Here is a 57,671-nt window from a genome sequence, read left to right as displayed (position 1 = left end):
TTCTGGAACATTTGGAACAAAATAATAGCATTGATGAATTAGCAAGTATTGTTTTTTTGTCTTCTTCACGCTTATCTCATTTATTTAAGAATGCGTTAGGGATTAGTATTGTGCAATGGAAAGAATACCAAAGAATTTTAGTTGCTAAAAAATTATTACATTTTTCTAATATCTCCGTTGCTAGTTTAGCTCGTTCTTTAGGATATGATGATTCGCTATATTTCTCTAAACTTTTTAAGAAACATACTGGAATGTCTCCATCAGAATTCCGAGAAATAGAAAGGAATAACGGTTAAAAATGTGATCTAATTCTCAATTTATTTTGTATAGCAGGATTTTCCATACTTACACGTCAAAAATACATATCTTTTACTTTCCCATTAACATAAGATGATTTTGCCTAGAAACTTATTTATAACTTAAGGTTATGTAATTAGCTATAAATAGATTTCGAGGGTATAAACAGATTTTAGCTCATTGAAAAAATTGTATTAGTTAGGAGGATTTTCCTATGAATAAAATGGTATTTAAGAAATTATTTTCTATTTTATTATTATCTTGTTGTAGTCATTTTGCACTAGCATCAGATTATGAAGTAGTAAATATTTCTAAAATTGACGGTATGCCTTGGTTTAATCGTATGGCAGGGGGCGTTATTCAGGCTGGTAAGGATAATAATGTCAATGCTTATCAAGTTGGCCCATCTAATACAGATGCTCCTCAACAGGTAAAATTAATTGAAGATTTGATTGCTAAAAAAGTCAATGCAATCTCTATTGTACCTAATGATGCAAATGCTTTAGAACCTGTTTTGAAAAAAGCTAAACAAAATGGCATCGTTATTTTAACTAATGAATCTGTTGGGCAACCAAGTGCTGATTGGGATATAGAAATTATTGATAATGCCCAATTTGCAGCAGATTATGTTGAAGAAGTAGCGAAAACTATTGGAGGAAAAGGAGGGTATGTACTTTATGTTGGTGGTTTGACGGTACCTCAGCATAATTTATGGGCAGACCTTTTTATTAATTATCAGAAAAAACATTATCCAGAAATGTTTGAAGTTACGAGTAGAATGCCTGTCGCAGAAAATATCAATGATGCAAGACGTACAACACTTGATTTAGTTAAAGCGTATCCTGAATTAAAAGCCGTAATTTCTTTTGGTTCGCAAGGACCTATTGGTGCAGGTTTGGCTGTAAAAGAAAAACGATTAAAAGGTAAATTAAATGTTTTTGGAATGATGATTCCTTCTCAAGCAGCTTCATTAATTAAATCTGGTGATATTACTATGGGCATAACTTATGATCCTGCAAGTGCTGGATATGCGTTAGCTTATGTTGCAGCTAAAGTATTAAAAGGAGAAAAAATTGAAGAAGGATTTTCTATTCCAAATATAGGTTCGGCAAAAGTTGATCAAGAAAAACGTTTGCTTCAATTTCATAATGTGTTAAGAGTAACGAAAGAAAATATTAATGAATTATACTAATAATATTGGTGCTATGGAGAATTCTCCATAGCCAATAGGAGAATAATATGGCTTTCATTGCGATTAGTAAAGTAAGTAAAACATTTAATGGAATAAAAGCATTAAATGATGTAAATCTTTCATTAAATTATGGTGAAGCACTTTGTTTAGCCGGCCAAAATGGTTGTGGTAAATCTACATTAATTAAAATATTGTCGGGGGTTTATCAGCCTGATGAAGGCGCTAAAATACAAATAGGATCAAGTAATTTTCATTATTTAACACCTAAAAAATCTATTGAAAAAGGAATTCAAGTTATTTATCAAGATTTAGCATTATTTCCAAATTTAACTGTTGCAGAGAATATAGCCATTAATCATTATAGGAAATTTGGTTGGATAAGAAAAAAGATTATTTATCAAATAGCACAACAAGCGATAGAGAAAATTAATATAGATTTACCTTTAGATGCTGTACTAGAAACATTAAGTATTGCTCAACAACAATTAGTTGCGATTTGTCGTGCTTTAGCACAGAATGCTAAATTATTAATAATGGATGAACCTACGGCATCATTAACTGAAAAAGAGGTAAAAAATTTACTAGATACTGTGGTTAAATTAAAAAACAAAGGTATTAGTATTATTTTTGTGAGCCATAAACTTAATGAAGTTATGCGTGTTTCTGACAACGTTGTCGTAATAAAAGATGGTAATATTATCGGTAAATATCCTGTCTCTGAAATTGATGAAAATCGTTTAGGATATTTGATGACAGGAATAGAAATTAAATTAAAAAGGCTACCTTTATCTAATTTCAAACATAATGAAAAAGTATTAGAAGTTAAAGATTTAACTCTATCCAAACAATATAATAAAATTAACTTTTCTTTACATAAAGGAGAAATTATCTCCTTAATAGGCTTATTGGGATCAGGAAGAACAGAATTATGTCTAAGTTTATTTGGGCTTAAAAAATATGACTCTGGTGAAATTTTACTTAATGGTAAATCTATATTTTTCAAAAACAATAATGATGCAATAGAAAATGGTATAGCTTATGTATCAGAAGACCGAATGACAACGGGATTAATCATGAAAGAGTCTATACATAATAATATTATTTCTACTATTTTGAATAAGATTAGTAATAAATTTGGAATTATTAGCAAACATAGATCTTATACATACAGTAATAAGTTAATTCAGTCTTTAAATATTAAAGTAACAGATTCAGATCTAGCAGTAAACACCTTATCTGGTGGTAATGCTCAACGTGTTTCCATTGCAAAATGGTTAGCTATATCACCTAAAATTATTATTCTTGACTCTCCCACAATAGGAGTTGATATTGCTAATAAAGAAGGTATTTTTAATATTATAAAGCAACTATCTGAACAAGGCATTTCTGTGATATTTGTTACTGATGAAATACAAGAAGCATATTTTAATAGCCATAGAATATTTATTATGAAAAAAGGGGAAATAATCGATTCAGTTTGTCCACACAATACAACAGAACAACAAATATATAGGGTGATTTATGAAGATAACTAATAATAAAATATTATCTATGGTAGTATTATTCTTAATACTTCTACTAGCTATATATACTGATGAATTTTTATCCATTGAAAATATATATGATATGGTAAATAACTACTCCATATTAATGATTTTAGCTTGCGGGCTGTTTGTAGTTCTACTTTCTGGTGGAATTGATATTTCTTTTCCAGCAATTACTATTATCACACAATATATTACAATTTCCTTTATTTCCTATTATAATGTTGGTTTTATCTTTATGTTTTTTATATCAATAAGTGTAGGATTATTTTTAGGATTTATTAATGCTATTATAATTAATAAAACAAATGTACCTTCTATTATTATAACGATTTCTACATTAAATATATTTTATGGTGCACTGTTATATTTTAGTAAAGGAGTTTGGTTATATGATTACCCAGAATGGTTTTCTCAAGAATATATTTTCCTTAAAACAGAAACAGCAAATGGATTTGAATATGGTATATCTTTGCAAGCACTTGTTGCATTATTTTCAGTATTGTTAACCTATATCATTACAGTTAAATTAAGTATAGGAAGAAAAATTTATGCGTTAGGTGGTAATAAAGATGCAACGTCAAGAATTGGTTTTAGTATTTTTCTTCTACAGCTTTTTGTTTATGGATATATGGGAATAATGGCAAGTTTAGCCGGTATTGTACAATCTTATACATTACAATCTGTTGCCCCTGATTCATTATTAGGTTATGAATTAACTGTACTAGCTGCGGTTGTTTTAGGTGGAGCAAGTTTATCCGGAGGAAGAGGATCATTATTTGGAATCATACTTGGAGTAATATTACTTGCTGTTATTCAAAATGGACTGAATTTATTACGTATTGATTCATATTGGCAAACTGTTGTTACAGGAATCATTATTATTCTAAGTATTAGTGCAACTGCTTGGAGTCAATATAAAGCAAAAGGAAATAACATATGAAAATAATGGTTGATTTATCTATTAAATATTTATTAATTTTATTATTAATTACTATAATTATATTCAGTATATTAATTCCTAATATATTTTGGTCAATTTCAAACTTCCAATCTATTGCCACCCAGATACCAATATTAGGTATTTTAACGCTAGCAATGGTTATTCCAATGTTAACAGGTGGAATAAATTTATCAATTATCGCAACAATGAATGCTTGTTCTTTAATTATTGCTTATATTGTTACTCAATATGGCGTTACTTTTTCTTTTACTATAGGACTATTATTAGCGATTATTATTGGCCTATTTAACGGAATATTAATTGCTAAAGTCAAAGTATCCCCTATTTTAGCCACATTAGGTACAATGACTCTGATTAATGGCTTAAATATCCTAACTACTAATGGTTCTACAATAGCTAATTTCCCAAATATAATTTTATCAATCAATACACTAGAAGTATTTTTTATTCCTATTCCTATTGTAGTTTTTTCATTATTATCATTATTGGTATGGTTTATTTTTGAGAAAACAACTTTGGGTAAAGAAATTTACTTTATTGGTAATAACGAGAAAGCAACGCTATATTCTGGAATTAATACAGATAAAGTAATTATATTAGTTTATGTTTTATCATCATTACTCTGTTTTTTTGCTGCTATACTAATGATGGCAAAACTAAATTCAGCCAAGGCATCATATGGTGATTCTTATTTGTTAATTTCAATCCTGGCTGCAGTATTAGGGGGAATCAATCCTGATGGAGGCAAAGGGAAAATAATTGGCGTAATTATCGCTTTGTTTTTACTACAAATAATAGAAAGTGGATTAAATATATTAGGTATTAGTAGTTATATCACCTTAATTTTATGGGGAATGCTACTCATATTATTTATTTTTCTACAAAATAAATCTCTCTTACAAAAAAAATTATAATTAACTATATAGGTAAAAAGATTATGCAAAAAGAAAAAGAGATTATAGATAGCGGACAAGCAATAATAGGAATAGAGTTAGGCTCAACAAGAATAAAATCTGTTATGATTAATTCTAAAGGAAAAATCTTAGCTATTGGTATTGCTGAGTGGGAAAATGATTTTATTGATAATATTTGGACTTATTCACAACAAGAAATATGGAAAAAATTACAGGAGTCATATCTTAATTTAGTTAAAACCGTTAAAGATAAATACCACACTAATATTATTAAGGTAAAATCAATCGGAATAAGTGCAATGATGCATGGTTATTTACCATTTGATAAACAGGGAAATCAACTCGTTCCATTTAGGACTTGGAGAAATAATATTACTGCCAGAGCAGCAGATAAATTAACCTCTTTGTTTCAATACCCTATTCCACAGCGTTGGAGTATTGCGCACCTTTATAACGCGATATTGAATAATGAACCTCATATTCAGAAAATTGATTATATAACTACATTATCTGGTTATGTCCACTGGCAATTAACTGGGGAAAAGTGTTTAGGAATTGGCGATGCCTCAGGAATGTTTCCTATTGATACCAAGTATTTTTCTTATAATCAAAAAATGATAGAACTTTTTGAAAGGAAAGTTACGAACTTAAAACTTAATTGGAAATTAAAAGATATTTTGCCTAAAGTCCTCGTTGCGGGGAAACCCGCAGGCGTATTAACTAAACAGGGAGCTAGGTTACTTGATCCCACAGGGTATTTAGAAGCTGGTATTCCATTATGTCCGCCAGAAGGTGATGCTGGAACAGGAATGATTGCTACAAATTGTATTAAGGAAAAGATGGGGAATATTTCGGCAGGTACATCAGCGTTTGCTATGGTTGTATTGAATAAACCTCTATCTCAAGTATATTCTGAGTTAGATATTGTTACAACTCCAGCAGGAAAATTAGTTGCAATGGCACATTCAAATAATTGCTCATCGCATATTAATAGTTGGGTATCATTATTTAGTGAATGCTTACAACATTTTGGTATCACTGTTTACAATGAAGAACTTTATGAAACTTTGTTTCTTCAAGCATTACAAGGTGATAATGATTGTGGAAACTTATTATCTTATGGTTTTTTATCAGGTGAACACAATTTAGGATTATCTGAAGGCTGCAGAATTTTTATTCATCCGACTCATGGACATTTTAATTTAGCAAATTTTATTAGAGTACAACTATATACAGCATTTGCAGCAATGAAGTTAGGTATGGATATTTTAATAGAGCAGGAAAAAGTGGAAATTAATCATATTTTGGGACATGGAGGAATCTTTAAAACAGAAAATGTTGCTCAAAAGATTCTTGCCTCAGCATTAAATATCCCTCTTGCAACAACAAATACAGCATCAAATGGCGGTGCTTGGGGTATAGCATTACTTGCTAATTTTATTGATAAACTTTACCAAAATGAAAGTTTAGAATATTATCTAGATAATTATATTTTTGCAAATACAGCATTAAATTTAATTGAGCCTGATGAGCAAATTATAAAAGGTTATAAAGCATTTATGAAACGATATAAAAAGGCAATTCCAGTGGTAAAAACCGCTATTGATGTTGGAGTTAATCGGTAAAGTTTATGAAGTGAATTATAGCAAAGACAAAATACAAATCCCACTATAGATCAGTCAGAACAAGCCATTGATATGGTGTTGGAACAGGCGGACTTGGTATTAGCATCTCATTTATAATTTTACAAATAGCCAAATTTTCCCTTATCTCTTTAATTTACCTATAAAAAACGTTAGTATAATGCTTTGTTTTATGGATTGATAAGGGAACATAATGATTATTGTTTATGGGATTAAAAATTGTGATACGGTAAAGAAAGCCTTGAAATGGTTGGCGGAGCATCAAATTGAGCATAAGTTACATGATTATCGTGTTTATGGGATTGAGCCACTTTTTATTGAGCTGGCAGAAAAGGCGTTTGGTTGGCAGAGTTTAGTTAATAAGCGTAGTACCACTTGGCGTAACTTGGCTGATGACGTGAAAGAAAATTTGTCAAAACAGACCGCACTTGAGTTGTTATTAGATCAGCCGACTTTGATGAAACGTCCTATTATTTTGCAAGATAACCTGGCGTTAATTGGCTTTGATGAGGCGGCATATCGCCAAGCCTTTATTAACTAAAAATTTTGCAAAAAAACACCGCACTTTTAGGAAAAGAAAAGCATGAAAACAGAGATTATTGCGTTAGCACAGGCGTTAATTCGCCGTCCTTCTATTAGCCCTGATGATCAGGGCTGTCAAAAATTGATTGCTGATCGTTTAGCCCCTTTGGGCTTTAAATTGGAATGGCTACCTTTTAATGATACCTTGAATTTATGGGCAACCCATGGGAGTGGCGAGCCTGTGGTGGCTTTTGCAGGGCATACTGATGTTGTACCAGTAGGCGATGAAACGCAATGGCAATATCCGCCATTTTCTGCACAAATTATTGATGATATGTTATATGGGCGTGGTGCGGCGGATATGAAAGGCTCTTTGGCGGCGATGGTGGTGGCGTTGGAGCAATATGTGAAAAGCAATCCTAACCATAAGGGAACGCTAGGGTTATTGATAACCTCTGATGAAGAAGCGGCAGCTCATGATGGCACAAAACGGGTGGTAGAAACCTTAATGCAGCGTGGCGAGAAAATTGATTATTGCTTGGTAGGCGAGCCGTCCAGTAGCCAGCAATTAGGCGATGTGGTCAAAAATGGGCGGCGTGGTTCAATTACAGGAAACTTGTATATTGAGGGGGTGCAGGGGCATGTGGCTTATCCCCATTTAGCGGATAATCCTGTGCATAAGGCTTTGCCATTTTTGACCGAATTAAGCCAGTATCAATGGGATCAGGGCAATACCTATTTTCCACCGACAAGTTTGCAAATTGCCAATATTCAAGCGGGGACAGGCAGTAATAATGTGATCCCCGGTGAGCTTTATGTGCAGTTTAATTTACGCTATTGTACTGAAGTAACTGATGAAATTATTAAGCAGAAAGTGGCGGAATTATTGGATAAATATGGATTATCTTATCGCATTGAATGGTGGTTATCAGGTAAACCTTTTTTAACGCAACCGGGTAAATTAGTGAATGCGGTGGTTGAAAGTTTACAGCAAGTGGCGAATATTACGCCTAAATTAGAAACCAGTGGCGGCACATCTGATGGGCGTTTTATTGCGTTAATGGGGGCGGAAGTGGTAGAGTTAGGGCCGCTGAATAAGACCATTCATAAAGTTGATGAATGTGTGAGTTGCCAAGATTTGGCGACCTTGGGGCAAGTTTATTTCGCTATGTTATCGCCTTTATTTGCCACTGAATAAGTATTTATGAAAGAACATGATTTTGATTGGGCAATGTTGACCGGCAAAAGTCGTACTCATTTAGCACCTTTGCCTTGCCTTTTTTCCACTCAACATTATTTGCAACCAAAAGCCAATAAAGCCTTTCAAGCCTTGCAACAACAGGCAAAAAAAGCAGGGTTTAATTTACAACCCGCCAGCAGTTTTCGCGATTTTCAACGTCAACAACGCATTTGGAATGAAAAATTTGCTGGCTTACGCAAAGTGCATAATGATCATGGCGAGCCAATCGTGTTAAGTGATTTATCCCCTTGGCAAAAATGTCAGGCAATTTTGCGTTGGTCTGCTTTACCCGGAGCGAGCCGTCATCATTGGGGAACAGAAATTGATATTTTTGATCCTGATTTATTACCTGCCAATCAATCTTTGCAACTAGAGCCTTGGGAATATGAAAAAGGGGGGTATTTTGCCGAACTTAGCGAGTTTTTACAGCAAAATTTAACGCATTTTGATTTTACTTTGCCTTTTTTAACTGATAAGCAAACTAAAATGGGGCGTGAACCTTGGCATATTAGTTATTTGCCTGTTGCGGAACTTGCACAAAAATGTTTTAATCCCGCTATTTTATTAAAGGCTTGGCAACAGGAAGAGATTGCTGGACAAGATTGTTTAATTAAGCATCTTGATGATATTTTTCAGGATTATATAGTCATTCCACTTTAAAATAATACAGTGTTGGCACGCCTCGCCGTACTTGTTGTACTGTCTTCGGCGTGCCGCCTTGTCTTATTTTAAATTGAAACGACTATATTATTGCAGGCTAAGTTTTAATAATAATGGATTATGATCGGAACTGTCTGTACTGATGACCTTTGCTTCTTCCACTTTAATCCCTCGTACAAAGACATGATCAAGGGGATTGCCCATAAAACGCTTACGCACGTCATTGGTATAGCCCACTTCCTTTAACTGATATTTTTCAGCTAAGCCACGAATAAGGGATAATCGATGATGATTCCAAGTGTTAAAATCCCCTGCCAAAATAATGGGTCCTTGGTGTTCATTGATAATTTGAAACATACGTTCTACTTGGATTTTGTAATTATTAAGATTCCATTCAAAATTCACTAAATGCAAATTGATAACCAATAATGAAGAATGATGATTCGCTAGAAAATATTCTGTGGCAATACCTACTTTAGGGACTTGTATCCAAGGCTCTGACTCTGTACCGACACAATAGGACATAGGGGCGATTTTAGAGAGGGTATTCACGCCACTTTCATTATTTAAATAAGAATAAGCACGAGCATACAACGAATGGGGCAAAATAGGGTTAAGCAGTTGAGCAATATTTTGTGTTGTTGAAGCCTCTTGCAACAAGACTAATTCCATTTGTTGAGCTAATTTCTCCAATTCAGGTTTCCAACCACTATCTTCGCCTTTATGAATATTCCAAACCAGAATATTGAAAGTATTAGGAAAGGGAATGGGAAAAGTATGCCGAGCTTGATAGCAAAGTAAGCGGTCATAATTTGCCACAACGGGATAGTATTTCTGATCATTTTGTCCAGACATACTGATTTTAGGCGTTTCATATAGGTCAAAGCTATAGAATAAATAGATAATAATTAAAGCGATAAGGGTTAAAAGCGTCAAAATACTGGTTTTAATTTTATTCATTTTGTGTGTTTAAAAGATTTATCTTTATAAATAGTGCGACTTTGCTTATACTACGCTCTGCCCTCAATGCCTATGTTTAGAGGGACTTCATCAATATTTACTCAGTTTAACTTCGTGTCAATGATTGACAGTTTAACACGTTTTATTGAAATGTCAGTATGGGAAAATAATTGGATTTTATTAAGGTTTAATTTATGAGCATTTATAGCTATATTTGTTTTTTATCGGCGTTATCTATTTTACTCGGCTTTGTCACCAGTAAAATCAACGATAAAATACAATCAACTATTGCTATCACTGCCTCTGCAATGGTGGGGTCATTAATTTTAATTATTTTGGGCTATTTTAATTGGTTTAATTTAGATAGCATAGCCAAAGTCGTAATGGAAGAACTGGATTTTAAAAGTTTCTTATTAAACGGTATTCTAGGCTTTTTGTTGTTTGCGGGGGCATTAGGGATAAAATTGCCCGTAATGAAAGATCAAAAATGGGAAATTGCTACCTTTTCCCTATTTTCAACCCTCGCTTCTTCCTTTATTGTGGGAGGATTAATTTATGTTGGAGCCAATCTTATTGGTTTACCTTTAAATTTTATCTATTGTATGTTGTTTGGGGCTTTGATTTCCCCTACCGATCCTATTGCTGTTTTAGCCATTATTAAAAACCTCAAAGCGCCTAAACGCTTATCTATGCAAGTAGAAGGGGAGTCTTTGTTTAATGATGGTGTGGGGTTAGTGATCTTTATTACAATCTTTACTGTTGCTTTTGGCGGGCAAGAACCTACGTTAACGGGCATTTTAGGTTTATTTTTTCATGAAGCCATTGGCGGTATTTTATTTGGCTTAGTGTTAGGATTTGTTGCTCATTTATTGATTTCAAATACTGATGACGGAAGTTTAGAGATTTTATTAACCTTAACTATTCCTACCGCAGGTTTTATGTTGGCTAATGCTTTACATTTATCAGGAGCATTAGCCATGGTGGTTGCGGGAATTATGGTGGGAAATTGGACAAGACAAAAAGGCTTTTCTGAACAAAGTCAGCGTTATTTAGACCATTTTTGGGAAATGATCGACCATTTCTTAAATTCCTTACTGTTTTTCCTGATCGGTTTTGCTTTATTGTTGGTGGATTTTACTTTCAAAGGTTTTGTGTTGATGCTATTGGCGATTCCAATGTGTTTATTTGCTCGTTTTGCAAGCCTATGGTTACCGTTTAAAGTGATGCAACGTTTTCGCCAATATAACCCTTATACCTTGAAAATTTTGACTTGGGGTGGGTTACGCGGCGGCTTGTCTATGGCAATGGCGTTATCTATTCCTAAAGGAACAACCTTTATTGGCGATACGGGGATTGATGTCCATGATTTATTGTTGGTATTAACTTATGCCGTAGTCTTATTTTCAATTTTAGTGCAAGGGGTAACCATTGAAAAAATGATTGAAAAATCAAAATTGGTTGATCCTAATCGTGAAGAATACTTACGCAGTAGTGAGGTTTTGGCGAAAAAGCATTAATTTTATTATCAAAATAATTTATATAAATATCGCCACTTTAGTGGCGATATGCTGATAGAAATGCCTTAAGCAAAAAATAAATCAAAATCCTACCGCACTTTTGCAGTAATCAATGTAATATCTTTTTCGATGTAATAAAAGTGGTTGCTAAAAAGTGGCTTGAAGCCTTATAGAGCGGGTATTATGTAGCAGTTGCACAAAGTCAAAAATCAACCGTTAAAAACAAAAGCCTTTAGCTCAATGAATCACTTTTGTTGATGCTTTGTGACTGGCAAGATCTTGTTCCCACAATAAATCTTCTATAACTGACGAATAAGCAATATTTACCCTTACCACAAGTCAGTTTAAAGAGAGTGGTTATTTGAGATTCTTATACTGTTGCCAAAAATTATCGTGAATATCTGTTGCTAAGGGAGATAACAGTATTCTTGGGTAAAACACGAACGTTGGCATTAGGGGTAATGAATCAAATTGGACTTGATTGCTGATTTTTGTTTTAAGGCTGTCAAAGCGATATATTGCCCCAATAAATAGTACCGTCATATCAAGCATAAAAAGAACGGCATTAACCGTGCTAATAATTTGAATACTCAATACATCAGGATAGAAATACACCAGTCCTTTGCTCGTAAACAAAATAATCAAAACTGAAATCATATAGTGCATAAGCAGTAATTGTTTTAATCGTTGGTAGATGAAAATCACCTCCAATATATAAATCAAAATCATCATAAGCAGGATTTTCATCTGTATAAAGTTTACTATTAGGCTTGCCTAAGTGCCGAGTTAAATTGAGTATATTTTAGGTATTTTCCTCTCTTGCTAAAGCAACAATACTAAGGTCAGCGCCTTTTATTACCGCTTGTTTGGTGGCTCGTTGACGGAATACCAATACACAAGACTTATCAAGGCGTTGATTACGTTTCTTGCGTCTATCTACACAAAAGCCCTGAAAAATAACTTAATTTTACCCACACCAACTTATTTAAATATTATTATGGATACTACTTTCTTTAAGTGAGATTTTAGTGTCTTAGTGTTAATGATGAGTATTTTGCAAGCAATGGCGAATAAGTGGGGACATCACATTTTACTACTTACTACTGGTGCCTTATTCACCAGAACTTAATCCCATTGAACGCACTTGGGCAAATATTAAGAAATATATGCGTACTGTACAGCCTTGTTCGGATAACTTGGCGGATATGTTGGTGTATCATTCTTATTTTAATTAATTATGTTTTACAAATTTGTAATAAGAATAACATTTAAATATGTGATTAAAATCAAGCTATAACTTTTATTCTTCTTAATAAAGCAAAATCCCTAGCCAAAACTAGGGATTTTTATTAATCGCTTAAGCTAATTAGATTAAAACTTTTTATTTTCCAACCGCACTTATTAATTAATAATCCACTAATACTTCTTTTTCGCTCACTGTATCACCATAAACAGGTAATAAAGTTTTATCATAGGCTTGTTTTAATACGCCTTCTTTACCCAGTTTTTCAATTTCATTATTAAGCCAATTAAGTAATTCTGTGTCGCCTTTTTTTACTGCTGGGGCGATAAAATCTTGTTCACCTAAATTTTTAATTCCCACTACATAACCGGGATTTTCTTTTGCCCAAGCAAATAATAAGGTATTATCGTGAGCTAATGCATCGCCTCGTCCATCACGCAATGCTTCAAAAGTTTCGGTATTTTGCTCAAATTTTAAAGTTTTAATTTCTGGGTAATTTTTAGTGAAATAAGTATCAGCAGTTGTGCCTTTATTTAATAATAATGTTTTATCTTTTAATTGTTCAATATCGGTAATTTCTTTGCCCTCTGGCGAAACAACCCCTAAAGCAACTTGCATATAAGGTTTAGCAAAATCTACTACTTCCTGACGTGCTGGGGTAACAGTGAAATTCGCTAAAATAATATCTACTTTATTAGACTGTAAATATTCCACTCGGTTAGCGGCTTCTACTAAAACAAATTCCACTTTGTTTTCATCGCCAAGTAAATCTTTGCCAATGGCTTTGGCAATTTCTACGTCAAATCCTTGATTTTTACCGTTTTGATCAACATAACCAAATGGCGGTTTATCGCTAAATACCCCAATTCTCACTTTATCCGCTTGTTTTAGCTGTTCAAGACTAGAAAGTGAATTATTATCTGCTTTATCGCCACAACCCACTAAAGTAGCAAGTAATCCCGTAGCAAGTAGTGCGGTAGCGGTTTTAAATATTTTGTTCATAATCAATTCCTCTCGGTTCATAATTTAAGATGTTTAAAAATGCTTTTGCACGATCTGAATCTGGATTCGTGAAAAAACGCTCTGGGCTAGATTGTTCAACAATTTGCCCTTTATCCATAAAGATAATTCGGTTGGCAACTTGTCTGGCAAAGGACATTTCATGGGTAACAATGAGCATTGTCATTCCCTCTTTTGCTAAGCCAAGTACTACGTCTAAGACTTCTCTGACCATTTCAGGATCAAGAGCAGCGGTAACTTCATCAAATAGCATAATATCAGGATTCATACATAGGGAACGCACAATGGCAATACGCTGTTTTTGTCCCCCTGATAATTCCCTTGGGTAAGCATTTTTACGATCATATAAGCCTACCCGTTTTAATAAGCTATCCGCTTGTGCTTCTGCTTCAGCACGTTGCCGTTTTTGTACTTTTAATGGACCAAGCAAAATATTATCAATCACCGATAAATGGGCAAAAAGTTCATAGCTTTGAAATACCATGCCAATATGTTGTCTTGCCTCTACCCAAGAAATATCTTTGCCAAGTTCGCCATAATTTTGCAATAATAACTGTCCGTTCTGTATGGGTTCTAAACCATTAATACAACGTAATAACGTACTTTTGCCACAACCTGACGGGCCTAAAATAACCACCACTTCGCCTTTTTCAATAGTTAAATTAATACCTTGAAGTGCGGTTACTTTTCCATATTTTTTTACTAATTCTTTAACTTCTAATAATGCCATATTAACTTTCCCAGCGTTTTTCTAATCGTTGTGAAAATAAAGATAAGGGATAACAAATAATAAAATAAAGCAGAAAAATGACCCCATAAATCCATAAAGCTGCCGAGGGATCAGTAAATAAGGCAGTTTCAATAATTTGTTGTCCCACTTTAATCACTTCTAATACCCCAATTAGCATTGCCAATGAGCTGGTTTTTACCATTCGAGTAAATAAATTAATCGCCCCCGGTGTAACACGTTTTAAACTTTGTGGTAATAAAATATAGATAAAAATCTGAGCGTTATTTAAACCAAGTGCTTGTGCGGACTCTACTTGATGCTTTTCTATGGACGTTAATGCACCTCTCACTAAATCGCCCATTTCTGCAGTTCCCCAAAAAATAAACACCAAAATACACACTAACACGCCGTCTAAATGGGTATTAAACCATTTCGCTACACTAAAATAAGTAATAAAAAGTAGTACAAGCAAGGGAATTATCCGTACCGTTTCTAAATATAAGCGACAAAAAGTACCAATTAAACGGTTTTTACTGGTCATGACAATGCCAAATAATACACCAAGTAAACAAGCAAAAAATACGGATACAAAGGCAATTTTTGCGGTTACCCATAATCCCATTAATAAACGCTCTAAATTATTTCCTTCAAACAAAATACTAAGCCCCATATTTTGCTCTCCTTGTCCGGCGTTCTAAATAACGGATAAAAATAGACATTGGCAATAAAATGATTAAATAAAAGATCACTAATAAAAATAATGCTTCGTCCGTTTTATAATCCATACCAATAATTTCTTTTGCCATAAACATTAATTCTGCTACCGCAATGGCACTAATAACTGAGGTTTCTTTCATTAAAAATAAACAATTCGCCCCAATGGCTGGGGTTGCTATCGCTAAGGCTTGGGGAAAGATCACATAACGGAAGGCTTGCAAGGGGGTTAATCCTATACTTAGTGCGGATTCAATTTGTCCTTTGCTTACTGCTTCTAACCCCGCACGAATAGCTTCTGCCATATAACTACCACCTAAAAACCCTAACCCAATGACACCGCAGGTAAAACCGTCTAATTTTATGCCGATTTTTGATAAGCCGAAATACAGGAAAAAAATTTGAATTAATAAAGGGGTGTTGCGTGAAATTTCAATATAACCTTTCGCAATGCTTGCGAGAACTTTGACTTTGTAAGTAGTTAATACCGCACAAATGATACCGACAATTAAGGAAACTAAAATGCCCCAAAATGCCAAATGTAAGGTAATCAGGGTTGCATCAATAAACTTAGGTAAGACATTGCCAATATATTGCCAGTTCATAGTAAACTCTAGTTTTTTAATTACTGAAACAAATTATAAGCAAGGTATATATAATTAAAAAGAATTAATAGGTATTAATAATAACAAAACAGAATATTAATACCCTTTATGACAATGCTTAAATTAATGTTTGATCACTGAATAAACCTTAAATTTTCCTGTTTTTGCCAATACTTTATGCTGCCCAAAATACTGATCTAATAAATCAGGATAAGGTAAAAAACTGTTCGCCACTAAACGCAATTCGCCTCCTGTAAACAAAAATTGTTTTGCTTGGCGAATAAGATTTTCTACCGCCGTATAATCTGTATCTATACCATCATGGAAAGGGGGATTAGAAATAATCAGATTAAATTTGTCTTCAATATGAGAAAAAACATTGCTGGCTTGTACTTGCCCTTGCAAATGATTTTCCGCTAAGGTGCGTTGTGCCGAGCTTAATGCCATAGCATGAATATCGGTCATTAATAAATCCACTTTGGGGTTATGGTACTGAATATAACTGCCAATCACGCCTGCCCCGCAACCAAGATCCAATACTTTACCTTGAATGGGTTGAGTTAGGGTGGAAAGTAATAATTCTGTTCCTTGGTCAAGGGCTTGGCGACTAAATACCCCGGGTAAACTGTAAATTTTTAGTGGGGTAAGTTTGTGATGTTGGTAAATATGCCAATAATCCGCTATATCAACGCTGACTTGTTGGGTTAAACAAAAATGATAAAGGCTACAACGGCGTGCCGAGTCAATTTTGGCAATCTCGCCATAAGGGGCAAGCATTTTTTCTGCGGATCGCACACCTGAACGGTTATTGCCTACAATAAGTATTTGCTGTCCTTGTGGCGATTGTGCTAATAATTGCATTAACTGAAACTGAACTTCTTGCTTATTTTTGCTCCAATAATAAAGGATAAGATCGGCAGGTTGAGCCGATAAATCTTGAGTAAAAACAGCAGAAAAACTGACCGCACTTTGGGCGACTTGTTTATCATCAAAATAACAAGACCAAAGGCGAACAGAAGGGGTGTAAGCGGATAATTGTTGAGCAAAATCATCATTCACTGCCCCTGCAACTAACACTGATTTATCTTGAATAAAATTCAAATGACGTTGTAATACTTCGCTTTCTAATGACAACACAACAGATCCTTTTCGCTTGAGAAAAGGATAGTATATAGTAAATTAATAAAGAACAATATGCCTCTGCCCTCTTACTCTCCACAAAAAATTTGTTTACAATAGCGAACCTAAGCATAACCGCAATTTCTTGAGATACTATGAATCATCGGCGTGATATTTTATTACAACAAATGGGTATAACCCAATGGCAGTTACAACGCCCCGAGGTTTTTAAGGGGGCAATTCAAGTCAATATTGCTGAAAATATCCGTTTAGTCATCATTAGTGATCAAACAATAACCAAAAGTGCGGTGCTATTACAAGATATTTTTCGTGCCATTAATATTTCAGCACAAGATTGCCAAATCATTGAGTTTTCACATTTTGCTCACTTATCTATTACTAGCAACAAAATTTACTGGTTACTCACTGATGATCCGCAACAGATAGAGCAAAGCCAATCGCTTTGCCAACAAACCTCACCATTTTGGCAATCGCCGAGTTGGCAAACCTTTCGGCAAAGTGCCAAAGCCAAGCAACAGTTATGGCAAAATATTTATCAAAGTTTAACTAATGATGAATAACATAATGAATAATCTCACTGAATTTACCCTTTCTGCCATAGAAGAACAGGATTTTGAGCAACTGTATCATATTGAACAATTAGCTCATCTTGTACCTTGGTCATTAGGAACATTAAAAAATAATCAAGGCAAACATTACCTTAACCTCAAATTGAGCCAACAAGATCGCATTGTGGCATTTGCCATTTGCCAAACCGTATTAGACGAGGCAACCTTATTTAATCTGGCGGTACACCCTGATTGGCAACAGCAAGGATTGGGTAAACAATTATTACAGCATTTATTTCAGCAATTACGCCAACAAGGCATTGCAACACTCTGGTTAGAAGTACGTCAATCTAACCATATCGCCCATCATCTTTATCAGCAAATGGGTTTTAATGACATTGATATTCGCAAAAATTATTACCCCACCCCAAATGGTGAGCGAGAAAATGCCATTATTATGGCAATCTATTTGTAAAATATGCCTTTTCCTCTTGAAATTTAACAAGTTAATAACCATTATAGGAAAGATTATCAACCCAACCACAAAGGATTTTTTAGCTATGATGCGTATTTTATTATTTTTAGCCACCAATATGGCGGTGCTTATTGTTTTTAATATTATTTTGAGTCTAACGGGGATTCAATCGCAAGATGCCATGGGACTATTAATTCTTGCGGCATTATTTGGTTTCTCGGGATCTTTAATTTCCTTATTTTTATCCAAAACCATGGCAAAACGTGCTGTGGGAGCGCAAGTGATTGAAAATCCTGCCAATGAACAAGAACGTTGGTTAGTAGAAACCGTACGCCAACAAACACAACAAGCAGGCTTACCTATGCCAGAAGTAGCAATTTATCACTCTGCCGATGTTAATGCCTTTGCCACAGGGGCAAGCAAAAATAGTTCCCTAGTCGCAGTAAGTACAGGCTTATTAAACCAAATGACTCGTGATGAAGCTGAAGCGGTATTGGCACACGAAGTCAGTCATATTAAAAGTGGCGATATGGTTACGATGACCTTATTGCAAGGGGTACTAAATACTTTCGTGATCTTTATTTCTCGTTTAATCGCGCGTGCCGTATCCAGTGGGCGTGATGGCGAAAGTAACAACGGCACTTATTTCTTAGTGGCAATGGTACTTGAAGTAGTCTTCGGTTTTCTTGCTAGCATTATTGCAATGTGGTTCTCTCGTTATCGTGAATTTAAAGCGGATGCTGGCTCAGCCCAATTAGTGGGCAAAGAAAAAATGATTGCGGCGTTACAACGTTTGCAAAAATTACACGAGCCTGAACAATTAGAGGGGCAATTAGCGGCATTTGCCATTAACGGTAAACGTGGTGGAATTGCCTCACTGTTTATGAGCCACCCACCATTAGAAAAACGCATTGAAGCATTAAGAAATTTAAACCGTTTAAATGGTTAATCCCTTGTGAATAACCTCTTCCCCCATACTGACCCTATCCAGTGTGGGGGTTAAATCATTATTATTCCAATCATAGGACAACAAATGCAACACCATTACCAAGATTTAATCCAACTGTTTAATCAATGCTTTGCGGAACAATACCAAACCAAATTAGTCAAAGGCGGCGATGAACCTATTTATATTCCTGCTAATGCCCAACAGCCTTATCATTGCATTTATTTCGCTCGTGGCTTTTATAGCAGTGCCTTACATGAAATTTCCCATTGGCTCGTAGCAGGCAAAGCTCGCCGACAATTAGAGGATTTTGGGTATTGGTATGAACCTGATGGACGTAGTGCCGAACAGCAACGAGAATTTGAAAAAGTAGAAGTTAAGCCACAAGCCATAGAATGGATTTTATCTACCGCAGCTGGCTATCGTTTTTTTGCTAGCCACGATAATTTATCAGGCAATCCCGGCGATGCTAATCCTTTTAAACAAGCCATTTATCAGCAAGTAAGCATTATGCGGAACAAGGATTACCTAAACGTACCGCCATTTTTCAACAAGCACTGTGCGATTTTTATCACACCGATCCCCATATTGATTTAAGCCAGTTTGATGTGAGTCGGATTTAAGCGAAGGCAAAGAAAACAAATTATGTATCCTGCTTAACAAAATACAGGGATTTTTAAAGAGGATAAGGAGGCGTTATTGGCTTTGTATTAAAGTGCGGTCAGTTTTAGAATAATTTTTCCCAAATATGAATATTTTCAATCATTATTTCCCTGTCAATTTTTCAAGTAATACTTACATAGTCGTACCAATTTAAAATAAGACAAAGTGGAACGACTAGATTAGTATTACAACAAAATTTACTTTATAATCAGCCCATTTTTCATCTTTAGAAGGACAATAAATGAAAGCAAATAGCAAAGCCTTTTTGGTGTTATTATTAGGCACATTATCCGCCTTCGGTCCTTTTGTATTGGACTTGTATTTGCCTGCTTTACCTGATTTAGCTGAATATTTTGCCACCCATACTTCAATGACCCAACTCAGTTTAACCTCGGCAATGCTGGGTTTATCAGTAGGACAATTATTACTCGGACCAATTAGTGATAAATTTGGACGCAAAAAACCACTAATGATTTCCTTGGCGATCTACATTATAAGTTCATTCTTGCTAATTTACTCGCCCAATATTGAAAGTTTCATTGTTTTACGCACAATCCAAGGTTTATCGGCAGCTGGCAGTGTAGTGATCTCTCGTGCGGTGGTAACAGATCTCTATCATGGCAAAGAAATGACCCGTTTCTTTGGCTTATTAATGACCGTAAATGGAATGGCACCAATATTGTCGCCTATCCTCGGTAGTTTCTTATTAAAATATATTGATTGGCAAGGCATTTTTGCTTTCTTAACCTTAATCGGTGTGGTGTTATTTGTGATTTGTTTTCGCTTAAATGAATCATTAATTGAACAAAAACGCTTAACTACCAGCACTTTTGCCAGCTTTACGGTTTTCGGAAAAATCTTCCGTAATCCTCTATTTATGACCTATGTATTGATGCAATCTATCGCTTTTGCCGCAATGTTTGCTTATATTTCCGCCTCACCCTTTATTTTGCAATCTCATTATCAACTTTCCGCTTTTGCCTTTAGTCTCTGCTTTGCCGCTAATGGAACAGCATTGCTATTAGGCTCTAATTTTGGTAGTCGCATAAGCAATAAACAGGCATTATACTGGGGAGCCTTGGGAATTTTGTGCAGTTGTATTTATCTAACCATTGCTTTAATTGGGCAAATTAACGTTTGGTTGGTAGAACTTGGTTTATTTACCCTGTTATTATTTATTGGCTTTATTCTACCCGCCATTTCTGCCCTTGCAATGGATAACGAACGTGAACAAGCTGGCAGTGCCTCCGCATTATTAGGCTTTTTCCCTTTCTTTGCTGGAGCGATTGTATCGCCATTGGTAGGCTTAGGTAATATTTTCTATTCTACTGCTACCGCAATGCTTTTATCGGGTGTGCTAACCTTTGTGATTTATTTAAGGGTTAAAAAAGATATTAAGGATTAAGAACATATTTTGAATATAGGTTAAATATAGTCGTTTCAATTTAAATAAAACAAAGCAACACGCCACAAACAAAAGTACGGCAAGGGTGTGCCAACGCTGTATTATTTATTTCAAAGTGGGACGACTATAAATGTTATCAATCCAAAGTGCGATTTATTTTTGAGATATTTTGCTTTTTTCTTAACTTCATTTGTATTTTTATGTTCATTGACTATACAAAAAAATCGCCAGTCAAACTGGCAATTTTTAGGAATATTTTAATAGGATTATATTACCAAAACTTCCACCAAGGCGATTTTGCTGGTTGAGCATCAATAATCGTATTATTTTCAAACACTTGATCACTATCAGGTAATGGACGATCTAGGTGGAAACTGGTAACAGTACGATTATTATCAAAATGTACGGTTAATGTATGTTGATCAGGTTTTTGATAGCCTCGTTGTTCAAGGTAAACATAATACCAAGTTGTGGCACTAAAAGGATCAGTAAGAACAGGTGTCCCTAATAAATACTGAACTTGTTCCGCATTCATACCTACCCGTAATTGTTCAACCTCGTAAGACTGTAAATAATTTCCTTGTGGCACATCAATTCGATAAACGATTTTATCCACACTGGAACAAGCACTTACTGCCATAGCTAAACAAACGGCACTGATCATGGGTTTTAATTGCATAGAAATCTTACCTTTTACCTTGTTATCATAAAATATTGTTGTTGATAATACCTAAACTTAGTTTGAAAGCCAACCAATTATCACCAATTAATCTTTTTGTTTCTCTAATTGATCACGCAAATTTGGCGGAATACCCTTTATGGTAAGCGTATCCGTATTGGCGTCCCAATAAATACGAGAATTTAATAATGCGGCATCAAAGCTAATCGTTATGCCTTTTCCTGAACCTGAAAATTTGGTTAAACTTTTCAACGCTGAACGCACTGGTGGTATGCTTTGTTCTAAACCATAATCTTGTTGTGCGGTAAACTCAGCAAAAGGCTGTTGATTTAGAGTCGGCATATTGTCAGAAAGTTCCCGTAAAGCGATTTCATCGCCTGCATTTATTTGTCCTTTGCAATAATCAAAAACCTGTTTTTTTACTGCTCTAGTTTGCTCTTTATTTAGCTCGCCTTGCTCACAATAATCATCAACCGCTTGCAATAAACATTGATTTTGTAGCTGTGGATCAAGCCCTGTTTCCGCACCAAGAAAATCTAAAAAGAAGTCACTTACTTTGCGTCCCACTCGTCCCTTAACAAAGGTTAGGTAACGATTAGAATTTGCATTGACTTGTAATTCCGTCAAATTAATGCGGCAAGCAATATCAAATTGGTTAATGTCTAAATATTGAGTACGATGAATTTCTAAATTATCGTCCACTAACATACTGGATCGGCTATCCAATAAGGCGAGAAATAAATACTCAGTAGCTAAAAAATTATATTGGCATAAAATAAAAGTTCCACTATCGGCAAAGGCATATTTGCTTAATTCCGTTGCCAATAACTTCGCTGATTGATGACTAAAGGTAAGAAAATCCTTCTCTTGTTCTAATAAACCATTTAACCATTGTGCAAAAAGTGAAGAAGGTTGGAAAACCCCATAACCTTTCGCTTTATTTTGGTAACCTTGATGCAATAGCAACATCATTTGTTGCACTTCAGCATTAATAGGTAGCAATTCTTGTCGTAATTGCACATCTAAGGGCGATTGATTTTCCGCTTGTTGGCTGTCTTGTTCCGTTTGATTAGCAAGGACTAACTGGTGTAAGACAATTTGTTTAACATTTATACTCATAATAATAAGGTTCTCAAATAAGTAAAAATTTTTAGCATTATAATGCAATTCTTCCTACTTTTTTAACTAAAACAGGAATAAAATATGCTAATATTGTTGGGTTATTGATTCAAGAAAATGATATAGAATATTATGGCAAAGACATCAAAATATACTGATCAACAAATTAACAATATACTCGCAGAAATGATCGCTGTGTTAGAAAAACATCAAGCCTCTGTGGATTTATCACTAATATTATTAGGCAATATGACTTCAAATTTACTGATAAATAATGTTGGTGAACAGCAACGAATCGCTTTAGCACAAGCCTTTGCCAAGGCATTACTCAATTCAGTTCAACCTGAGAAATAGCAACTCAATGATTAAAGTAAGCAGACAATATAAAGAAGATACCTCACAAAAAATTTCGTGGGGACATTGGTTTGCTTTTTTCAATATTATTTGGGCAATTATTATTGGCTCACGCTATGCCTTTTTAATTGATTGGCCCGATACTCTATTTGGACGGGTTTATTTTTTCATCAGCATACTTGGACATTTTAGTTTTGTGGTGTTTGCGTTCTATTTGCTGATTATTTTTCCGCTTAGTTTTATTGTCAAAAATCACCGCACTTTTCGTGGATTAAGTGTGATTATTGCCACATTATGTATCAGTATTTTGTTGATAGATACCCAAGTTTTTGCTGAATTTAATTTCCACTTATCCTCTGTAGTATGGAATTTATTGGTTAATCCTGAAAACGGCGAGTTAGCTCGTAGCTGGCAAATCTTTTTTGCCTTTATGCCATTAATTCTGCTGACTGAAATGGTTTTTTCTCGTTGGTCTTGGTATAAATTACGTAGTTTAAATCGGCAAAAATGGCGAACTTGGATAGCACCTCTTTTCTTTGGCTGTTTTATCGCTACTCACCTAATCTATACTTGGGCTGATGCGGTATTTTATCGCCCTATTACCATGCAAAAATCAAATTTTCCGCTGTCTTACCCAATGACCGCACGTTCATTTTTACAAAAGCATGGCTTCCTAGATAAACAAGAATATAGCCAAACCATTCAACAACAAGGGCGATTAGATGCCGCAAAATTGGATTATCCTAAACAGCCCTTAATAGTTGATCCTGCTCATCAGGCACAAAATATTTTATTTATTACTATTGCAGGCTTACGTTATGATGCTATTGACCCAACAACTATGCCTGCTCTAAATCAATTTGCTAGTCAGGCGAGTGAATTTACTAACCATTACAGCACAGGCAATAATGCCAATACAGCCTTAGCCGGATTATTTTATGGACTTAACGCTAACTATGTGGATAGTTTATTAAATGCCCATCTTGGTTCATTGCTATTGCAATTAGCCCAACAACAGCATTATCAAATTGGTTTATTTTCAGATAATAACTTCAACCAATTTTTATTTCGCCAAGGGATTTTGCAACAAATAACAGTGCATAATCAAGCCAATCAAACCGATATTGAAGCCATACAAGCTTTACAACAATGGTATCATAATGCCCTAACTCAGCAACAACCCCTTTTTGCTTATTTGGATCTCAACATTGCAAATAACCTTGAGCCAACGGCATACTACGCTGAATTAAACAAACTAGATCAAGCTCTAGCGCCATTATTAAGCCAAATTGGCTCAAATACCCTTGTGGTCATTACGGCAGAATATGGATACAGCTTTAATAACAACGCAAAGCAAGACAACTTTTCTCGCCAGCAAATTCAAGTGCCTTTGATTATCTATGGCGATCATTTGCCAGTAGGTAAAATTAATAAACTTACCAGCCATGTTGATCTACTAGCCACACTATTGCCCCTTTATGGGGTACAAAACCCAGCAAATACTTATAGTCAAGGCGAAAACCTATTTACCCCAGAACGTCAATTTAATTGGGTTATTGCTGGCAATTATCGTTGGAAAGTGATTATTACCCCTAATGGGACACAGTATCATATTGATAATAAAGGAAATTATCAAAAATACAATGCGGACTATCAAGCAGAAAGCTCCGCAACACCACCTTTGGGATTATTTCTAGAAGTCTTTCGCCAAAATCATCAATTTTTTGCCGATTAATTATTATGTTGTGGATTTTATTCATTATTAGCCTAATCTTATTAAGCGGATATTTATACTTAGCTCGCCGTAAAAAAGCCTTTATCCATTGTTTAATGTATCATCACATCAACCCTGAAAATAATTTGCATGGGGTATTTGTGCAAGATTTTGCTCAACAAATGGAAAAACTCAAAGACTACCAAACCTTTACCTTTCAACAACTTAAAGACAACAATTACCAATTACCTGCGAATAGCATATTAATTACCTTTGATGACGGTTATCGTAGCAATTATGAACTTGCTTACCCTATTCTTAAACAATTTAATCTCAAAGCAACCATATTTCTTAATACCAAATATATTGATATTGATGATAACTATTTAACTTGGCAACAAATTCAAGAAATGTATAACAGCGGACTGATTGATTTTCAGCTACATACACATTCACATAGCCTCATTCCTAAAAACACTGAAGTAACAGGTTTTTACGATCAAACAACTTCTGATTATCTAAAACGAGAAAGTTTTAATCTATTTTTTAAAGGGTTGTACCATAAACAACAACATTCTCAACAATTTAATGGCTTACCCTTGTTTAAATTTAGAAGTCGTCTTGCCGTAAAAGGGTATTTGCCACATAAAGATTTTATAACGAAGTATCAAAACATAACACAACAAAAGGCATTTCAACAAAAATCCTTAAAACAACGGCGGCTATGGCTCACTCAGCATTTTAAACAACAGCAAAAACATTACTTTAGCCCTGTAAGCAAAAAACAATTTCTTGCTTATATTCGTGATGAAATAGAACAAAATCAACGGCTTATAAAACAATATCTAGGCTATAATGCTACCGCACTAGCTTATCCTTGGGGACAACGTTGCCGAACGAGTAAAAACTACCTCAAACAACTCGGGGTAGATACCTTTGTTACCACTAAAAAAGGAGCGAATGGATTAAAACTTAATCGTAACAGTATTTACCGACTTGATTGCGAAGCCTTTAAAAACATTGAAGATTTTAACCGCACTATCCATTGCGGTTATGGTTATTGGTATTATAAATTGAAAAAGATATTACATTGATACCCGCAAAAGTGCGGTAGGATTTTGATTTATTTTTTGCTTAAGTTATTTCTATCGGTGTAATGAACAAAATAGTTGCTAATAATAATTTCCTCAAATTGTTAGCAACTATTTTTGTTAAAAAATCCTTTATAAACATAATATTATGTTTTCTACTTAATCCATTATGATTAATTACTTTCCGCTTAAGTTTACTAAATAAACCTTCTAACCGATTTGTTGTTTTTTCAATATTTAATGCTCACTAATGCCCATCTTAATTCTTTATGTTTATAATGAAAATTGTTTTTTTATTATATTTATCTGAGCGCTCATTCAAATAATATTGCTGTTTAAATACCAATAATGCAGACGACGAAAAAATCATGCTTTTGGCTTTCTTTTAATATTTTCACAATGACTTTTAATTCCTTTCCTACTAGAAATTTATGTTTTTTTCTTAACTTTCTTTATTCTTTACCATTGCAACAAAATGAAAATGATACATTTGAATAGATGTATTGAACATTTATTTTAATAACCCACGACGATCATTGCAGGTAATTGATTGAATAATATATTCTTTTTCTCTTAAGCGATTTAATGCTGCTTGATAATAAATATCTTTTTCTGTTTTCACGATTTGATGATAAATCACTTTTGCTGTAAAACTATCCATTAACACTAAGACACTAAAATTTCGCTTAAAGAAAGTAGTATCCATAATAATATTTGGCACTGGCTCAAAAAGCATGCTTACTAGACCCAGCCATAATTGACATAGTGAAACAACAAATCAAAGGCTTTAAAGTGATTAATTAATTTCTTAGAAAAACAGCAAGTTTTCCTAAATACTCGCCTAAGCCTTTATCTAAATCGGTTATTATTACCCTCAATATTAACCGTATAATGTTTACATCTGATGTTTAGATTGAACCAATACATCTAGCACTTTGTATTTGCTTATCTTTTCAATAACAACAATGTCAGCAATACTACAACCTCGAACCAGCATTAAATGTATTCTATTATTGATATGGGATAGTGATCTGAAAAGTATGCTGATAGAAACCCAAAAGACAACTACCTATTTTTAAAGTGAAACGACTATAAAATGAAAAATCCCAGCTTAAGCTGGGATTTTTTATGACCTAAACGTTATTACATAACGATAGTTTGAGATCCTTGTACAGAAACTTCAACACGACGGTCTGGTGCTAAACAAGCGATTAATGCTTTACGACCTTTAACGGCATCACAAGTGTTGCCAGTTACAGGGTTAGCTTTACCATAACCAGTAGCGCTGATAGTTTGTGGAGCAACACCTTTAGATACTAGGTAATTAGCCACAGTTTCAGCACGTTGTTGTGATAATTTTAAGTTGTAAGCATCAGAACCGATACGGTCAGTATAACCTGCAACATTTACCACTGGTGCATTGAATTTAGCGATTTCGCCGTAAACACCGTCAAGTGAAGAAATTGAGCTATCTTTTAAGTCTGCTTTGCCAAATGCGAATAATACATCTGAATCAAACGCAAAAGTCTTAGTTACGATTTCAGGTGCAACTGGTTGTTGAGTTTGACCGAAACGGTAAGATAAACCAGCACTTACAGAACCGATATCTGGACGATAATCTACACGATTACCATCAGCATCTTCCAATTTACCTACATTATTTAACCATTGATATTCAACACGTAATGCTAATTGTGGTAATGATGGTAAGTTATACTCTAAACCACCTGCAAATACTGCAGAGGTTTTTAAACTATGTTGACGATAACCCCACGCATTATCAGATTCAAAACCTTTAGAAATTTTGTAGTCTGAACGTACTAATGCTGCACCAACACGAGCATACACATCTAAACCTTCAAGTACAGGATAACTTGCTTTTAAGCTAACATGCGCACCATGGTTAGTATGTTTAGAATCCACTTGACCATAAGTAGTGAATTTAGCACGACCAAAATCGTCATAACCTACTTCTACTGCAAAGTTGTCAGTAATTTGATAACCACCAAATACACCATAGGTTACAGAATTACGTTTAGTTCCATTAGTTTCAGATTCAAATTGTCCTAAACCGTCATGGAAAGATGCCCAACCTGCTTTGGCACCTACATAAAAAGTATTAGGCTGTGGAGCTGCTTGAGCCACAGATGCTACTGCTAAACCAGCAACGGCTAATGCGATTGCAGTTTTTTTCATTTGATGTTCCTCTTAATTAGTCATCTAAAATTTAAAGTATCAGCTGAGATTAGCTAAACCTAAACACAACCGATTGATTGTGTATCCTTACAACCTGTTAGAAAACTATGCTAATAAAATGAACTTTTATTATAATAGCAACTCTAACTGTTTGAAATGGATTCCCTTTGCCTTTTGAAATTAATAAGTAACTTTAAAGTCTAAAAAACTAAAAGTACTACTTCAAAAAGTTAGCGCCTATTATCCCCTGTACAAAGCAGAAAATCAATTTTTTTAAATCAAGAAGTGAAAATTATTGTATATTTTTGTATAAAATTGCATTTTAGATCATGAATTTCCTTATTATTCTCTTAAAATCTATTCATTTAACCATTAATTCAATATGCAAATTAAATCTTTGTTAATTTTGTAGATTAGACAGATTGGCATTTTAAAACTAAAATCCTATGGTAGAATGCAACAATGCGTTGTTTATTATCATTGTATTGTTAGAGTAATAGTCATGATCCCCTGTTTACAAGATGTACCTCAATTATCTTCTTTAGTCAGTAATTACTTAACGGAGTTATCTCAACAACATTTTGCTGGTGATATTGCCACTCATTATGCCGATCGCCTTAGCCTTGCTACCGATAACAGCGTTTATCAGCAGTTACCTCAAGCCATTTTATTTCCAAAGTCCATTGCTGATATTGTTATTATTACTAAACTTGCCCAAAAAGAGAACTATCAAAGTTTAACCTTTACCCCAAGAGGGGGCGGAACAGGGACGAATGGGCAGGCGATCAATAATAATATCATTATTGATCTATCACGTTATATGACCAATATTCTTGAATTGAATATTGAACAACGCTGGGTACGAGTACAAGCAGGCGTAGTAAAAGATCAATTAAATCAATTTCTTAAACCCTATGGTTTATTCTTTTCCCCTGAACTTTCTACCAGTAACCGAGCCACCATTGGTGGTATGATCAATACTGATGCCTCTGGGCAAGGTTCATTGCAATATGGCAAAACCTCCGATCATGTTTTAGCCCTTAAAGCGGTGCTAATGAATGGCGAAGTGTTACAAACTCAAGCATTAAAAACAGCTGATTTTCATACCGCACTTGAGCAAAGCACGCTTTCTCGTTATGGCAAACATTTACACCAAGAAGTCTATCAACACTGTAAACAAAAACGTTCACAAATTTTACGAGATTTGCCACAATTAAATCGTTTTTTAACAGGGTATGATCTAAAAAATGTGTTTAATCATGATGAAAGTGAATTTAATTTAACCCGTATTTTGACAGGTTCAGAAGGCTCTTTAGCCTTTATTGCCGAGGCAACCCTTAATCTTACCCCAATTCCCAAATACCGTACGCTGATTAATATCAAATATCGTTCCTTTGATTCCGCTTTACGCAATGCCCCTTTTATGGTGAAAGCCAATGCGTTATCGGTAGAAACGGTGGATTCTAAGGTATTAAATTTAGCCAAAGAGGATATTATTTGGCATTCGGTGCAACAATTATTACAAGAAGATAAACAAGATCCTATTTTAGGCTTAAATATTGTGGAATATGCTGGCAATAATCAAGCCCTATTAGAGAAACAAGTTAAGCATCTATGTCAGCAATTAGAACAAAAAATCGCTCAACAACAAGATGATATTATCGGTTATCAAGTGTGTTCTGATCTTGCCTCTATTGAACGTATTTATGCAATGCGAAAAAAAGCAGTGGGCTTATTGGGTAATGCCAAAGGAAATGCAAAGCCTATTCCTTTTGTGGAAGATACCTGTGTACCGCCAGAAAATTTAGCAGATTATATTGCGGAATTTCGTGGCTTATTGGATCAGCATCAATTAGATTATGGTATGTTTGGGCATGTGGACGCTGGGGTGTTACATGTTCGCCCTGCCCTTGATTTATGCGATCCACAACAGGTACAACTGTTTAAACAGATTTCCGATCAAGTGGTTGAACTTACGCTGAAATATGGCGGTTTAATTTGGGGCGAGCATGGTAAAGGTGTGCGTTCCCAATACAGCGATCGTTATTTTACCCCTGAATTATGGCAAGAGCTTCGCTATATTAAAACCCTATTTGATCCTGACAATCGCTTAAACCCCGGTAAAATCTGTACGCCATTAAATAACTCTGATGAACTTTATTCTATTCTTTCGCCAATGCGAGCCGATTTTGATCGGCAAATTCCGATCCAAATGAAACAAGAGTTTCATGGTGCAATAAATTGTAATGGTAATGGGTTATGCTTTAATTTTGATGTACATAGTGCCATGTGTCCGTCTATGAAAGTGAGTAAAAATCGTCTTTATTCTCCCAAAGGGCGAGCGGCGATCATTCGTGAGTGGTTGCGTCTTATGGCAAATCAGCAAGTACGTCCTGAACAATTAGATTTTGCCAACACAGAAATTAAACTTACCGATTTAGTCAAAAAAGTGCGTTATTCTTTGCAAAAATGGCGTGGACAATATGATTTCTCCCATGAAGTAAAACAAGCAATGGATACCTGTTTGGCTTGTAAAGCCTGTGCCAGTCAATGTCCAATTAAGATTGATGTGCCAAGTTTCCGAGCAAAATTTTTCCATTTTTACCATAGCCGTTATTTACGCCCAGTAAAAGATTATGTGGTGGCAAATGTGGAATATGTTGCGCCCTTAATGGCAAAACAAGCGAAATTATTTAATTTATTAACTGGGGCAAAATTTGTTGCTCCTTTGGCAGAAAAAATGCTAGGTATGGTGGATTTACCGCAACTTTCTAGCCCCTCATTGCAACAGCAATTAGTCAATATTCAGTATCAAGGTTTATCCCTTGAGCAACTTGAGCAATTAAGTGCGGTGGAAAAACAAAAAATTTTATTTGTGGTACAAGATCCCTTTACCTCTTATTATGATGCCAAAGTGGTGGCTGATTTTGTGCAACTTTGCCAACAACTTGGCTTCAAGCCTGTGGTCTTGCCTTTTAAACCGAATGGCAAAGCACAGCACATTAAAGGCTTTCTTACCCGTTTTGCCAAAACTGCCCAAAATCAAGCGGATTTTCTCAATAGAATGGCACATTTTGGTGTGCCGTTAGTGGGGGTTGATCCTGCCATAGTGCTATCTTATCGTGATGAATACAAAGAAATTCTTGGCGATAAACGCGGCGATTTTCATGTGCTTACCGCCCACGAATGGCTCAAAACTCAACTGCATAATGGGGAACTCAAAAATAAATTAAAAAACCACCGCACTTTTACCCCGCACACTTGGTATCTTTTCCCACATTGCACGGAAAGTACCGCAATGCCGAATAGTCCTAAAGAATGGCAAGAAATTTTTGCCTTGTTTAATCAACAACTTAATACTGAAAAAGTCGGTTGTTGCGGCATGGCTGGGACATTTGGGCATGAAACCCAACATATTGCCATGTCAAAACAAATTTACCAATCCTCTTGGGCAAGTAAGCTGGCGGATAAAGATCCTGCCTATTGCTTGGCAACAGGCTATTCTTGCCGTAGTCAAGTGAAACGCATGGCACATTGGCAGCCTAAACACCCTGTGCAAGCCTTGCTCAGTTTATTTGAGGTAACAAGATGATTTGGCAAAAAAATTATACCCTTGAACAAATGAACCAATTTAATCAGCATTGTGCTGTCAGCCATTTAGGGATTTATTTTAGCCATAAAGATGATAACAGCCTAACCGCCACAATGCCCGTTAATCAACATACCAAACAACCTTTTGGCGTATTACATGGTGGATTAACGGTTGCCCTTGCTGAAACAGTAGGATCTATGGCGGGATTTTGTAGCGTTGCGGAGGGATTTATCACAGTGGGAAGCGAAATTAACGCTAGCCATTTACGCCCTGTAAAATCTGGTTCAGTCAAGGCTACCGCTAGCCCAATCCGTTTAGGCAAAAATCAGCAAGTGTGGCATATTGATGTTTATGATGAGCAACAACAGCATTGCTGTGTAGCACGTTTAACCCTTTCGGTAATAAAAATATGACAAAGAAAATTGGAATTTTATTAGCCAATCTTGGCACCCCTGCTCAACCAACGGCAAAAGCAGTGAGCCGTTATTTACAACAGTTTCTTAGCGATCCTCGTGTGATTGATTTACCACGTTGGAAATGGCTACCTATCTTGAAAGGGCTTATCTTACCGAAACGTAGTAAATGGGTAGCGCAAAATTATCAACGTATTTGGACACCTAAAGGCTCGCCTTTATTAGCAATAGGTCGCCAACAACAAACCTTATTACAGCAATCCTTAATTGAACAAGGGATTCAAGCTCAAGTAGAGCTTGTGATGACCTATGGCGAACCCAGTATGCAACAAGGAGTAGATAATCTAATGCAACAAAAAGTGGATCAAATCATTGTACTTCCGCTTTATCCTCAATATAGTAGCACCACTACCGCCTCGGTCTTTGATGCTTTTGCACAAAGTTTACAAACACACCGCTATATTCCTCCTTTTGATTTTATTCATTCTTATCATCTTGAACCGCAATATATTCAAGCCTTAGCGGATAGCATAAGCCAAACAGGTTTAAAGGATTTCTTATTGTTTTCTTTCCATGGTATTCCTGTGCGTTACGAGCAAGAGGGCGATTATTACCGCCAACATTGTTTAGCCACAGCGCAAGCGGTAGCAGAGAAATTAGGACTGGATAAGCACCAATGGAACCTAACCTTTCAATCACGTTTTGGTAAAGAACCTTGGCTACAACCTTATACTGATGAATTTTTACAGCAAGCACCGCAACAAGGGATCAATGCAATTCAAGTGATTTGTGCAGGGTTTGCAACTGATTGTTTAGAAACACTAGAAGAAATTGCGGAAGAAAATCGTGATATTTTCCTGCAAGCAGGTGGAAAAGATTATCATTATATTCCTGCTCTCAATAGCACACCTGAGCATATTCACTTACTTAGCCAATTAATTTTAGCCAAAATTAACTCGTAATATGGTAAATATAGTAAAAGTTATGCCACAAGATAGCCGCCTGATTGCCATTCTTTTGGCATTTATTAGTGGCTCAGCTGATGTTTATAGCCACTCACAATTTCAATCATTAGTGGCGACACAAACAGGCAATTTTATTTTAATGGCAAATGATTTACTCAATGGCAATTTTCCTGAATTTCTTGCTAAAGCACAATCATTGCTGTTTTTTACCCTTGGCTTCGTTTATGGGGCAAGGGTAAAACGAAAAGCCAACAATGCCTATTGGCGTAGCTATACTATCACGCTATTTTTGTTGTTTAGCTTATGTGTACCTTTCCTAGTGGGACTTCCATTTATTCAAGTGGCGTTATTGGCATTTGGTACAGGATTAGTTATGCAAACCTTTAATGACGGCAAAATTGAAGACAAACCCTATACAGTTATGGTTGCCTCAGGAAATTATCGCAAAATGCTAAATAGTTGGTATGAATATCATCAAGAGAAAAAGGCGAATTTAAGGCATATTGCGGTCAATTATAGTTATCTTATTATCAGTTTTATCTGTGGGGTAATCATTAGTGTAATGGCTTGTAAAATCTTTCAACAATATGCTATTTGGCTAGTATCCATTGTGGTTTTCATTATCTTAGTGGTTTATAGTTGGACAGTTTGGCGTTACCAGTTAGCACAAAAGAATAAATAACTCAATATTGTTGTTTCAATAAAAAATGAGACAAGTTGGTACAATGAGATTGTTAAAGTGCGGTGGGTTTTTAAATTATTTTTCACTTTTATTTCTCCGACTTCACAAATGTATTTCGCACATTCGTGCGACCTACTTTCTTTACTCGTGTAAAGAAAGTAGACAAAGAAACACGCCCCCTAGAAAAAGCCTTTTTCCAGCCTTTCACTAAGAACGATAGAATAATTTTGGAACTCGCTATGCTCAAACAGCCAAAATTATTCTATCGTTCTAAGGGAACAACTATTAAAACGGCGTATAAATAATACGCCGTCTTTTCTCACTTAAACCTCTAACCCCAACACCTTACGCCCATTGGTACTAGCGATTTCTACCATGGCATCTAAATCAGGAAAACGGCAACCTGCGGATAATAAGCTCAATTCTTGCCACATATCGCCCTCGCATAACGGCACCATATAATCACAAATATTATCCGTTCCAATCGCCACCGTAATTCCTTCTGGGATCATTTCATCAGCAGGGGTCAACGCATTATGAAATGGCATTAATTCCTCTTTACGATTACTATCAATCCACGCCATTGGACAAGCGATCATCATCATTTTGGCTTGTCGCATTTTTTCATATAAAGCATAGCGATAATTCTTAGTATGAGAACCAATGGATATGCCATGAATTGCCACCACCCTACCTTGCATACCATGTTCAATGGTTTTATCGCAAAGCTGTTCCGTTTCTTTTTCCGTAGGGGTGTTAAATTGATCCACATGTACATGGCACATAATTCCACGAGATTTGGCTGCCTCAAGTAAAATATCCATTGCCTCTAATCCCTTACCATAATCTAATTCATCACGATAAGGCAAACCACCAATCATATCCACCATATCCGCCCCAATATCAAACCATTGTTTTGCCACAGGATCAATGACCCCTTTTAAGGTTTGATTGGCGAATTTAAGCACAATATCATTTTTATACACTTCTCTTGCTCGGTGAGCCGCAATAATCGCACGATCTTGACAAACAGGATCAATATCCACAAAAGTACCAAATGCGGTTACCCCTTGTGAAATCATCAATTCAATGGCTTGGCTAAAACGAGCATAATAATCTTCCACACTAGAAGTGCGTTTAATTTCATCAACCAAATCCCATTTTTGTTGCAAATTTGCAGTACGATAAATATGGATATTATCAGGGGTCATTGTAAATGCTCGATCTGCATGAGCATGGGCATTGACCCAACCACCTTTTTTAATGATTTCATCTCGGATATAAGATTTTAATGTAGGGATTAAACTACTCATATTAGCCTCGCCATGGTGAAATTGAAGGGAAAAACATTGCCAAGAAAAGGAAAGTCAACAGCGAAAATGTAGTCAGATTAATCAAAAATAGATAAGCCACACAAAAAGAACCTTGTAAAAAATCAAGGAAATTTTTGTGCAGTAGGTAGGGAATGTTATGAAAAATTCTCTGATTTTTAATTAATAACATTTATCTAGTCCTAGGTTGGCACTAGGCGAATAGTATAAAGACTTAGTGAGTAAAAATATAATTGCTTTTAACTATTTATTTCGCTTAAATCTACAAAAATTAACGATAAAAGTGCGGTGAGTTTTAGAAAATTTTTTGTTATCGTCATTCCATATTTTAAAGTGGAACGATGACAATTAGCGATAACGCCAATAATGATAACCTACCGATGGCATTAAAATAATAGGGTTTGACCCCATTGATTGGCGTTTAACTTTCCCTTGATTATCGCTCGCATTCATTGGCATATCCACTTCTTGATAACCTTTTTGCTGTGCAAGTGGCACCGTATTACCGCTATAAACCTTTGCGTTATAAGCTGCCACTGTCTGCATATCAAGCGGTGCTTGTGGTAATGTTGGGGATTGGCTTGAACAAGCCAGCAATAAAAAAGATAAAATAATAAATATTAGCTGTTTTTTCATATTTTCCTCTATTTTATTCTCATAGTCTGTGTTATTGTATCGCTATTTTTCAGTTCTTCATTATATTTTGCTGTTGAGCAATCATTGATAATGAAAAACGGATTAACATAATATCATTTTCTACTAAATAACACTAAGGAACAATATGCTTTCAGGTAAAGATATTCTTATTTTGGGTATGATGATTTTTGCCCTTTTTCTCGGTGCTGGTAATATTATTTTTCCGCCAATGGAAGGATTTTTGGCTGGCAAAAACTGGCTAATCTCCGCCTCTGGCTTTGTACTCACAGGTGTACTTATGCCATTTATTACCCTTGTGGTGGTTACTTTGATTGGGCGTGGCGAGGTATTATCCCATGATTTGCCTAAATGGGTAGAAATCGCTTTTTGGGTTATTCTTTATTTAGTTATTGGCTCAACCTTTGCGATGCCTAGGGTTACCAATGTTGCCTATGAAATGGGCTGGCAACCCTTAAATTTAACAGAACAATCCCACTATAACCATTTTATATTTGCCGCAATATTTAATATTATCGGTATGTTTTTTATGTTAAAACGTTCCACTATTATTACCAGTGTCGGTAAATATATGACGCCTGCCTTGCTTATTCTATTAATTGTGGTTGCTATTGGCGTAATCACTGCCCCTTTATCAGATATTGTTGCTCCCAACACTAGCCATGCTGACGGTAAGGCATTTAGTGCAGGCTTAATCAGTGGTTATCAAACCATGGACGTATTAGCGGCTACCGCTTTTGGTGGAATAGTTGCACGTGCTTTAGCGGCAAAAGGCGTATCAGATAAAAAGAAAATTTTTAAATATACACTGATTGCAGGTTTAATTTCAGTGTTATTGCTCACTGGACTTTATTTTTCACTCTTTTATTTAGGGGCAACAAGTCAGCAAGTTGCTTTTAATGCCACCAATGGTGGACAGATTTTTTCTCGTTATATTGATGTGTTATTTGGTACATACGGTGTTTGGATTATGAGCGGTATCGTTATCTTAGCGAATATGACCACATTAGTGGGCGTAACCAGTGCCTGCGCAGATTATTTTTCTAAATTCTCAACCCGTTTAACCTATCCATTTTGGGTGGTCGTTTTCACGATTATGACAACGATTATCTCTGAAACAGGCTTGGATAATTTATTACGCATTACTATTCCTGCATTATTATTAATTTATCCTGTGGCGATTATGCTTGTGGTATTACAATTATTACGCCCTTACTTACCATCACTGAAATTAAGCTATAACTTCGTTATTGGCATTACTTTTGTTTTCAGTGCCATTGATGCGTTAAATCACTTAGGAATTATTCCTGAGAGTATTAATCAACATTTAGGACAATTACCGCTATATGATAATGGGTTAGCTTGGTTAATACCTGCTTTTGGAGTATTACTGCTCACATTTATTGTAGGGAAATTTACCACTAAATAAACTTATAATCGTTTTAAAGTAGGACATAAATACGCCAAGTCGTTTTACTTGGCGTATTTTTCTCTATCCAGTTTCAAACATATTTAACAACAATAATAAGGCTGCCGATAAGGATAAAAAGGGGGCAAAAGGGATTTCTCTTAACCTATTTCCTTTGAGATATTGATAAAAAACATAGACTAGCCCCATAGTACTTGCTAGGAAGAAAAATAAAGGTAACTGTAACCAATGAATAAAACCAGCTAATCCTGCTACTAACCAATAATCCCCTCGCCCTAATGCTTCTTTTTGCCAAACCCATTTGCTCGTATAATAAAGTAAATAACCGCAAGTGAAACCAAATATAATGCTTGCTAACACTTGTTCAAGTGGCATAAAGTGCCATTCTAACCAAGCAACGATCATTGCTAACCATAATAGGCTTTGACATAAAGAAATTGAAATTAAACGATGTTGCCAATCAATAATGCTAATGGTACAAATTATACTGAGAAATAGACCATAGATTATGATGAATTGCCAAGCTGAAATTATGTAAGAAATGAGCGTGAATATCCCTGCAAAAATACAAAAATAATGCCAAAAACCACCGCACTTTAAATAGTCCTGCCATGTTAATGGCAAATATGGGGATAAAATCGCCTGATTTTGACAAAAAAGTATTTGGTAATTTTGATAAACTTCATACTTAAGACGATACATAAAACTCTGGCATAAATAATGGACGATTATCCCCATAATTCCTCCCCAAAAACCAACAATAATTAAGCTCACAATATATTCCCCATATTAAATAATGGTAAATACATACCCAGCATAATAATAGCAATGACACTACCAATAATTAACATTAATAGAGGTTCAAGTAATTGAGCAAGTAAATCCAGTTTATGTTCAAGTTGTTCACGATAATATTGGGTAACTTGTTGCAACATAAATACCATTTTTCCACTTTTCTCGCCAATTTGTAACATTTTTAATGCTTGTTGCGGTAAAAAGCCTTCATTAATACTTTCAGAAAAACAATATCCCTGTTGTAAAGATTGCAAAATATGTTGTGCTTCATTGGCTAAAATAGGATCAGCTTTTATGGGAATTTGCTTTGTTGGTTTGTTTATAGATAAAGGCAAAAAAGATTGTAAGGCTTGTTGAATAGGAAGCCCTGCTTGCAACATTAATCCAAGGGCTTGGCAAAAATTTATGGTTCTCATCAATATCAATAGACGATTAAACAAAGGAATATATCCTAAACACTTTATTTTCTGATGATAAAACCATAAAGAGGATTTTAATGCTTTATGTATTACCCCGCCTAATATCAATATAATCAATAAGCTCATTAAACCATATTGGTGTAAATAATGGGAAAAAGATAAAAGTAATTGTGTGAACATAGGTAAATCCGTTTGTTCATCATACATTTGTGCAAATTGTGGCACGATAAACCATAAGAGTAGCAAGGTTAAGAGCAGAGAAATCAATAATACCGCTATCGGATAAACTAAAATTTTCTGCACTTTTTGTTGCAATCTAAGCTGTTGTTGACGTTGTAAAGCAATTTGTTGGCAAACATCAACTAATTGCCCTGTCATTTCACCTGCTTTAATTAATTGTTGTTCTTGAGCGGTAAAATAAGATTGGTGTTGAGATAAGGCTTGGGAAAATGAATAGCCATTTTCAATATCGGTAATAATTAATTTTAACCAAGCATACAGGGCTAAATTTTCACAATGTTGCCATAATAAATGCAAACTTTGATTAAGAGGAATTGTTGCTTTTAACAAAGTTGCTAATTGAGTCAATAAGGCACAAATCTCTTTATGATTAATACGATGCCTTAGTTGCCAATTACGTTGTAATTTAATCTGTTGTAGCCCTCGTTGAAATAACATTTGCTCCGCAAGTAGGGCTGTTTGAGCAATAATCACACCCCGTTGTTGCTGTTGAAAACGGTTTTTTCCTCGCCAATAAAACAATTTTTCTTTAGGCATATTCATCTTCTCCCAATACACGATTAAGCTCGGCTAAATCAGTGATACCTTGTTTTACTTTGGCTAATCCACTTTGTCTTAATGTTTGAAAATCCAGTTGATAATCCAGAGATTGAGTTTGCTGTTTTTGTGGGAGCAAGAATTGATAAATCCCCGTTCGTCCTTGATAGCCTTGATAACACTGGCAAGGAGAATCATTGTGTTGTTGACACAACAAACAGCATTTACGCACAAGCCGTTGTGCTACAACTAATAAAAGACTATGGCTTATTTCATAAGGTTTAATTCCTAATTGACGTAATCGAGCAATAGCAGAAGGTGCATCGTTAGTATGCAAAGTAGATAGCACTAAATGCCCTGTTTGTGATGCTCTTATCGCCATATTAGCACTTTCTTCATCACGAATTTCACCTAACATAATTACGTCAGGATCTTGACGTAAAAAAGTGCGTAATAATTTACTAAAACTTAATCCAATTAAGGGATTAATTTGGGTTTGGATTATTCCGTCAAGCACAATTTCTATTGGGTCTTCGGCGGTTAAAATATGTTTTTCACTATGATTAAGCCATTGTAATGCACTATACAAAGAAAGACTTTTACCACTTCCCGTAGGGCCTGTTACCAAAATAAGCCCTTGCGGTTGAGATAATACCTGTTCAAATTGCTGTTGTTGGCTTAAAGTCATACCAAGTTCAGCAAAGGTAAAATTAACAGGTTTATTTTGTTGTAAGCGCAATACGATTTTTTCGCCTAAATGGGTAGGCAAGGTGGATAAGCGTAAATCCAATTTATCCACAAACGCACTATCAAAATGAAATCTACCATCTTGAGGGAGGCGAGTTTCACTAATATCTAATTTTGCTAATAATTTTAGGCGAGAAATAATTTGATTAGCAAAATTCAGCGGTAAAGTTGGTTGCGTTTGTAATACACCATCAATACGAAAACGCACTCTTAAACAATCCGTCTGTGGTTCAATATGAATATCAGAGGCTTTTTGTTCAATCGCTTGTTGTAACAATGTTTCTAATAAACGGATAACAGGCCCTTCCTGTTGTAAGCTGTGTTCATCATCTTTATTGAGATGATAAGTGAGTTGTGCCTGCTCACTTTCGGCTATCTGTTGTTGTGGCGTTAGCTGTTGTAACAATGCCTTTAATTGTGTTGGAGCAAGTAACACAGGCTCAACCATTTTTCCAGTTAAAAAAGAAAAGGCTTCACAAGCAGATAAATTGGTTAAATTATCAATAGCTAGCCATAAACAACGTTCATCTTGCTGTAATGGCAAGGCAAGATAACGCAGTAATAAAGCCTGTTGCTGTTGGTTTTGTTGCCATTGTTCAGCGGAAATCGCAAATTGTTTTCCATCAACACTGGTGATTACAGGTAATTTTTTTGGATATTCCTTTGTTGTTGGATAGTTCATCTTCCCCTCCAAAGGCTAGTTTTAATCGCCACAAAATCCCGTAGGAAACAAATTTTTGTCGCCTTTACAAGCGGTTACCCAAGATACACCTTTGCTCAAGTCCCCTTGTGCCGTTAAACTGTATCCAATGTCTTGTAAACTCCCTTTACCTTCAACGCTGATTACGCCACCATTAACTGTAATGCTAGATAGATAACGGCTTTTACTTTCGGTTAAATTGGCTTGAATACCATTTTGTCCTCCACTGCATTTTTTCACATCGTTAGTGGTATAAACACAAAGCTCTACCTCAGAGCGATAAGGGGCTACCGCTTGTAATAGCTCGGATATTGCCGCTTTTTTAGTGTGGTTTTGATATGACGGAATAGCTATGGTGGCTAAAATAGCAATAATTGCCACCACAATCATTAATTCAATTAAGGTAAAGCCTTTTCTTATACGAGTTTGATAAAAGATACTAATTAAATAGGATTGCATACCTTTCCCTCCCAAAATGAAGATAATATTGGCAAGAAAATTTTGTAATAAATTCAGCAAAAAGAAAAAATATTGCTAAAATTGACCGCACTTTTTGGAATACCTATCACAAAATAAAAATTTTTATGCAGAAAAAACCATTAAAAATACAACAAGGCTGGCTAGAAAATGCAGAGCAAATACCTTCGCCTCATTACGATCAACGTCCTGATCCTACCGATATATCCTTACTGGTTATTCATTATATTAGCTTGCCACCAGAACAATTTGAGGTAAGGTATATCAATGACTTTTTTCAAGGAAAATTAGATCCCAGTCAGCACCCTTATTTTCAGCAAATTAAAGACCTGCGTGTTTCTGCCCATTGTCTAATTGGCAGGCAAGGCGAACTTATTCAATATGTTAATTTTAACCAACGTGCTTGGCATGCAGGCGTATCTTGTTTTGCAGGACGAGAAAAATGCAATGATTTTTCTATTGGTATTGAGTTAGTGGGGAGTGATCAGCAAGCCTTTACTGAATTACAATATCAAAAACTGGCTGAACTGACTCAACAAATTATGCAACATTATCCGTTAATAACCTTAGAACGGATTGTGGGGCATTGTCATATTGCCCCCACCAGAAAAATTGATCCCGGCAAATATTTCGCTTGGGCGCATTATTTTTCGTTGCTAGATAAATATCGTCATTCTACCGCTGTCTAATTTGGTTAAATACATCATTAAGTTCTGAAGCAAAATGAATTTGCTGAATTTCTTTAAGCATATTTGCTTTGACTAAGGCTTTTAACGGCTGGAATTGCAAATTACAGAGGTATAATTGTTGTTCCGCTTGCATATTTTGTATAAAGCCTGTTAAAGCGTGAATTCCCCCTGAATCTAGCACCGTAACAGCCTCACATTGTAAAACAATATGTTTTATATTTCGTTCATTGTTTGTGGTTTTTTCGTGTAAATCCGCAAATACATTATCGGCGGCAGCAAAAAATAGAGGACCACTAATACGATAAACAACCGTATCCTCTAAATCATCAGGTAAATTTAGCTCAACGGATTTGGTCATTTCTGCAATGCTTTTAATAAATAGTAAACTAGCTAATAACACTCCGGCACTGATGGCAATTACCATATCAAAAATAACCGTCAATATGACACAAATGAACAATAGAGCAAATTCACTTTTCCCCGAGCGACGTAAAAACGGAATAATTTGCCCAATGTTTGCCATATTCCAAGCCACCACCAATAATAATGCCGACATAGAGGAAAGAGGAAGATAAGAAAGATAATCGGCAAAAAATAATAACGCCAATAGCACCAATACCCCATGAAAAACGCTAGCCAATGGCGATACCGCTCCTGCTTTGACATTTGCCGCTGAACGAGCAATGGCTGCCGTAGCGGTAATTCCTCCTAAAAATGGCACAACAAGATTACCAATACCTTGTGCAAGTAATTCATTATTAGAATGATGCTTAGTGGCGGTCATATTATCTAATACCACTGCACAAAGTAAGGACTCTATCGCCCCTAATGCCGCCATAGAAAATGCCACAGGTAACAAGGCTTGTAACAGATCAAAATCCCAAGCAACCATATTTCCCTGTTCATCAGCGATTTTCCAAGGCAATATAAATTCAGGCAGCGCATTAGGAATACCATAACCAATACTTCCATCAGCAAGGGTATAATGAAAAGCGGATCCTATGGTCGCAACGTGATAATCAAAATACTGTAATAATAATGCCAATAATGTTCCTAGTACTACAGCAGGCAAATGCCCTGAAATGGGCAATTTTAACTTATACCAATGGGTTAATACCAATAATGTCGTTAATCCTACAGCCGTATCCGCCCAATTTAGGCTTGGCAATGCGGAAATAATCACCGCAAGTTTAGCTAAAAAGTGCGGTGGCATTTCAACAATATTTAAGCCTAAAAAATCTTTAATTTGCAAAACTGTAATGACAATACCAATGCCACAAGTGAAACCAAGAGTAACGGACAAAGGAATATACTCAATTAGCCTTCCTAAACGGAATAACGCCATAAGAATTAAGATTATGCCAGATAATAATGTTGCCAATAGCAGACCACTTAACCCAAATTGTTGAGTAACAGGATAAAGGATAACCACAAAAGCAGCAGTAGGCCCAGAAATATTGAAACGTGAACCACCTAATACGGCAATCACAATTCCTGCTACAATCGCTGTATATAAGCCATGTTGAGGAGCAACACCACTAGCAATCGCTAATGCCATAGAAAGTGGAATAGCAATAATCCCAACCGTTAATCCTGCAACTAAGTCTTTCATTAAACTACGGCGATCATAACCCGCTTTAATGCTGTCGCGTAATGCACTAAAAGGAAGCACTGCTAATAACGCATTTTTATTTAATAACCATTTACTCAACATAATCTTCTCGGCAAAAACAATAGGTAAATTATTCTACGCCTTTTTAGGTAAAAAAATCATCTACTAAGTCAAGAAAAAACAAAAAACACTTGACGAAATCCCCATAAGGTCTTATATTTCTCAGCCTTGCTTGTTCAAGCAAATCCCTAAGGTGAGATGTCCGAGTGGTTGAAGGAGCACGCCTGGAAAGCGTGTATGTGCGAAAGTGCATCGGGGGTTCGAATCCCCCTCTCACCGCCATGATACTGTTTTAATACGTTCGCCCACGTCCAAAAACACCCTAAAAATACAATAGAAACAACGGTTTATTGTCCTTGTTTGTCTTTGACTATTTTTCTATTGCTTTAAAATTAGATAAATTAAAAAATCATGATAATTAATGACTGATTAAAAGCAGTAATTTTGTTTCCTATTTGAACACTCTAGTCCTTTCAATTAGACAGTATAGCGAAAACAGTACAAATAGCAGAGTAAGGCGTGCTAGTCCCGTATTATTTTAAAGTGGGACGACTATAATTTAAAAATTGATTTTTGTATTTCTAATGCTACAATGTAATCACAAATGATACATGTATTTCAATTTTATGAATAAACCTAAACTGCATTTTCAACGTACAACTGGATTTATCAAATGGTTAAAAGGCTTGAAAGATTTAAAAGCCAAAGTAGCTATTATCAACCGTATTGATCGAGCAGAAAATGATGGTAATTTAGGCGATGTAAAAAGTGTTGGTGATGGTGTGTTTGAAATGCGTATTTTTGTTGGCAGGGGCTACAGAGTTTACTATACACAACAAAATGGTATTACTTACTTGCTATTATGTGGTGGCGATAAATCTACACAATCGGCAGATATTATCAAAGCAAAAGCCATTAAAAAAGCATTACAGCTATAAATAACAAAGGAAATAACAATGAGCGAAAAAATCATTATTGATAGCGTAGAACTTGATAAAGAAGATTTAGTGCTGAACGAATGGGATAGCGCAGAAGTATTAAATGATGATGAAACCATTTCTGCCTATTTAGCATTAAGTACCGTGAATGGTGATCAAAAAGAAATTGCTCAAGCATTGAAAACCGCGGCAAGAGCAAAAGGAATGAACCAATTAGCCAAAGACAGTGGAATAGCAAGAGAAAATCTTTATCGCGCCTTATCTGGTCATACTGAACCGAAACTCAGTACATTACAAAAAATTTCAACTGCTTTAGGTTTCCAACTCTCTTTAACATTAACTCCAATAAAAAATAAGGTTAATACCAATTAATCTCAATGATAACTGCCTCTCTCTTTGACTAGGCATAATCACTTTTCCCATACAAAAGATTTAAAGCATAATAACTTTCTGAACTATAAATGATGTTTTTTTAAAGAGTTTTATTGGTACTTCTCGTTTTTGGTTAAAAATACTTAATCTTCAAGCAATTATATGGTAAAAAAGAAATGTAAAGATTAAATGAACTTTTTCTTAACGACTCTGTCTTATTGAAAGTATTTAATATGTATTAATAAAAAGGGACAATTATGCCGAAAGTTTTATTAGTTGATGATGATGTTGAATTAACAGAATTACTTGCCGAATTATTAGGCATGGAAGGTTTTGATGTGGAAGTGGTACATAACGGAGAAGAAGCCTTAGAAAAGCTCGATCTTAGTTATGATATTGTGTTGCTTGATGTGATGATGCCTGTACTCAATGGGATTGAAACATTAAAACAACTTCGTCAAAAATTTACAACACCAGTATTAATGCTCACTGCACGAGGTGATGATATTGACCGAGTACTTGGGCTTGAATTAGGGGCTGATGATTATTTAGCCAAACCTTTCAATGATCGTGAATTAGTTGCGCGTGTTAAAGCCATTTTACGCCGTACTAACTTGAAAGTGACACCTGATATTGAAATTAACCACGCCGATGATCGTAAACAATTAGAATTCGGTGGTGTAACCCTCTATCCGGGTCGCCAACAAGCGATTTTTGAAGGGCGTGATTTAGATTTAACGGGTACTGAATTTGCATTATTGCAAATTTTAGTCAGAAACCCCGGACAAATTCTTTCTCGTGAATTATTAAGTATGGAAATTTTAGGCAAGCGTTTAACCCCATTTGATCGTGCGATTGATATGCATATGTCAAATTTACGCAAAAAATTACCATTACGTCATGATGATCTTCCTTGGTTTAAAACTCTCCGAGGACGTGGTTATCTGTTAGTTACTGAAAAATAATGATTTATTTTCAAAGGCTTAATTTTTATTAAGCCTTTTTCACTTATTGGTATGATATATCATGTTATTATCTCGAATTAGTAGCCACATTAATTCATTAACGGTGCAAATTTTTGCTTTATTTTGGCTGACCTTTAGTATTTTATTGGCATTAGCATTTTTTGTACCGACACTTGATGCTCGTGCTTATACGGAATTGAAAGGCGATGATCTACGTTATTACCAAAATGAAGTTGTTATCGCTATTCGCCATAATCATATTTCACGTTTATTAAATTCCCCTATGGCATTGGGGTTAGAAAGAAGAAACAATGAATCTTATATTGACCCACCACCCAATATGCCTCGTCCTGTGTTAGTTAATAGTCATCGTGCTATTATTGGAGCGAAAGATGATGATGTTCAACCGTTACAAAAATTTATTTATCAATCGGATAATCCTGCTCATCCAATGACTAAACGTTTTTTTGATGTGCAAATTTCTGGACCATTTCTTATTACCACAGGGCAAAATAAACAAGATAACTATATGTTGTACTTTGTTCGCAAAGTAAACCCACAACAAGAATTTATCAGTTTTATTTTTGATCACCCTTTTATTATGTTATTGCTATTTATGCTAATTTCTTCGCCATTATTATTATGGCTAGCTTGGAGTATTAGCCGTCCTATGCGACGTTTTCTCTATGCTGCTAATGCTGTTGCCTTAGGTAATTTCCAAATTAATAAAGAATTAGAAGAAGATGGCACAAGAGAATTTCGTTTAGTAGGACGCAGTTTTAATCAAATGATTAAGGCTATTGATGAACTAATTTCTAATAAACAGCGTTTACTTTCTGCGATTTCTCACGAATTACGTACACCTTTAACTAGGTTACAACTCGCTGCGGCATTAATGCGGCGGCGTAAAGGGGAATGTACCGAACTTACCCGTATTGATATGGAAACAGAACGCTTAGATAAAATGATTAATGATTTATTGTTACTTTCACGCCAACAATTAAATAGCCATTTATTAAGGGATACTTTTCCGATTAATGAAATTTGGGAAGATATTTTCTCTGACGCACAATTTGAAGCGGAACAACGCCATTTAGATTGCCGTATTCAAGTTCAGATTGATGAACCAACGCAACATTTTATCAACGGTAACCTGATGTCATTATCCAGTGCCATTGAAAATGTGATTCGTAATGCGTTGAAATATACCAATAGTAAAATTCAAGTATCAGTTTACCTTGAAAATAAATCGTTAATGGTACAGGTTGATGATGATGGTCCCGGGGTGCCGCCTGAAGAGTATGATCAAATTTTTGAACCATTCTATCGTGTTGATGCTGCTCGTACTCGAGAAACAGGTGGAACAGGTTTAGGTCTTGCCATTGTAGCTAATGCGATTAAGCAGCATCAAGGTGAAGTTTGGGCGGATAAAAGCCCTCTAGGTGGTTTACAAATTATGATTAAGTTACCACTCTGGATTGATTAATATCAAGCCCCACTTTAACAAGGTGGGATTATTTTTACCCTTGATGAAATCCTATTTTATCTTTACTTTATTATCCAGCTAAACGATGAAGTATAGTCGTTCCACTTTAAAATGATACAGCGTTGGTATGCCTCGCCGTACTACTTGTACTGTCTTCGGCGTTCCGCCTTGTCTCATTTTAAATTGAAACGACTATATAAAGTGCGGTCTATTTTTCAAAAATTTTTAATCTTAATTTTCACTTAATAAATGGCTAAACCAAGCCAAAAACTGTTGATTAATCTTATCCAGATCTAATGTTGTGGTTTGGCTTAATACCCGTTGCCAATAGGGATCTTCATTTTGATAATGATAATTATCACTGCGAGCAATTTGCTGAAAATGTTGATAATATTGTTGTTCCTCAACAGGTGTTGGCTGTTGGAGCAATGTTAAATAGGCTTTAATATCCTTAGTGGGAACAAGCTGTAATTGCTGAGCTGAGGCAAGATAATCTTTGATATACACTTGTAATTGAGCAATGGCTTGTGATTGATCCATTAATGGGCAAATTTGCGGTTTGCTTTGTTTACCATAAAAAATTGCCGGTGCGATAGTTTGTTGCGTACTTGCTTGTAGAGCAAGATAACAAAGCCAATTTTCTATCATATCTTCATCACGAATACGCCCTAATCGCCAAGCGACACGCTGGTTTTGATCGCCATATAATTGGTTGATATTACCCTCCAATTTTATATCCGCAATGGATAAAGAAATAAATTGTTGTTGAGCAGGTTGATGTAAATAATCTTGAATTTGTTGCTGAAATTGGCTGACTTGTTGCGCAATTTTTTGTGCGTAAATTTGTCCGAAATTAGCACGAGGTAATATACCTTTTACCCTTAATTGGTCAAAATATTGTGCTTGTTGTTGCGGAGTTTGAGTAAGTAACGCTTGGTTAATCTTATATAAATTAAGATTATCAAGTACAAAGTTTTCATTTTCATCAATGGTTTCTGGTAATTGTCTAAAATAAACTCCTAATCGTTGCTCAAAAAAGAATTTTACTGGATTTTTGATAAAAGCAATTAATTGCGGAAGTTCAATCACAGATTGTTCATTAATACCATGATATTGTGGTAAAGGTTGAATAAATTCAGTAAGTTGATAATTCGAAGATTGTGATAAAGATTGCCATTGTTTCGCAAAGGTAAAAGTGCGGTCATTTTTCACATTATTTTTAGGACTAAATAATTGCATAGGTTGTTCAGTAACCAGCAGATCCCTAATATTTTCTGTTTCGGATAATGGCATATTTTCAGCCAAATAATCCAAAAGTTGGTTCACTAAAACGGACGGCTCTTTGCGTTGATTATCAATAATAGAACGTCCAACATAGCTGAGGTAAAACTGTTGTTGAGCGGATAATAAGGCTTCTAAAAAGAGATAACGATCATCTTCTCGGCGTAAACGATCGCCCTTTTGTTGATGATATTGCATCAAATCAAAGCTGTTACGTGCTTGTTGGCGAGGATAATCCGCATCATTCATACCCAATAAACAAATCACTTTAAAAGGAATTGATCGCATAGGTAATAGGGTGCAAAAACTCACTTTCCCCGTTAAAAAACGTAAGCTATTTTGACTATTATGCAATTTTTCCGTTAGCACTTCAGCAATGAGCTCAATGCTTATAGGATCTTGATATTGGATATTCGCCAGTTGCTGATTAAATTGCCCTAAGGTTTGTTGTAAATATAATAGAATTTCTCTATTACTTTCGTCTTCAGCAAAAAAATCATTAATAAGTAGGGATAAATGTTCACACCAATCCGCAATATGGTGTGTTTGCGTTAAATATTGTTGCCACTGGGTTATCCGCTCTACAAAAGCCGCTAATTGCCCAACTAATCCCCCTTTTAAGCCATAACTTGGATCAAACCCTAAACTATCCTGCCAAATACCGTCTTGCTCACGCATAGCATAACCGAGTAACATACGCTCTAAACCTTTTTGCCACGAATTATATTGGCTTTGCTCCATTTGTTCCGTTAAACCAAAACGTATGCCTGTTTGCTCTACCCAATAACGAAGTTTTATCAAATCCTCTTGTTCAATATCAAATTTTTTTCTAATGGCAGGAATGTCTAATAATTCAAGTAATTGTTCAGCACTAAAACGGCTTTCTTTCATTTGTAAAAACTTGAGAAAGCCTGCAACCAGTATATCATTTTCGGTTAAACGTCCATCGGATAGGGAAAATGGAATAAAGCGTTTATCCTGTCTATATTGTCCAAATACTGCATTAATATAAGGGGCATAACGGTCAATATCCGCCATCATTACGACAATATCTTTTGGGGTTAAACAGGGATCTTTTTCAAAGAGATCAAGCAGATGATCGTGTAATACTTCCACTTCTCGCATTGGGCTATGGCAAGATTGCACCACTAAAGAGCGATCTGTTTTATCATAACTAAAGGGCTTTTGATGATTCAAATTTAAAATACGCTGCTGAAGTTGGGCTAATAATCCCACATTCCTTTCCTTGTCCGCCATAGGATCGACAAAAGCGGATATTTCGTTATTTTCTAATTCCGTCAAGGCATAGAGAAAATCTCGTCCAAGTTTGCCCCAGCTCGCTAATAAAGGATTGCCCACCAAATTTTGTTCATAAGTGAAAGCTGGTTCTGTTTGTAATTGTTCAATTAGGGCTTGCTGAGCAGAAGAAAAAATAGGGGCTTTTTCCTGTTGTTGGTAAATTTGGCGAGAACGTAATTTTAATCGTTGCAAATAATGTGGATCAATAATGTCCCCCCAATAATAACGACAAGGATTATTAAAAAATAAATGGATATGGCAATGCTGGCTCATGGCTTGGAAGGTGGCTAAATAACTTTGTGGTAAGGCAGAAATACCAAAAATAAATAACCTTGTCGGCAAAGAGTCTGGGCGTTGCTTTGCTAAATAATTAAGATAACGCTGATGCAAATTAGCACGATGCAATACCTTACCATTTTGCCGATGAATATCAGCAATTAAAGCACGCCATAGTTCTGCTTGCCATTGAATATGGGGAAGAATTTGTTCCATGGATTGCGTTTGTTGACTCGCAATCGCCTGTTGTACAAGCTGATCATTTCCTTGTTCCCAAGCCAAAATCCATTCAGGGCGATAAACCAAATATTGGTCAAATAGGTTGGCAATTTGGTGAGCAAGTTGGTAAAGTTTCTGTTGATCTGCTTGATCAGTAAGATGAAAGTATTGACGTAAAGGCTTAAAATCAGTTTGAGTTAGCAATGCCATTAAACGCCAAGTCATTGCCTCTTTGCTAAATTGGGTTTGTTCACTTACCTCGGGCAAACTCGCACAATATTGTTGCCAAATAAAACTGGCGGGCATAGGGAAGTGAAAATTAGCAGCAATCCCTAATTTATCGGCGATTTGTAATTGTAACCATTGTGCCATACCCGGACTTTGCACCAAAATCGTTTCTGTTTGAAAAGGATCGGTTAAGGGATCAACGTCCATTAAGGTTAATAACATTTCCTTTTGTATCGTTAAATCATTTGAATGATAAACCGTAAACATTGTTTTTTGCCTTTATAATCAATCATCGCTAATATTCTATCATTATGCTTAAAGATTTATCTAGTTGATTGAAAAGAAGGGCGTACCAGTTTTGTTTCCCCTAGTGGATAGCTAACAGTAATCTGTTGTCCTTGACAATGAATGCGAAAATGTAAATTATTTTGCCATTGTTCTGCTTCACAATCTAATCCCAACCACAAGCGTTGCCATTGATTTTCCGCAATTTGTATGCCTTGAAAATCTTGGTAAATTTGCACCGCACTTCGTCGTTGTTGTGCCGTCCATGTAGTCAAAGTGAGTAATAACCCACTGAATAAACTCAGGCTAACTAAGAAAGAAATAAGACTTATTCCTCTATTCATTGGGGGTAAAATCATACCAACTTTGCTCCGCTACCTGCCAACGGCTAAATTTTTGCGTAATGTATTCCACCACATTTTTACTATAAGTTAATGAAATCTGCGGTTCTAACTGTAATGCACCTTGTGTAATCACTGAACCACGAATATGCCCTTTTCCTGTAATGGTTAAATCGCCTTGTGCCACAATAATAGCGTTAATATCCTGTTGAATTTGCCAATGGGAATGTGGTTGTGAAAACCAGTACAATGTGCCTTTAGGGTCAAAATGATCAAAGTGCGGTGCAAAAAGAGAAAATTTTTGTTGATTAACATAATGATCAAATTGCCCAATAAAACGATTTTTTCTTGGTATTTGTTTAAATAACTTTTCTCGCACACACCAACGATATTGATGCAATGATGGCTGAAGTGCTGTTGTGCCAAATATTAATAAATGGCTATCTGTCTCCAACCACAAATCCAAACGCTCACATTCTGTTTTACTGCTATTTTGCACGTTTTGCTGTAAATAAAGATGTTGTATTAACTGATCTTGATGCTGAAAAATAAACTGACGATGAAAGCGAATCCATTGATCATCATATAATAATAAGATAAATAACGTGGCAGAAAATAACATTAATAACCCCAATAGGACATTACCTTTTCCAACAAAATTATCCCCCACTATTGCTATTTTTCCACTCACTTTTCTAACCTTGATTGATTTAATAACGGCACAACAATTTGTGCTTGATAAATAAGCTCAGGATAATGACGTAATCCCATTTTCAAATATACTTCAATTCCTGTTTCCCCTAACCAATTAAATTTCAAACTATGAACTTGATAAGTTTGCTCGTCTAATAAGCCCACCCAGCCGCCATTTTGCTGGCAAATAGGGGCTTGTAAATAGCTTTTGCAGTCTGAACCATAACAACGATCATTTACCGCAGTACGATAAGTTAGCCAGCTTTGTAATTGTTGATGTTGTTTGCGGTAGCCAAATAACTCATTGCGTATTTCTTTACTGCGATTTTGTTGATCAACAACACAGCGTCCGCTACGATGCTTGCCTAAACAGCCGTCAGCATTAAGATCATAAAAGAAAAGGATACAATCCTGTTCATTACCTGTCGTAGAATGGATAGCCACTGCATTAATTTCTGTTGGTTGTTCAAATAAGAAAAAGTTGCTCCCTTCCTTACTCGCAAGCACTTTTTCATTTACTGCTCTAAATCCCGCTCGTTTTAAATCTTTAGCGATTAATTTCAATAGGTTATGTACCTGTTGTTGCAACTGTAAGCGTAACAATATTTGTTTATTTTGTTGTTGAACTTGGTGATAAAAGCCAATAAAGGTCATTATTAACAATGTAGATAAACTCATTGATAACATTAGTTCCACCAAAGTAATCCCCGAATAACGCTTTATTTGCACTATTATTTCTCCGTTGCACAGGCACTTAAAGGATCATTCGCTTTTAGCCTTATACTGCCAACATTAAACAAACTAAATAAAGTTTGCCGTTCTCCTACTTTTAAAGCAAAACATGCGGTAGAAAAAGTATGCCTCACGCCATTAATTCGGGTAATTTCAGTAGGGTAATATTGCTGACTTATTAGCATACTCTGCTGAGGAAAATAGGGATAATAAAAATATGCATTGACCGCCTGAGGGCAATGTTGTGGGAATAAGCAATCACATAAATACTGATCTTTAGGCTGTGCGGTTAAACACCAGCGTTGCTGTGTTAATTGACGATTTGCTAGTAACAACCAAATTTCATTATTATTTGCTGTATAATATTGAATTTGCTGTAAAAATATTTTTAATCGCTGTTGTTCTCTATTTAAGACAAGATATTCATTCAAGCTACGCCATAACGGCGGAACATTCATTAGTAACAAACTTAAAATAAATAAAGTCAGCAATATTTCCAGTAAGGTGATTCCTTTATACATATTTATTACCTTGTATAGTCGTTCTACATAAAAATAATACAAGTGTTGATAGAGTACTCTTTGTACTGCATTCGGCGCATCGCCTTGTTTTATTTAAAATTGGAACGACTATAACAACGATGAAATAACAATCATATTTTCTTAAAGTAAAAATGGAAGGGAGATCGCAGAAATAAAATATTTTTAAAAGAAAAAGAAATTAATTCACAAATAGATGAAGAAGAAAAGACACCATCAGGTGTCTTTTCTGCAAAATAAAAATATTAGGTCAGCGGGATTAGCCCATACCATATTTTTTTAATTTTTTGCGTAAAGTCCCACGATTAATCCCCAACATATTCGCTGCTCGTGTTTGGTTACCACGAGTATATTGCATCACCATATCCAACATAGGGTGTTCAACTTCTGCTAAGACTAACTCATAAAGATCATTCACGTCTTGACCATTTAATTGTGATAAATAGTTTCTTAACGCTTGTTTCACAGAATCACGAAGTGGTTTATTGGTTACTTGCGATTGTGCATTTAAGGTTGATACAGTAAGTGCTTCAGCAGGGTTACGTTGTTGTTCTAGCATTGTTTTTTATCCATAAATTACTTTAGAGTTATCCATATAACAGGATTGTTATATATGACCACTCAAACTAAACTAAAAAATTCTTTTAACGCAGTTATTTGTGCTTGAGCAGAAGTAAGAGCGTTAAAAGTTTGTCTAAACGTGCAATTCGGTTGAATGTTTGATAAGTACCAAGCCACATGTTTGCGTGCAATACGGTATCCTTTTTCTGCACCATAAAAATGATGAAGATCTTGGATATGTTGTAACACAACACGTTGTTTCTCAGCTAAGTCAGTTTCAATCATCACCGAATTTGATTCTAGTGCTTGCGAGATTTCACGAAAAATCCAAGGATTTCCAAGAGCACCTCTGCCGATCATTACGGCATCAGCGTTAGTGTAATCTAGCACAAACTTCGCTTTCTGTGCGGAGTCAATATCTCCGTTGGCTATAACTGGAATGTTGATATGCTGTTTTATCGCTTTAATGGAATCATATTCCGCATTACCTCCAAATTTACAGGCTTTTGTACGTCCATGAATCGTTAAGGCTTGAATTCCAGACTGCTCTGCAATTTGGGCTATTTGTAAATAATTCCGATTTTGTTTGTCCCAGCCTGTTCTTATTTTTAAGGTAACTGGAACATTAACTGCGTTTACCACAGCTTGAAGAATCTCTTTTACTAAAGTGGGGTACTGTAAAAGGGCAGAACCTGCCATTTTACGATTCACTTTTTTTGCTGGGCAACCCATATTAATGTCAATAATTTGTGCACCATATTCCACATTAATTTGTGCCGCTTTCGCCATTTCTTCAGGATCACTTCCTGCAATCTGTACAGCATTAATACCTGCTGCTTGATCATGAGCCAAACGTAGTTTTGATTTCTCCGTATGCCAAACATCAGGATTAGTGGACATCATTTCCGAAACCGTTAATCCTGCACCATAATAGGCACAAAGTTTACGGAAAGGCTGATCCGTTATCCCTGCCATTGGGGCTAAAATAATGCGATTTTTTAATTTATATTGACCAATCTGCATTAAATAATTTATCCCTCAATATGCTTTGTTTGTCTTCTATGTCTATTTGCCGACCCAGTTATCAATCGGCAAGGTGCGATATAATACGCACTTTTTTGGCATTTGCAAAGGGTAATTTTTATACAAATTAGTAAATTTTAGTGATTTATTGATTTTGTATAATATTTTTGCATTTTTTGTCGATTTTTTACTTGAATTTGCCTGTAATTCGACACCATTCATCACGACAAACAACAGGATCAAGGCTAAAACTATCAGTATAGCACTGGCATATTGACTCAGCTTGTGTCGCTAAAATTCCAGATAAGCCTAATTTACCTTGCGGTTTGACCAAGGTTCTTATGATTGGATAAAGTTCTTTCAATGGTCCTGCAAGAATATTCGCAATCACAACATCGGCACAAAGGTCTGCAGGTACATCATTGCTTAGATACAACTGCAATTTATTTTCTACCCCATTAGCAATAGCATTATTACGGCTAGCTAAAATAGCTTGCGGATCAATATCAATGCCGATTGCTTGCTTTGCGCCTAACTTTAACGCCGCAATAGCTAAAATGCCTGAGCCGCAACCAAAATCAATAATAGTTTTACCCTGTAAATCTAGACTATCAAGCCATTCAAGACAAAGTGCTGTTGTTGGGTGCGTCCCCGTACCAAATGCTAAACCGGGATCTAACATTACATTAACGGCTTGTGGATCTGGTACTTCACGCCAACTTGGGCAAATCCATAAGCGTTTACCAAATTGCATCGGGTGGAAATTATCCATCCATTCCCGTTCCCAGTCTTTATCTTCTATTTGTTCTATTTTATAAGCCGTTGCATCGGTTATATATTGTTTCGCTTGTAATGCACGAATAATAGGCGACATATCGATTTCCGCATCAAACAAGGCAATAACATCGGTATTGCCCCATAAACGGGTTTCGCCAGGTAAAGGTTCAAAAATAGGCGTATCTTGGCTATCCATAAAGGTTACTGATACTGAGCCTAATTGTTCAAGATAATCGCCGATAATTTCAGCTTGTTGATTAGTGCTGTTTAGGCGGATTTGAATCCAAGCCATAATTATTTTTCCTTTGTTGCTAAAGATTGTTGATATTCACCCCATTTATTCCCGACTAAAAAAGCGATTAAGCCCAAAACGAGGGAAGGTACAATTTGATGAAAATTAAAAATTTTAAACCCTGTGGTGGTCAAAATAATATAACAGGCTAAACCAATAATCATTGAACTTAATGCCCCATACGCATTGGCTTTATCCCAGTATAAGCCAAGGATAATCACCCATAAAAATGTTGCCTCAAGTCCTCCAAAGGCAAATAAATTAAGCCAAATAATCATATCAGGTGGATTAAGAGCAGCAAAAATTAGTAACAGGGTTAATCCCAATGTGGTCAACGAGGATAACCAACGAATTTTTTGCTGGTTTTTTACCATTTCAGGTTTCGCCGAGAGATACATATCCTTGACAAAAATAGAGGAAGATTGAATTAATTGTGCGTCAATGGTAGACATAATTGCTGACATGGGAGCGGCTAAAAATATACCCGCTACCACAGGTGGCAACACTTGTAACATTAAAGTAGGAATGACTTGATCTGGAATAGCAAGATCAGGAATTAATGTGCGTCCTAATGCCCCTGATAAGGTCATACCTAACATAATAATGCTTAATACAACGGTGCCAATCAGCATACCTTGGTGTAAGGCTTTGCTGTCTTTAAATGCCATACAACGCACTGCGGTATGCGGTAATCCCACTACCCCAAAGCAAACTAAAATCCAAAAAGAGGTCATAAATTGGAAATCCAGCATATTATTTGGTCCATAAGGCGTAGTAAGCATAGGATCAATTTCATTTAATTTTGTTACCGCACTTTCTACACCACCTGCCGCATAAATAACTGCAGCTAATAGAATGATTGTGCCGATAATCATAATTGTGCCTTGAATGGCGTCAGTCAATACCACCGCACGAAACCCCCCAATAAAGGTATAAAGTCCAACGGTAATGGCAAAAATCAGTAAAGATTGAGTATAACTGATGCCAATAGTGGTTTCTAATAATCTTGCACCACCAATAAATTGTACCGTCATTGCTGCAAAAAAAGCGATTAATAATGCGATCCCTGCGACTAAAACTAAATATTTATTTTTATAACGATACAACAATAAATCATTAAGGGTAAGAGCATTGGTTTGACGAGATAATAGTGCAAATTTTTTGCCCAATGCACCTAATGCAAGCCAAACCACTGGCACTTGAATCATTGCTAGCAAAACCCAACCTAAACCAAATTTATAAGCTGCCCCCGGTCCGCCAATAAAAGAGCTAGCACTCGCATAGGTAGAAGCGGTCGTCATTGCCAATAAAAAGCCTGTCATTGAGCGGTTACCAACATAATACTCGGTTAAAAAATCGCCTCTTGAGCGTTTGCGATAAGCATAAATAGCAGCACTGAAAATAAAAATTAAATAAACAACTAAAGGGAGAATAATGGCTAAATTCATGATTTATTATCCTATTTATCCTGATGATCGAGGGAAATATCTTGGTAAATCACTTTAATTATCCAATAAGCGACAACAATAAACACTATAGGAAGATAAATGCAGGATAATTCAAACCAAAGGGGAAAGCCGAATAGACCTGAGCTATTGGGCGGTAAATAGGCACAGACTAACCAACCGATTAAATACAAAATAGTGGCAAATAACGCCCATTTCGCCTCTTTAGCCGCTTGTTGATAACGAGATCTTATTTCCATACAATATTCCTTGTGATTAAATTAACAAAAAGGAAGATCGCTCTTCCTTTTATCCTATTAATAAATCAATTAATCTTTCATACCTAGCTTATGTTCCAGATAATGAATATTTGTTCCACCTTTTTGGAAATTTTCATCACTAAGGATAATATCATGTAGTGGAATATTGGTTTTTATACCGTCAATAATGGTTTCCGCAAGAGCATTTTGCATACGGCGAAT

Annotated in this window: 57 protein-coding genes, 1 tRNA gene and 3 pseudogenes (2 of these 61 running past the window's edge); 30 read left to right on the top strand and 31 right to left on the bottom strand. The window is 35.6% G+C overall.

Going from position 1 to position 57,671, the window contains the following annotated elements:
• The 9 genes from araC to A6A20_RS10115 all read left to right on the top strand — a co-directional run.
• A protein-coding gene (gene araC / locus A6A20_RS10155) for an arabinose operon transcriptional regulator AraC (RefSeq protein ID WP_279573313.1) crosses the window boundary here: on the top strand, positions 1 to 296 show its final stretch. Its footprint begins 556 nt before the window's first position; only the last 296 of its 852 coding nucleotides appear in the window; the start codon falls outside the window, past its left edge; the stop codon is at positions 294 to 296.
• Between the two features lie 215 nt (positions 297 to 511).
• Positions 512 to 1,489: an autoinducer 2 ABC transporter substrate-binding protein gene (locus A6A20_RS10150; RefSeq protein WP_279573312.1), complete on the top strand. Its 978-nt coding sequence runs from the start codon at positions 512 to 514 to the stop codon at positions 1,487 to 1,489.
• Between the two features lie 47 nt (positions 1,490 to 1,536).
• On the top strand, positions 1,537 to 3,024 hold the full coding sequence (locus A6A20_RS10145; protein ID WP_279573311.1) for a sugar ABC transporter ATP-binding protein: 1,488 nt from the start codon (positions 1,537 to 1,539) through the stop codon (positions 3,022 to 3,024).
• The gene (locus A6A20_RS10140) at positions 3,011 to 3,976 is read left to right on the top strand and encodes an ABC transporter permease (RefSeq protein ID WP_279573310.1); all 966 of its coding nucleotides are present in this window, start codon (positions 3,011 to 3,013) and stop codon (positions 3,974 to 3,976) included. Before A6A20_RS10145 ends, A6A20_RS10140 begins: the two co-directional genes overlap by 14 nt.
• Positions 3,973 to 4,911, top strand: coding sequence for an ABC transporter permease (locus tag A6A20_RS10135; protein ID WP_279573309.1), 939 nt, complete (start codon positions 3,973 to 3,975; stop codon positions 4,909 to 4,911). The genes A6A20_RS10140 and A6A20_RS10135 overlap by 4 nt, the downstream gene beginning before the upstream one ends.
• A 23-nt stretch (positions 4,912 to 4,934) precedes the next feature.
• Positions 4,935 to 6,536: a xylulokinase gene (locus tag A6A20_RS10130; protein WP_279573308.1), complete on the top strand. Its 1,602-nt coding sequence runs from the start codon at positions 4,935 to 4,937 to the stop codon at positions 6,534 to 6,536.
• A 211-nt stretch (positions 6,537 to 6,747) separates the two neighbouring features.
• The gene (locus A6A20_RS10125) at positions 6,748 to 7,095 is read left to right on the top strand and encodes a Spx/MgsR family RNA polymerase-binding regulatory protein (protein ID WP_279573307.1); all 348 of its coding nucleotides are present in this window, start codon (positions 6,748 to 6,750) and stop codon (positions 7,093 to 7,095) included.
• A gap of 42 nt (positions 7,096 to 7,137) precedes the next feature.
• Positions 7,138 to 8,274, top strand: coding sequence for a succinyl-diaminopimelate desuccinylase (gene dapE / locus A6A20_RS10120; protein WP_279573306.1), 1,137 nt, complete (start codon positions 7,138 to 7,140; stop codon positions 8,272 to 8,274).
• Between the two features lie 6 nt (positions 8,275 to 8,280).
• Positions 8,281 to 8,976: a M15 family metallopeptidase gene (locus A6A20_RS10115; protein WP_279573305.1), complete on the top strand. Its 696-nt coding sequence runs from the start codon at positions 8,281 to 8,283 to the stop codon at positions 8,974 to 8,976.
• An 87-nt stretch (positions 8,977 to 9,063) separates the two neighbouring features.
• On the opposite strand, the gene A6A20_RS10110 is transcribed toward A6A20_RS10115, so the two are convergent.
• Complete coding sequence (locus A6A20_RS10110) at positions 9,064 to 9,936, bottom strand: endonuclease/exonuclease/phosphatase family protein (protein ID WP_279573304.1); 873 nt, start codon at positions 9,934 to 9,936, stop codon at positions 9,064 to 9,066.
• A gap of 194 nt (positions 9,937 to 10,130) precedes the next feature.
• Between A6A20_RS10110 and A6A20_RS10105 the strand changes: the two genes are divergently transcribed.
• On the top strand, positions 10,131 to 11,453 hold the full coding sequence (locus A6A20_RS10105) for a cation:proton antiporter (RefSeq protein ID WP_279573303.1): 1,323 nt from the start codon (positions 10,131 to 10,133) through the stop codon (positions 11,451 to 11,453).
• A 357-nt stretch (positions 11,454 to 11,810) separates the two neighbouring features.
• On the opposite strand, the gene A6A20_RS10100 is transcribed toward A6A20_RS10105, so the two are convergent.
• Both A6A20_RS10100 and A6A20_RS12780 read right to left on the bottom strand, forming a co-directional pair.
• Positions 11,811 to 12,185 carry a hypothetical protein gene (locus A6A20_RS10100; RefSeq protein ID WP_279573302.1) on the bottom strand — a complete coding sequence of 125 codons (375 nt, stop codon included), beginning with the start codon at positions 12,183 to 12,185 and terminating at the stop codon, positions 11,811 to 11,813.
• Positions 12,181 to 12,393: pseudogene (locus A6A20_RS12780) on the bottom strand (transposase); the annotation flags it as partial. The gene A6A20_RS10100 and the pseudogene A6A20_RS12780, both read right to left, overlap by 5 nt.
• A 166-nt stretch (positions 12,394 to 12,559) precedes the next feature.
• Between A6A20_RS12780 and A6A20_RS10095 the strand changes: the two are divergent.
• Positions 12,560 to 12,688, top strand: coding sequence for a hypothetical protein (locus tag A6A20_RS10095; RefSeq protein ID WP_341670477.1), 129 nt, complete (start codon positions 12,560 to 12,562; stop codon positions 12,686 to 12,688).
• Positions 12,689 to 12,858: 170 nt separating this feature from the next.
• Here the strand turns inward: A6A20_RS10095 and A6A20_RS10090 are convergent, their stop codons facing one another.
• The 5 genes from A6A20_RS10090 to rsmC all read right to left on the bottom strand — a co-directional run bounded on the left by A6A20_RS10090 (position 12,859) and on the right by rsmC (position 16,902).
• Positions 12,859 to 13,698: a cysteine ABC transporter substrate-binding protein gene (locus A6A20_RS10090; RefSeq protein WP_279573301.1), complete on the bottom strand. Its 840-nt coding sequence runs from the start codon at positions 13,696 to 13,698 to the stop codon at positions 12,859 to 12,861.
• A complete protein-coding gene (locus A6A20_RS10085) occupies positions 13,682 to 14,446 on the bottom strand; it encodes an amino acid ABC transporter ATP-binding protein (RefSeq protein WP_279573300.1) in 765 nt (254 codons plus the stop codon). Before A6A20_RS10085 ends, A6A20_RS10090 begins: the two co-directional genes overlap by 17 nt.
• Position 14,447: 1 nt before the next feature.
• Entirely contained in the window at positions 14,448 to 15,116 is a 669-nt protein-coding gene (locus tag A6A20_RS10080) for an amino acid ABC transporter permease (RefSeq protein ID WP_279573299.1), read from the bottom strand.
• On the bottom strand, positions 15,106 to 15,765 hold the full coding sequence (locus tag A6A20_RS10075; RefSeq protein WP_279573298.1) for an amino acid ABC transporter permease: 660 nt from the start codon (positions 15,763 to 15,765) through the stop codon (positions 15,106 to 15,108). The genes A6A20_RS10080 and A6A20_RS10075 overlap by 11 nt, the downstream gene beginning before the upstream one ends.
• A 123-nt stretch (positions 15,766 to 15,888) precedes the next feature.
• Positions 15,889 to 16,902, bottom strand: coding sequence for a 16S rRNA (guanine(1207)-N(2))-methyltransferase RsmC (gene rsmC / locus A6A20_RS10070; protein WP_279573297.1), 1,014 nt, complete (start codon positions 16,900 to 16,902; stop codon positions 15,889 to 15,891).
• A gap of 137 nt (positions 16,903 to 17,039) precedes the next feature.
• Between rsmC and A6A20_RS10065 the strand changes: the two genes are divergently transcribed.
• From A6A20_RS10065 to A6A20_RS10045, 5 genes and pseudogenes are all read left to right on the top strand, one after another.
• Positions 17,040 to 17,465, top strand: a complete 426-nt coding sequence (locus tag A6A20_RS10065) for a DNA polymerase III subunit psi (protein ID WP_279573296.1) — start codon at positions 17,040 to 17,042, stop codon at positions 17,463 to 17,465.
• Positions 17,455 to 17,928 (top strand): ribosomal protein S18-alanine N-acetyltransferase, encoded by a 474-nt coding sequence (gene rimI, locus A6A20_RS10060; protein ID WP_424585428.1) that lies wholly within the window; start codon positions 17,455 to 17,457, stop codon positions 17,926 to 17,928. The genes A6A20_RS10065 and rimI overlap by 11 nt, the downstream gene beginning before the upstream one ends.
• Positions 17,929 to 18,013: 85 nt before the next feature.
• Positions 18,014 to 18,877 carry a protease HtpX gene (htpX, locus tag A6A20_RS10055; protein ID WP_279573295.1) on the top strand — a complete coding sequence of 288 codons (864 nt, stop codon included), beginning with the start codon at positions 18,014 to 18,016 and terminating at the stop codon, positions 18,875 to 18,877.
• 84 nt (positions 18,878 to 18,961) lie between these two features.
• Positions 18,962 to 19,497 (top strand): annotated as a pseudogene (locus A6A20_RS10050) (elongation factor P hydroxylase).
• Positions 19,498 to 19,778: 281 nt separating this feature from the next.
• Complete coding sequence (locus tag A6A20_RS10045; protein WP_279573294.1) at positions 19,779 to 20,942, top strand: multidrug effflux MFS transporter; 1,164 nt, start codon at positions 19,779 to 19,781, stop codon at positions 20,940 to 20,942.
• A 271-nt stretch (positions 20,943 to 21,213) separates the two neighbouring features.
• Here the strand turns inward: A6A20_RS10045 and bamE are convergent, their stop codons facing one another.
• The gene (bamE, locus tag A6A20_RS10040; RefSeq protein WP_279573293.1) at positions 21,214 to 21,621 is read right to left on the bottom strand and encodes an outer membrane protein assembly factor BamE; all 408 of its coding nucleotides are present in this window, start codon (positions 21,619 to 21,621) and stop codon (positions 21,214 to 21,216) included.
• Between the two features lie 87 nt (positions 21,622 to 21,708).
• Positions 21,709 to 22,740, bottom strand: coding sequence for a nucleoid-associated protein YejK (gene yejK / locus A6A20_RS10035; RefSeq protein WP_279573292.1), 1,032 nt, complete (start codon positions 22,738 to 22,740; stop codon positions 21,709 to 21,711).
• A 132-nt stretch (positions 22,741 to 22,872) separates the two neighbouring features.
• Between yejK and A6A20_RS10030 the strand changes: the two genes are divergently transcribed.
• Genes A6A20_RS10030 through A6A20_RS10020 form a run of 3 tightly spaced genes read left to right on the top strand, consistent with a single transcriptional unit; the run spans position 22,873 to position 25,902 of the window.
• Positions 22,873 to 23,094: a YejL family protein gene (locus A6A20_RS10030; RefSeq protein WP_279573291.1), complete on the top strand. Its 222-nt coding sequence runs from the start codon at positions 22,873 to 22,875 to the stop codon at positions 23,092 to 23,094.
• A 7-nt stretch (positions 23,095 to 23,101) separates the two neighbouring features.
• Positions 23,102 to 24,829, top strand: coding sequence for a DUF3413 domain-containing protein (locus A6A20_RS10025; protein WP_279573290.1), 1,728 nt, complete (start codon positions 23,102 to 23,104; stop codon positions 24,827 to 24,829).
• 5 nt (positions 24,830 to 24,834) lie between these two features.
• Positions 24,835 to 25,902, top strand: a complete 1,068-nt coding sequence (locus tag A6A20_RS10020) for a polysaccharide deacetylase family protein (RefSeq protein ID WP_279573289.1) — start codon at positions 24,835 to 24,837, stop codon at positions 25,900 to 25,902.
• Positions 25,903 to 26,410: 508 nt separating this feature from the next.
• Here A6A20_RS10020 and A6A20_RS10015 read toward each other — a convergent pair.
• The 3 genes and pseudogenes from A6A20_RS10015 to ompA form a co-directional block, all read right to left on the bottom strand.
• Positions 26,411 to 26,635: a transposase gene (locus A6A20_RS10015; RefSeq protein WP_279573288.1), complete on the bottom strand. Its 225-nt coding sequence runs from the start codon at positions 26,633 to 26,635 to the stop codon at positions 26,411 to 26,413.
• Between the two features lie 5 nt (positions 26,636 to 26,640).
• Positions 26,641 to 26,796 (bottom strand): annotated as a pseudogene (locus A6A20_RS10010) (IS1 family transposase); the annotation flags it as partial.
• Positions 26,797 to 27,042: 246 nt separating this feature from the next.
• A complete protein-coding gene (gene ompA, locus A6A20_RS10005) occupies positions 27,043 to 28,095 on the bottom strand; it encodes a porin OmpA (RefSeq protein WP_279573287.1) in 1,053 nt (350 codons plus the stop codon).
• A 502-nt stretch (positions 28,096 to 28,597) separates the two neighbouring features.
• On the opposite strand from ompA, the gene ydiJ reads away from it, so the two are divergent.
• Genes ydiJ through A6A20_RS09985 form a run of 4 tightly spaced genes read left to right on the top strand, consistent with a single transcriptional unit; the run spans position 28,598 to position 33,747 of the window.
• Positions 28,598 to 31,687: a D-2-hydroxyglutarate dehydrogenase YdiJ gene (gene ydiJ, locus A6A20_RS10000; protein WP_279573786.1), complete on the top strand. Its 3,090-nt coding sequence runs from the start codon at positions 28,598 to 28,600 to the stop codon at positions 31,685 to 31,687.
• Complete coding sequence (locus A6A20_RS09995) at positions 31,684 to 32,100, top strand: hotdog fold thioesterase (RefSeq protein ID WP_279573286.1); 417 nt, start codon at positions 31,684 to 31,686, stop codon at positions 32,098 to 32,100. The genes ydiJ and A6A20_RS09995 overlap by 4 nt, the downstream gene beginning before the upstream one ends.
• Positions 32,097 to 33,062, top strand: a complete 966-nt coding sequence (gene hemH, locus A6A20_RS09990; RefSeq protein WP_279573285.1) for a ferrochelatase — start codon at positions 32,097 to 32,099, stop codon at positions 33,060 to 33,062. Before A6A20_RS09995 ends, hemH begins: the two co-directional genes overlap by 4 nt.
• Positions 33,063 to 33,084: 22 nt before the next feature.
• Entirely contained in the window at positions 33,085 to 33,747 is a 663-nt protein-coding gene (locus A6A20_RS09985) for a YoaK family protein (protein WP_279573284.1), read from the top strand.
• A 323-nt stretch (positions 33,748 to 34,070) separates the two neighbouring features.
• On the opposite strand, the gene A6A20_RS09980 is transcribed toward A6A20_RS09985, so the two are convergent.
• Positions 34,071 to 35,060, bottom strand: a complete 990-nt coding sequence (locus tag A6A20_RS09980) for an amidohydrolase family protein (RefSeq protein ID WP_279573283.1) — start codon at positions 35,058 to 35,060, stop codon at positions 34,071 to 34,073.
• A 366-nt stretch (positions 35,061 to 35,426) separates the two neighbouring features.
• A complete protein-coding gene (locus tag A6A20_RS09975) occupies positions 35,427 to 35,714 on the bottom strand; it encodes a hypothetical protein (RefSeq protein ID WP_279573282.1) in 288 nt (95 codons plus the stop codon).
• Positions 35,715 to 35,859: 145 nt separating this feature from the next.
• Here A6A20_RS09975 and brnQ point away from each other — a divergent pair, with 145 nt between their 5' ends.
• Complete coding sequence (gene brnQ, locus A6A20_RS09970; protein ID WP_279573281.1) at positions 35,860 to 37,161, top strand: branched-chain amino acid transport system II carrier protein; 1,302 nt, start codon at positions 35,860 to 35,862, stop codon at positions 37,159 to 37,161.
• A gap of 63 nt (positions 37,162 to 37,224) precedes the next feature.
• Here brnQ and A6A20_RS09965 read toward each other — a convergent pair whose 3' ends face one another.
• From A6A20_RS09965 to A6A20_RS09950, 4 genes are read right to left on the bottom strand one after another with little or no spacing between them, the layout of a single operon-like run.
• A complete protein-coding gene (locus A6A20_RS09965; protein ID WP_279573280.1) occupies positions 37,225 to 37,935 on the bottom strand; it encodes a prepilin peptidase in 711 nt (236 codons plus the stop codon).
• On the bottom strand, positions 37,932 to 39,152 hold the full coding sequence (locus tag A6A20_RS09960) for a type II secretion system F family protein (protein WP_279573279.1): 1,221 nt from the start codon (positions 39,150 to 39,152) through the stop codon (positions 37,932 to 37,934). The genes A6A20_RS09965 and A6A20_RS09960 overlap by 4 nt, the downstream gene beginning before the upstream one ends.
• On the bottom strand, positions 39,145 to 40,581 hold the full coding sequence (locus A6A20_RS09955; protein ID WP_279573278.1) for a GspE/PulE family protein: 1,437 nt from the start codon (positions 40,579 to 40,581) through the stop codon (positions 39,145 to 39,147). The genes A6A20_RS09960 and A6A20_RS09955 overlap by 8 nt, the downstream gene beginning before the upstream one ends.
• A 21-nt stretch (positions 40,582 to 40,602) precedes the next feature.
• Positions 40,603 to 41,058: a prepilin-type N-terminal cleavage/methylation domain-containing protein gene (locus tag A6A20_RS09950; protein ID WP_279573277.1), complete on the bottom strand. Its 456-nt coding sequence runs from the start codon at positions 41,056 to 41,058 to the stop codon at positions 40,603 to 40,605.
• Between the two features lie 125 nt (positions 41,059 to 41,183).
• On the opposite strand from A6A20_RS09950, the gene ampD reads away from it, so the two are divergent.
• A complete protein-coding gene (ampD, locus tag A6A20_RS09945; RefSeq protein ID WP_279573276.1) occupies positions 41,184 to 41,765 on the top strand; it encodes a 1,6-anhydro-N-acetylmuramyl-L-alanine amidase AmpD in 582 nt (193 codons plus the stop codon).
• Here ampD and dauA read toward each other — a convergent pair.
• On the bottom strand, positions 41,752 to 43,479 hold the full coding sequence (dauA, locus tag A6A20_RS09940) for a C4-dicarboxylic acid transporter DauA (RefSeq protein WP_279573275.1): 1,728 nt from the start codon (positions 43,477 to 43,479) through the stop codon (positions 41,752 to 41,754). The genes ampD and dauA overlap by 14 nt on opposite strands.
• A gap of 150 nt (positions 43,480 to 43,629) precedes the next feature.
• Between dauA and A6A20_RS09935 the strand changes: the two genes are divergently transcribed.
• The 5 genes from A6A20_RS09935 to cpxA all read left to right on the top strand — a co-directional run bounded on the left by A6A20_RS09935 (position 43,630) and on the right by cpxA (position 47,198).
• Positions 43,630 to 43,719, top strand: a tRNA-Ser gene (locus A6A20_RS09935).
• 344 nt (positions 43,720 to 44,063) lie between these two features.
• The gene (locus tag A6A20_RS09930) at positions 44,064 to 44,375 is read left to right on the top strand and encodes a type II toxin-antitoxin system RelE/ParE family toxin (protein WP_279573274.1); all 312 of its coding nucleotides are present in this window, start codon (positions 44,064 to 44,066) and stop codon (positions 44,373 to 44,375) included.
• An 18-nt stretch (positions 44,376 to 44,393) separates the two neighbouring features.
• On the top strand, positions 44,394 to 44,747 hold the full coding sequence (locus A6A20_RS09925; protein ID WP_279573273.1) for an addiction module antidote protein: 354 nt from the start codon (positions 44,394 to 44,396) through the stop codon (positions 44,745 to 44,747).
• A 257-nt stretch (positions 44,748 to 45,004) separates the two neighbouring features.
• Complete coding sequence (cpxR, locus tag A6A20_RS09920; protein ID WP_279573272.1) at positions 45,005 to 45,712, top strand: envelope stress response regulator transcription factor CpxR; 708 nt, start codon at positions 45,005 to 45,007, stop codon at positions 45,710 to 45,712.
• Between the two features lie 61 nt (positions 45,713 to 45,773).
• On the top strand, positions 45,774 to 47,198 hold the full coding sequence (gene cpxA, locus A6A20_RS09915; protein WP_279573271.1) for an envelope stress sensor histidine kinase CpxA: 1,425 nt from the start codon (positions 45,774 to 45,776) through the stop codon (positions 47,196 to 47,198).
• A gap of 231 nt (positions 47,199 to 47,429) precedes the next feature.
• Here cpxA and recC read toward each other — a convergent pair whose 3' ends face one another.
• The 11 genes from recC to accC all read right to left on the bottom strand — a co-directional run.
• Positions 47,430 to 50,768, bottom strand: a complete 3,339-nt coding sequence (gene recC, locus A6A20_RS09910) for an exodeoxyribonuclease V subunit gamma (RefSeq protein ID WP_279573270.1) — start codon at positions 50,766 to 50,768, stop codon at positions 47,430 to 47,432.
• Positions 50,769 to 50,824: 56 nt separating this feature from the next.
• Complete coding sequence (locus A6A20_RS09905; RefSeq protein WP_279573785.1) at positions 50,825 to 51,130, bottom strand: DUF5374 domain-containing protein; 306 nt, start codon at positions 51,128 to 51,130, stop codon at positions 50,825 to 50,827.
• Positions 51,123 to 51,818, bottom strand: a complete 696-nt coding sequence (locus A6A20_RS09900) for a DUF2572 family protein (protein ID WP_279573269.1) — start codon at positions 51,816 to 51,818, stop codon at positions 51,123 to 51,125. Before A6A20_RS09900 ends, A6A20_RS09905 begins: the two co-directional genes overlap by 8 nt.
• Positions 51,815 to 52,549, bottom strand: coding sequence for a hypothetical protein (locus A6A20_RS09895; RefSeq protein ID WP_279573268.1), 735 nt, complete (start codon positions 52,547 to 52,549; stop codon positions 51,815 to 51,817). The genes A6A20_RS09900 and A6A20_RS09895 overlap by 4 nt, the downstream gene beginning before the upstream one ends.
• A gap of 2 nt (positions 52,550 to 52,551) precedes the next feature.
• Positions 52,552 to 53,073, bottom strand: coding sequence for a type IV pilus minor pilin ComGF family protein (locus A6A20_RS09890; protein ID WP_279573267.1), 522 nt, complete (start codon positions 53,071 to 53,073; stop codon positions 52,552 to 52,554).
• A gap of 277 nt (positions 53,074 to 53,350) precedes the next feature.
• Complete coding sequence (gene fis, locus A6A20_RS09885) at positions 53,351 to 53,650, bottom strand: DNA-binding transcriptional regulator Fis (RefSeq protein ID WP_132689282.1); 300 nt, start codon at positions 53,648 to 53,650, stop codon at positions 53,351 to 53,353.
• A 62-nt stretch (positions 53,651 to 53,712) separates the two neighbouring features.
• Positions 53,713 to 54,675, bottom strand: coding sequence for a tRNA dihydrouridine synthase DusB (gene dusB / locus A6A20_RS09880; RefSeq protein WP_279573266.1), 963 nt, complete (start codon positions 54,673 to 54,675; stop codon positions 53,713 to 53,715).
• A gap of 187 nt (positions 54,676 to 54,862) precedes the next feature.
• Positions 54,863 to 55,744, bottom strand: a complete 882-nt coding sequence (prmA, locus tag A6A20_RS09875) for a 50S ribosomal protein L11 methyltransferase (RefSeq protein ID WP_279573265.1) — start codon at positions 55,742 to 55,744, stop codon at positions 54,863 to 54,865.
• Positions 55,745 to 55,746: 2 nt separating this feature from the next.
• On the bottom strand, positions 55,747 to 57,192 hold the full coding sequence (panF, locus tag A6A20_RS09870; protein ID WP_279573264.1) for a sodium/pantothenate symporter: 1,446 nt from the start codon (positions 57,190 to 57,192) through the stop codon (positions 55,747 to 55,749).
• A gap of 11 nt (positions 57,193 to 57,203) precedes the next feature.
• The gene (locus A6A20_RS09865) at positions 57,204 to 57,449 is read right to left on the bottom strand and encodes a YhdT family protein (protein WP_279573263.1); all 246 of its coding nucleotides are present in this window, start codon (positions 57,447 to 57,449) and stop codon (positions 57,204 to 57,206) included.
• Positions 57,450 to 57,518: 69 nt separating this feature from the next.
• Positions 57,519 to 57,671, bottom strand: partial view of an acetyl-CoA carboxylase biotin carboxylase subunit gene (gene accC / locus A6A20_RS09860; protein ID WP_279573262.1) — the 3' end only. It continues 1,194 nt past the right edge of the window; the window shows 153 of its 1,347 coding nt (coding positions 1,195-1,347); the start codon falls outside the window, past its right edge; the stop codon is at positions 57,519 to 57,521.

Origin of the sequence: Volucribacter amazonae, assembly GCF_029783845.1 — a bacterium.
GTDB lineage: Bacteria > Pseudomonadota > Gammaproteobacteria > Enterobacterales > Pasteurellaceae > Volucribacter > Volucribacter amazonae.
The sequence above is the reverse complement of the archived record's forward strand: the minus strand, read 5'-3'. Positions and strand labels throughout refer to the sequence as shown.

Bases quoted from the DNA above. Each gene is read 5' to 3' on its own strand.
- A6A20_RS10150 (WP_279573312.1), top strand. From the start codon at position 512: ATGAATAAAATGGTATTTAAGAAATTATTTTCTATTTTATTATTATCT.
- A6A20_RS10145 (WP_279573311.1), top strand. From the start codon at position 1,537: ATGGCTTTCATTGCGATTAGTAAAGTAAGTAAAACATTTAATGGAATA.
- A6A20_RS10140 (WP_279573310.1), top strand. From the start codon at position 3,011: ATGAAGATAACTAATAATAAAATATTATCTATGGTAGTATTATTCTTA.
- A6A20_RS10135 (WP_279573309.1), top strand. From the start codon at position 3,973: ATGAAAATAATGGTTGATTTATCTATTAAATATTTATTAATTTTATTA.
- A6A20_RS10130 (WP_279573308.1), top strand. From the start codon at position 4,935: ATGCAAAAAGAAAAAGAGATTATAGATAGCGGACAAGCAATAATAGGA.
- A6A20_RS10125 (WP_279573307.1), top strand. From the start codon at position 6,748: ATGATTATTGTTTATGGGATTAAAAATTGTGATACGGTAAAGAAAGCC.
- dapE (WP_279573306.1), top strand. From the start codon at position 7,138: ATGAAAACAGAGATTATTGCGTTAGCACAGGCGTTAATTCGCCGTCCT.
- A6A20_RS10115 (WP_279573305.1), top strand. From the start codon at position 8,281: ATGAAAGAACATGATTTTGATTGGGCAATGTTGACCGGCAAAAGTCGT.
- A6A20_RS10110 (WP_279573304.1), bottom strand. From the start codon at position 9,936: ATGAATAAAATTAAAACCAGTATTTTGACGCTTTTAACCCTTATCGCT.
- A6A20_RS10105 (WP_279573303.1), top strand. From the start codon at position 10,131: ATGAGCATTTATAGCTATATTTGTTTTTTATCGGCGTTATCTATTTTA.
- A6A20_RS10100 (WP_279573302.1), bottom strand. From the start codon at position 12,185: ATGATGATTTTGATTTATATATTGGAGGTGATTTTCATCTACCAACGA.
- A6A20_RS10090 (WP_279573301.1), bottom strand. From the start codon at position 13,698: ATGAACAAAATATTTAAAACCGCTACCGCACTACTTGCTACGGGATTA.
- A6A20_RS10085 (WP_279573300.1), bottom strand. From the start codon at position 14,446: ATGGCATTATTAGAAGTTAAAGAATTAGTAAAAAAATATGGAAAAGTA.
- A6A20_RS10080 (WP_279573299.1), bottom strand. From the start codon at position 15,116: ATGGGGCTTAGTATTTTGTTTGAAGGAAATAATTTAGAGCGTTTATTA.
- A6A20_RS10075 (WP_279573298.1), bottom strand. From the start codon at position 15,765: ATGAACTGGCAATATATTGGCAATGTCTTACCTAAGTTTATTGATGCA.
- A6A20_RS10065 (WP_279573296.1), top strand. From the start codon at position 17,040: ATGAATCATCGGCGTGATATTTTATTACAACAAATGGGTATAACCCAA.
- rimI (WP_424585428.1), top strand. From the start codon at position 17,455: ATGATGAATAACATAATGAATAATCTCACTGAATTTACCCTTTCTGCC.
- htpX (WP_279573295.1), top strand. From the start codon at position 18,014: ATGATGCGTATTTTATTATTTTTAGCCACCAATATGGCGGTGCTTATT.
- A6A20_RS10045 (WP_279573294.1), top strand. From the start codon at position 19,779: ATGAAAGCAAATAGCAAAGCCTTTTTGGTGTTATTATTAGGCACATTA.
- bamE (WP_279573293.1), bottom strand. From the start codon at position 21,621: ATGCAATTAAAACCCATGATCAGTGCCGTTTGTTTAGCTATGGCAGTA.
- yejK (WP_279573292.1), bottom strand. From the start codon at position 22,740: ATGAGTATAAATGTTAAACAAATTGTCTTACACCAGTTAGTCCTTGCT.
- A6A20_RS10030 (WP_279573291.1), top strand. From the start codon at position 22,873: ATGGCAAAGACATCAAAATATACTGATCAACAAATTAACAATATACTC.
- A6A20_RS10025 (WP_279573290.1), top strand. From the start codon at position 23,102: ATGATTAAAGTAAGCAGACAATATAAAGAAGATACCTCACAAAAAATT.
- A6A20_RS10020 (WP_279573289.1), top strand. From the start codon at position 24,835: ATGTTGTGGATTTTATTCATTATTAGCCTAATCTTATTAAGCGGATAT.
- A6A20_RS10015 (WP_279573288.1), bottom strand. From the start codon at position 26,635: ATGCTTTTTGAGCCAGTGCCAAATATTATTATGGATACTACTTTCTTT.
- ompA (WP_279573287.1), bottom strand. From the start codon at position 28,095: ATGAAAAAAACTGCAATCGCATTAGCCGTTGCTGGTTTAGCAGTAGCA.
- ydiJ (WP_279573786.1), top strand. From the start codon at position 28,598: ATGATCCCCTGTTTACAAGATGTACCTCAATTATCTTCTTTAGTCAGT.
- A6A20_RS09995 (WP_279573286.1), top strand. From the start codon at position 31,684: ATGATTTGGCAAAAAAATTATACCCTTGAACAAATGAACCAATTTAAT.
- hemH (WP_279573285.1), top strand. From the start codon at position 32,097: ATGACAAAGAAAATTGGAATTTTATTAGCCAATCTTGGCACCCCTGCT.
- A6A20_RS09985 (WP_279573284.1), top strand. From the start codon at position 33,085: ATGCCACAAGATAGCCGCCTGATTGCCATTCTTTTGGCATTTATTAGT.
- A6A20_RS09980 (WP_279573283.1), bottom strand. From the start codon at position 35,060: ATGAGTAGTTTAATCCCTACATTAAAATCTTATATCCGAGATGAAATC.
- A6A20_RS09975 (WP_279573282.1), bottom strand. From the start codon at position 35,714: ATGAAAAAACAGCTAATATTTATTATTTTATCTTTTTTATTGCTGGCT.
- brnQ (WP_279573281.1), top strand. From the start codon at position 35,860: ATGCTTTCAGGTAAAGATATTCTTATTTTGGGTATGATGATTTTTGCC.
- A6A20_RS09960 (WP_279573279.1), bottom strand. From the start codon at position 39,152: ATGCCTAAAGAAAAATTGTTTTATTGGCGAGGAAAAAACCGTTTTCAA.
- A6A20_RS09955 (WP_279573278.1), bottom strand. From the start codon at position 40,581: ATGAACTATCCAACAACAAAGGAATATCCAAAAAAATTACCTGTAATC.
- A6A20_RS09950 (WP_279573277.1), bottom strand. From the start codon at position 41,058: ATGCAATCCTATTTAATTAGTATCTTTTATCAAACTCGTATAAGAAAA.
- ampD (WP_279573276.1), top strand. From the start codon at position 41,184: ATGCAGAAAAAACCATTAAAAATACAACAAGGCTGGCTAGAAAATGCA.
- dauA (WP_279573275.1), bottom strand. From the start codon at position 43,479: ATGTTGAGTAAATGGTTATTAAATAAAAATGCGTTATTAGCAGTGCTT.
- A6A20_RS09930 (WP_279573274.1), top strand. From the start codon at position 44,064: ATGAATAAACCTAAACTGCATTTTCAACGTACAACTGGATTTATCAAA.
- A6A20_RS09925 (WP_279573273.1), top strand. From the start codon at position 44,394: ATGAGCGAAAAAATCATTATTGATAGCGTAGAACTTGATAAAGAAGAT.
- cpxR (WP_279573272.1), top strand. From the start codon at position 45,005: ATGCCGAAAGTTTTATTAGTTGATGATGATGTTGAATTAACAGAATTA.
- cpxA (WP_279573271.1), top strand. From the start codon at position 45,774: ATGTTATTATCTCGAATTAGTAGCCACATTAATTCATTAACGGTGCAA.
- recC (WP_279573270.1), bottom strand. From the start codon at position 50,768: ATGTTTACGGTTTATCATTCAAATGATTTAACGATACAAAAGGAAATG.
- A6A20_RS09905 (WP_279573785.1), bottom strand. From the start codon at position 51,130: ATGAATAGAGGAATAAGTCTTATTTCTTTCTTAGTTAGCCTGAGTTTA.
- A6A20_RS09890 (WP_279573267.1), bottom strand. From the start codon at position 53,073: ATGTATAAAGGAATCACCTTACTGGAAATATTGCTGACTTTATTTATT.
- fis (WP_132689282.1), bottom strand. From the start codon at position 53,650: ATGCTAGAACAACAACGTAACCCTGCTGAAGCACTTACTGTATCAACC.
- dusB (WP_279573266.1), bottom strand. From the start codon at position 54,675: ATGCAGATTGGTCAATATAAATTAAAAAATCGCATTATTTTAGCCCCA.
- prmA (WP_279573265.1), bottom strand. From the start codon at position 55,744: ATGGCTTGGATTCAAATCCGCCTAAACAGCACTAATCAACAAGCTGAA.
- panF (WP_279573264.1), bottom strand. From the start codon at position 57,192: ATGAATTTAGCCATTATTCTCCCTTTAGTTGTTTATTTAATTTTTATT.
- A6A20_RS09865 (WP_279573263.1), bottom strand. From the start codon at position 57,449: ATGGAAATAAGATCTCGTTATCAACAAGCGGCTAAAGAGGCGAAATGG.